This is a genomic window from Pseudomonas bharatica CSV86, from assembly GCF_000319305.2.
Taxonomy (GTDB): Bacteria; Pseudomonadota; Gammaproteobacteria; order Pseudomonadales; family Pseudomonadaceae; genus Aquipseudomonas; species Aquipseudomonas bharatica.
In genome coordinates this window covers 746,185-801,582 of the sequence record NZ_AMWJ02000001.1, presented here as the reverse complement: position 1 = coordinate 801,582, position 55,398 = coordinate 746,185, and the positions used below count along the sequence as shown (strand labels likewise).

Genomic DNA, 55,398 nt, shown 5'->3' with positions numbered 1-55,398 from the left:
ATCGGGGTCAAGGTCGGCCCGAGCATGAACACCGAGGAACTGATCCGCCTGATCGATATCCTCAACCCGGCCAACGACCCGGGGCGCCTCAACCTGATCGTGCGCATGGGTGCGGAGAAGGTCGGTGATCACCTGCCGGGGCTGATTCGCAGCGTCGAGCGCGAAGGCCGCCAGGTGCTGTGGAGCTCGGACCCGATGCACGGCAACACCATCAAGGCCAGCAGCGGCTACAAGACCCGGGATTTCGCGCAGATCCTCAGCGAGGTGAAGCAGTTCTTCCAGGTGCACCAGGCCGAGGGGACCCATGCGGGCGGGATCCATATCGAAATGACCGGGCAGAATGTCACCGAGTGCATCGGCGGGGCACGGCCGATCACCGAGGATGCGCTGTCGGACCGGTATCACACGCATTGTGACCCGCGGATGAATGCCGATCAGTCGCTGGAGCTGGCGTTCCTGGTTGCAGAAACATTGAAACAGGTTCGCCGCTGATCATCTGCTTCCGGCAGATTTCGATTCCAACGCCGACCCTGTGGGAGCTGGCTTGCCAGCGATGAGGCCAGATCTCATCGCTGGCAAGCCAGCTCCCACAGGGTTTTGTGTTGCTCCCTGAAATCAGAGCTAGATCTTGAACCCAAGCATCAGCGCGCAGATCACCAGGAACCCGCAGAACAGCGAGCGCAACATCTTCTCCGGCATGGCATGGGCCAGCTTCACGCCCCAGCTGATGCTAAGCAGGCCGCCCACTGCCAACGGAATACCCATGGACCATTCCACATGCTGGTGGAAGCCATAGGTCGCCAGGGTTACCGCGGTGCTCGGCAGGGCCAGGGCCAGCGACAAGCCCTGGGCCACGACCTGGGTAGTGCCGAACACACTGGTCAGCACAGGCGTCGCCACAACCGCGCCACCTACGCCGAACAAACCGCCCATTACCCGGAGAAACTGCCGAGCACGCCCAGCCACGGCCAGGGATGGCGCAACTCGCTGGAAGGCTGCGCCGTCTTCATGAACATCCGCAGCACATTCCACGCCGCCAGGGCGACAAGAAACGCGACGAAGCCGATACGCATCGCCCGCGCATCCACGCCTACCGCCCACAGGGAACCCAGCCAGGCAAACACGAAACCGGCCGCCGCCAGCGGCACCGCATGCCGCGCCTCGATGCGGTTGCGCTGGTGATAACGCCACAGCGCCAGCATCACATTGGGCACAACCATCACCAACGCCGTGCCCTGGGCCAACTGCTGGTCCAGGCCAAACAGCACCCCCAGCGCCGGGATGGCGATCAAGCCACCACCGATACCGAACAGACCACCCACGGTGCCCAGGACCGCGCCCAGGACGATGTACATCAACCACTCGATCATGCCGGCCTCACCCACTGTTTGATGGCAAGCATGCTACCGATCTGCGGCTAGCGGGGAAACGCACAGCAGCGCACAATGGCTTTGCCACTTTCGCATAAGCAAACCCATCGCCATGAACCCCGACGCCCTCACCGAGCAGTTCAAGTTGTTCCTCGACGTTCTCGAAACCGGCAGTTTTTCCGCCGCTTCCCGACGTCATCCCCTGACCCCCTCGGCGGTAGCACGGCGTATCGACAATCTGGAAAGTGCCGTGGGCAGCCGCCTGTTCGTACGCAGCACCCATGCAGTGCGCCCCACCCCGGCGGGCAATGCCTTTGCCGAGCGGGCCCGGCGTATCGTCGAGGAATTGCGCCTGGCCCGGGCCGAGGCCGTCTCCCTGAGCAATGCCCCCGAGGGCCTGATCCGTATAGACGCGCCGGCGGCCTTCGGGCGCCGCCACCTGGCGCCGGCCATCGCCGATTTCCTGGTCGCCTATCCTGGGCTCGATGTGCAATTGCGCCTGATCGACAGCTTCGTCGATATGCAGGGTGCTCATCTCGGCGAGGTAGACCTGGTATTGCGCGCCGGCCCCCTGGCCGACACCCGCCTGGTGGCGACGCCACTGGCCTACATGGTGCGCATCGCCTGCGCCAGCCCGGCCTACCTGCGCCAGCGCGGTTTGCCGGCCAGCCCCGCCGAGCTGCCCGAACATGATGGCCTGGACTGGGACGGCCTTGCTCCGCCCTTCGCCTGGCGCTTCGAAGTGGACGGACAGATGCGCCTGCTGCGCCCATCACGCATGCGCATGACCGCCAACAATGCCGAGACCCTTCTATTCGGCGCCCTGGCCGGCCTCGGCATCGCCCATCTGCCGACCTGGCTGATCAGCGAATACCTGCTGCGTGGCGAACTGTTGCCGCTGTTTTGCGAAAACGGCCTGCCTGCCGCCGAAACCAGCGGCGTCTACGCGCTGCGCCTCGAACATGAAACGAACTCTCGCAGCCGTTTGCTTCTCCAATTCCTCAAGAGCCGTTTCAGCCCGGTGCCGCCCTGGGATCTTGCGCTACAGAGCGAACTGAGCTGGCATTCGCGCTAAAAACTTGCGTGCTAATATTCAAGAGCCTGACGAATAAAAGGATCTGCATGAACGCCGATACCCCAGCTCCCGAACGCTGTGACGAACTGCTCCTCGACAACCAGGTGTGCTTCGCCCTGCATTCAACATCACTGCTGATGACCAAGGTGTACAAACCCTTGCTCCAGGCACTTGGCCTGACCTATCCGCAGTATCTGGCGATGCTCGTGCTGTGGGAACAGGATGCCTTGACCGTAGGCGAAATCAGCCATCGCCTGCTGACCGATCCCGGCTCCCTTACCCCACTGCTCAAACGCCTCGAAGCCGAAGGCCTGCTCAAGCGCACCCGCAGCCGTGAAGACGAACGGGTAGTGATCGTCGAACTGACAGACGCCGGACGGGAGCTGCAACAGCAGGCACGCCGGGTCCCGCATTGCATCCTCGGTGCCAGCGGCCAGTCGATGGAGCAACTGCAACAACTGCAAGCGCAACTGCTGGAACTGCGCGAGCAATTGCAAAAGAACCTTTAAACGGCTCTGCGACGGGGCTTTCGACTTCGCTGTCAGCCCCCGCTGCAGAGGCTGCAGAGAAAAATTCGAAAATTTATCTTGCGCACTAAATATTTGTGAACTAAATTTATCCCCGTACCCAGCCGGCGCCCCAAACGCCAAACACTTATCAAGGTTCGAGGATCTCCCCATGAAAGCGCTCTACACCGCAACCGTAACCTCCACCGGTGGCCGCGACGGCCGTGCCCTCTCCAGCGACGGCATCCTTGACGTGAAACTGGCCACGCCGAAGGAGCTCGGTGGTGCTGGCGGTGCGGCAACCAACCCGGAGCAGCTGTTCGCCGCCGGCTACTCGGCGTGCTTCATCGGTGCGCTGAAATTCGTTGCTGCCCAGGGCAAGCGCCAGTTGCCCGGCGAAACCGCGATCACCGCGCAGGTCGGCATCGGCCAGATCGAAGGCGGCTTCGGCCTCGATATCGACCTGCGCATCAGCCTGCCGGGCCTCGAGCAAGCCGACGCCCAGGCCCTGGTAGACGCGGCGCACAAGGTCTGTCCCTACTCCAACGCCACCCGTGGCAACGTCGATGTGCGCCTGCATGTGAGCGTCTGATTTTCCACAGGCACAAAAAAACCCGGCCAAGGCCGGGTTTTTCGTGGACGCCAGGAAGATTACTTCTTGGAGCGGCCTTTGAAGCTGTTGTCGCGAGTGTCGATATCGATCCACTCGTCGATCTGGATGAAGTCGGCAACCTGGATCTCGGTACCGTTCTTCAGTTTGGCAGGCTTCATGACCTTGCCGGAGGTGTCGCCACGGGCAGCGTTTTCGGTGTAGACAACCTGACGGCTGATGGTGGTCGGCAGCTCTACGGAAACCAGGCGGCCTTCGAAGAAGACGGCTTCGCAGATGTCTTCCATGCCTTCTTCGATGTACGGCAGAACGGCGTCGATGTCTTCGGCGTTCAGCTCGTACATGGTGTAGTCGGTGGTGTCCATGAAGGTGTAGGTGTCACCGCTGATGAACGACAGGGTCGCTTCTTTGCGATCCAGGATCACGTCGTCCAGCTTGTCGTCCGCACCGTAGACGGTTTCGGTCTTGTAGCCGGTCAGCAGGTTCTTCAGCTTGGTCTTCATGATCGCGCTGTTACGGCCCGACTTGGTGAACTCGGCTTTCTGGACCAGCCACGGGTCGTTGTCGATACGCAGTACGGTACCGGGTTTCAGCTCTTTACCAGTTTTCATTACAAAGTATCCGAATCTGGATGGATTTATAAAAATCGAGGCCGCGTATCATATCCAATTTCGGTAAAACTGCACCAGCGCCTTGGCAAGGTCCGGCCGGGCGGCCTGTTCCGCGCACCAATGACGGGCGTGCAACGCCAGTTCATCCCAGTGCGGCAACATCTGCTTCCATGCCAGGCCCATGTCCCGGTCCATGTTCCAGGCTCGCCACAGCTCCACCAGAGCCGCCGCAGCGCTGGATTCAAGGCCCTGGGTATAGCGATCGAGAAAGGCTTCGAGTTTTTCCCAGTGGGCATACTCTTCCTGCACATAGATGTGCCAGAGCAGCGGCTGGCCGGCCCATTGCGCACGAACGAAGGAGTCTTCGCCACGTACTGCATTGAAATCGCAGCTCCACAGCAGCCGGTCGTAATCGTCCTGGCGGACGAAAGGCAGGATCTGCACGGTCAGGGCACCGCGCCTGTGGGTATCTCCGACGGCAAGGTTATCCACAGCCAGCCAGGTTTTCACATCACCCAGGATTCGCCCTTCCGGTACCAGCACGTGGTTGGGCCTGGCGTCCTCGGCGAGGGCATCGAACCAGTTGGCCAATCCGCCATTCTCGTAGGCAAACAGCGAAATCAACCGGGCATCGGGCTGAAGGGTAATACCCATGTCGCGCAGAAACACCTCTCGGTCGAACGCTTCGCGCCTTTCCAGCAAATCGCCCTCGCGCAGCAAGCCACCGGTGCGCTCGGTAAACCCGGGGAAGAAGAACACCTTGCGCAACCCGTTCGGCTGCGGCGATGGAAGGCCGTGACAACCTTCCACCCAGTCTTCGGCGCTGAGGTAGTCCAGGTTCAGCCATAGCACCGGGCTGGCGCGCTGCGTCATGGCCTCGATATAGGCCGGCGGCAACTGGCAGGCGAAAGCCCCGATCACCACATCGGCCACCTCCTCCACGTGCCACTGCGCTTCCCAGCGGCGTACCTCGACCCCTTCGCAGACCTGGCACAGGGCCTCGACATCCGCCTCCGGATACAGGCGCACGAAGGCTTTGGGCTCATCCACCCAAAGCCGCACCGCCAGTCCATGTTCGGCAACCAATTGCCGGGCCAGGCGCCAGGTCACACCGATATCACCGTAGTTGTCGACGACGCAGCAGAAGATGTCCCAGGTCGGTTTCATGGCAGGTCCTCTTGCACCGCGAACGAATAATCGTCGATTGTCCGGATTATCGGCTCCAGACAAAAGATCCATCGTGCGACAATCCCGTCCCTTTCCTGGCCAGGAGGCTTTCATGTCCTACCGAACCCGTCCGCGTTCATTCAAGGTTTCTGCCAAAATCCTGCCGCTGGCGCTGGGTGTCGCCCTTGGCCTGTGGCTGGGCTTCATCGCTATCGGCCTGACCCTCTGGGGTGTCTGGCAGTTCGTGCCGCAAGTGCGCGAACCGGTGGCCTCGGTGATCAGCCAGCCGCTCACTGCCCCGGCCCCGGCACAGCCACCGGCCGCTCGCTATCCGGGCGCCCAGGAGCAATCGCCGGAACAGAACCGGATGTTCGAGCAATACCAACAGGCCTTGCAGACCCGACAGGTCGAGGACGCCTTCGACAGCGCCGAGAAAAACCCACGCAACCTTTCCAATCCCAGATGCCAGTTCTGGCTGCAACAGAACCGCACTGCACCTACCGAGAAAAGCCGGGCCAATGTTCTTGAATTCTGCCGCTGAACCCGACAAGCGAACGCTGTTGAACGCCATCGTCGAGCGTCTGGACGTCGACCTGGACATGATCCGGCGCGCCGCCCAGACCGCCTACGAAGCCGCTACTGCGGAAGAGAACATCGCCGAGAACAAATACGACACCCTCAGCCTGGAAGCCTCCTATCTGGCGACCGGACAAGCCCGGCGCATGGAAGAGATCCGTCAGGCGCGCTCGGCCTATCAACAGCTGAGCTTGCGCGATTACGACGCGCAACGCGGCATCCAGGTGAGCAACCTGGTGTTGCTGGAGGATCAGGACGGGCGCCGGCAATGGCTGTTTCTCGGCCCCGAGGCAGCGGGGCTGAAGATTGGCGAAGGGGATGGGTTGGTGACGGTGATTACCCCGCGGTCGCCGTTGGGGCAGCAGCTTCTGGGCAAGCTTGAAGAGGATGAACTGGATCTGGCGGTGGGTAATGGGCGGCAGGCATTGGTCATTATTTCCGTGAAATAGAGTTGCTCTTTCGGGCCTCATCGCTGGCTTGCCAGCGATGAGGCCCGAAAGAGCATCTTGAATTCTGCCTCAGCTCAACGCATCGAACCGCCCCGCCAACCCCTGCACCACAAACTGCTCCATCAGGAAATCCACGAACACCCGGGTCTTCCCCGGCAGCAACCTGTGCTGCGCGTAGTACAACGAAATATTGCCGTCATCCACATACCAGTCCGGCAGCACCCGCAGCAGGCTGCCGCGCTGCAGATACGGCACGGCAAACGGCATGCTCACCAGTGCCACACCCAAGCCCTGCTCCGCCGCCGCGCAGGCCGCTTCGGAATCGCTCATGGTCATGCGCTGGCGCAGGCTCAACGGACTCTGCTCCTGCCAGCGGCTGGTCAACGGCCATGAGCGCACCCGTCCGGTCTGCGGCGAGCGGATCAGGATACCGTCGGCCCTGGCCAGATCCTCCGGCGTGCGTACTTCACCGCAGTTGTCGAGGTACTCCGCCGAGGCCACCAGGATCCGGTGTGCCGGCGCCAGCTTCCTCGCCACTACCCCGGGTGGCAGGTCGAAACCGCCGCCGATGGCCGCATCGAAACCCTGCGCAATCAGGTCCACCTGACGATTATCGAAGTGCCAGTCAGGCGTGATCGCCGGATAGCGCCGCAGGAAATCGCCCAGCATCGGCAGGATATACAGCCGCCCGAACACCGTGCCCATGCTCACCTTCAAGGTCCCCGCCGGTTGCCCTTCAGCGCTTGCCAGGTTGGTTACGGCGTGCTGGATGGTCTGGAAGCTGTCACGCACCTCGGCAAGAAAACGCTGGCCGGCTTCGGTCAGGGTCAGGCTTCGGGTACTACGCTGGAACAACCGCACGCCCAGGCGCGCTTCCAGCCCGGCGACATTCTTGCCCACGGCCGCAGGCGTCAGGCTCAGGCGTCGCGCGGCTTCGGCAAAGCTGCCGACTTCGGCACTGCGGATAAAACACTCGATGCTGGTGAAGGTTTCCATCGGAGATTCCATACCAAGGGTTTATTCAGACTATAGCGATTACCGGCTTATCGAGTGGTAATCACAGGCAGATACTCGGTTCCATTCACAAGGCATCCGGCCTTGTTCCTTCGGAGCATCAAGCATGTCGACCCAACACAACCTCAGCGGCAAAGTGGCATTGGTCCAGGGCGGCTCGCGCGGCATCGGCGCGGCCATCGTCAAACGCCTGGCCGAACAGGGTGCCGCAGTGGCCTTCACCTACGTCAGTTCACAGGACGTCGCCGAACAACTGCAGAACGAGATCCGTCAGGGTGGCGGCAAGGCCCTGGCGCTGAAAGCCGACAGCGCTGACGCCGCCGCCGTGCAGCAAGCGGTGGACCTGGCCGCCGGGCACTTCGGTCGACTCGATATCCTGGTCAACAATGCCGGGGTCCTGGCGCTTGGCGATGTCGCCGAGTTCAGCCTGGAGGATTTCGATCGCACGCTCGCGGTCAACGTGCGCAGCGTCTTCGTCGCTACCCAGGCCGCGCTTCGGCATATGGGCCAGGGCGGGCGGATCATCAATATCGGCAGCACCAATGCCGAGCGCATGCCGTTTTCCGGCGGCGCAACCTACGCGATGAGCAAATCGGCACTGGTCGGGCTGACCCGCGGCCTGGCACGCGACCTTGGCCCGCGTGGCATCACCATCAACAATGTGCAGCCCGGCCCGGTAGACACCGACATGAACCCGGCCGACAGCGAGTTCGCCGACACCCTGATAGGGTTGATGGCGATCGGGCGCTACGGTCATGTCGAGGAAATCGCCGGTTTCGTCGCCTACCTGGCGGGCCCGGAAGCGGCCTATATCACCGGCGCCAGCCTGACCATCGACGGCGGTTTCGCCGCCTGACCTTCACCGCGCCGCCAGATGCCGTTCCAGCAAGCGGATAAAGGCACTGGCGGCCGGGGTCGGGGTTTTCGACCAGATGGCATACACATGACGCACCGGCGCATCGCTGACCGGCAGTACCTTCACGCGCTGGAACCCGGCGGCCACCCGCTCTGCCACAAGCCCCAGGGCGAGCCCGCGCTGGACAAACTTCTCGATCAGGTTGGTGGTCCCCACCTCGAACTGCACGCGGTGACGCAAGCCGGCGGCGGTAAAGGCTTCGTCGGTCTGCCGCCGTGCACCGGTGCCGGCCTGGAAGTCCACCAGCGGCTGGTCCTCCAGTTGCGCCAGTGACAAGCAACTGTGGATAACCAAGCGATGCTCCAGCGGCAGCACTGCCACCAGCTCCTCCCTGGCCAGCAGGCGATGCTCGACCCCGTCCAGCGATTCCCCCGGCCAGACACCGATGAACGCCACATCCAGGCGCCGCTCGCGGACATCGCCGATCATCAGCTCGCTCTTGCCCATCAGCCAGCGGATATCCACCTTCGGGTACTCACGGTGAAAGCCGGCCAGCAGATCGACCAGGTCCAGTTCCGTCAGCGAGCTGATCTCACCGATGGACAAGCGCCCGCGCACTTCTCCGGTAGCGGCGGCCACCTCGTCGGCAATCCGCCGCGCCGCATCCAGGGCAATGCGAGCATTAGGCACGAAGGCCTCGCCGGCCGGGGTCAGCCGGACCCGGCGCGAACTGCGCTCGAACAACCGGGTGCCGAGCAGTTCCTCCAGTTTGGCGATCTGATGGCTAAGCGCCGATTGCACTACGTGACAACGCTCGGCGGCGCCAGTGAAGCTGCCGGTTTCGGCAACAGCCAAGGCGTATTCGATCTGCTTCAGATTCATTTATCCATCTGCTTTCGAGATTGATCCGATGACAACTATGCATTGGCGTCATGCTAGTGCATTTCCCATACTGACGGCTCTTGAAAGGAGGCCCCATGAGTTCCACACCCGTCCTGAGTCGCGCCCTGATTCTGCTGATGGCCACCGCCACCGGCCTGGCGGTGGCCAGCAACTATTACGCCCAGCCCTTGCTGCACAGCATTGCCGAACACTTCGGCCTGAGCACCGCCAGCGCCGGCTGCATCGTCATCGCCGCCCAGCTCAGCTATGGCGCCGGCCTGTTCCTCCTGGCGCCGCTGGGTGATTTGTTCGAGCAGCGCCGCCTGATCGTCAGCATGATCAGCATTGCCACCATCGGCCTGTTGATCAGCGCCTTTTCCCCAAGCCTGCCGTGGCTGCTGCTGGGCACCACGCTCACCGGCCTGTTTTCGGTGGTGGCCCAGGTACTGGTGCCGATGGCCGCCGGACTCAGCGAGCCGAGCGAACGCGGCCGGGTGGTCGGCACCCTGATGGGCGGTCTGCTGCTGGGCATTCTTCTGGCACGCACCGCCGCCGGCTTTATGGCCACCCTCGGTGACTGGCGCAGCATCTATATGCTCGCCGCCGCACTCATGGCCCTCAGCGCCATTGCCCTGTATCGCGCCCTGCCGCAACGTCAGCAGCATGCCGGCCTGGCCTATCCGGCGCTGATCGGCTCGGTGTTCCGGTTGTTCGCCGAAGAGCCGGTACTGCGTCTTCGCTCATTGCTCGGGGCAATTTCCTTCTGCCTGTTCGCCCTGTTCTGGACGCCCCTGGCGTTCCTGCTGAAGGCCGAGCCTTACCAGTATTCCGATGGTGTGATCGGACTGTTCGGCCTGGCCGGTGCCGCCGGTGCCTTGGCTGCCAACTGGGGCGGACGCCTGGCCGATAAAGGCAAGGGCGCGCAAGGCACGACCGTCGGCCTGCTGGTGCAGTTGCTGTCCTGGGTGCCCTTGGCTTTCGCCCCGACCTCGCTGGCTGCATTGCTGGCCGGTGTACTGTTGCTCGACCTGGCGGTGCAATTGGTCCACGTCAGCAACCAGAACGCGGTAATCGCCCTGCGCCCGGAAGCGCGCAACCGCCTTAACGCCGGCTATATCACCTGCTATTTCATCGGTGGCGCCAGCGGTTCGCTGCTGGGTACCCAGTTGTTCCAGGCCTGGGGCTGGAATGGCATCGTTATCGCCGGGCTGGGGATCGGTGTCGTCGGCCTGCTGGTGTGGTGGCTGGGGGCAACAAAGTTATGCAGGTCAGAACTGTCTGACGGACGCCCTACCCTCCGTCGCCTCGCAATTGACTTGGGGGTATCCGGAGGGCTGAGTAAGCGCTGGTCAACAAGCCCTCTCAAACCTGGATTACCCCCATGACAAGACTCACGGTTCAATCCGGCGATTTCTTGCAAGGTGAAGGCGAGTACCGCAATGGATCGCTCACACTCAAGACCGCCGCGAGCCCTTCACCGGGCGAAAAAATCGCGCTCTCGCGCATCAAGGAAATGAAGGTCGCCAATCAGGAAACCAGCCGCAACCTGGGCAGCGCCCTTGGCTGGGGCTTCGCCGGTTGCCTGATGGCCGGCCCGCTGGGACTGCTCGCCGGGCTCTGGCTGGGCAGCAAGGACGAGGAAATCACCTTCCTTGCCACCTTCAAGGATGGCCGCAAGCTACTGGCGGTGACCGATGGCAAGACCTGGTCGAAGCTGGACGGCAACTGGCGCCGCCGCATGCAGCCGCGGCAGCTATCGAACTCCTGAGCCCGCATCCTGCCACACCGCTCATCCTCTGCAATGACATGGCAAATCGGGGCACCGCAACGCGGTTGCCCCTGCTAAGATTGCGCCCGCGCCAGCACGCCCTGGCGCAGTGCCATCCCCCTCGCCCGTGCCTTCCTCTCGCCGTACCGGGTCTTCAGCCACCGGCAACTCCGAACGACAACGGTGTGCCCGCTGTCGGCCCCCAAGGAGTTTTGCCGCATGTCCTTGCACCGCCCGTGCCTGCCGCTCAGCCTGCTCACCGCCGGCCTGGCCCTGAGCAACCCGTACGCCTTTGCCGAAGACAGTGTCGTCCTCGATCCGCTGAACGTATCCGACACCAGGGATGAGGGCTATCAGCCGCGTCAGGCCCAGGTGGCTGGATTCTCTTCCGCACCGCTGCTGGACACTCCGGCCTCGGTCTCGGTGTTCACCGAACAACTGCTGCAGGATCGCCAGGTGCGCCTGCTCAGCGAAGTGCTGCAAAGCGATGCCTCGGTGGGCGAGTCCTACGCGCCGATCGGCTACTACGAGAACTTCAATGTGCGCGGCTTCAGTCTCGACGCCGCGCACAGCTACAAGATCAACGGCCAGACCATCACCGGCGAGCAGAATGTGGCGCTGGAGAACAAGCAGCAAGTGGAACTGCTCAAGGGCCTGTCCGGGCTGCAAAGCGGCGTGTCGGAACCTGGCGGGCTCATCAACTACGTGACCAAGCGCCCGGAAGACGTGCGTTCGCTGACCTTGTCCAGCAACGAACAGGGCGAGCGCTATATCGCCACCGACCTCGGCGGCTGGTTCGGCAGCGAACGACAGTTCGGCCTGCGCGCCAACCTGGCGCACGAGGATATCCGCAGCTATGTGGACCATGCCGACGGCCAGCGGGACTTCGCCTCCCTGGCGTTCGACTGGCAGATGAGTCCGAACGCGCTGCTGCAACTGGACGTCGAGTACCAGACCCGCGAGCAATATTCGGTGCCGGGCTATCAGTTGCTGGGCGGCACCAGCCTGCCGCATGGTATCGACCCGAAGGACCGCCTGGCCTGGCAGGACTGGGCGCACCAGGTGAAGAGCGATTCGCTGAACCTCGGCGGGCGTTTCGAATACCGCTTCAATGATGCCTGGACCGGGGCAGTGAGCGCGTCGCGCAGCCGGGTGGTAATCGATGACTACAGTTCGTTCGCCTGGGGTTGCTACGGTGCGGCCAGTTGTCCCGGCCTGGGCAACACCTTCAGTCCCGACGGCGACTACGACATCTACGACTACCGCAGCCCGGACGACACCCGCCGCACCGACGAAGCCCAGGCCACCCTTGTCGGCCGCTTCGACGCCCTCGGCGTGAATCATGAACTGACACTGGGCACCAGTGCACAACGGCGCACCGTCGATCAGCGTCCGACCTTCAACGAGTGGGTGGGCACCGCCAACATCTATCAAGCAACCCCGGCCTTCGATCCGGCACCAGGCAGCCCCGGCCATACCGAACGACGCCTGGACAGCCGCCAGTACGGTGTGTTTTTCAGTGACCGCATCAGTTTCAACGAACAATGGCAGACAGTGATCGGCGCCCGCGAAGTGCGCCTGGACGAAGAAGCCTTCGGTGAAGACGGTGTCTCGAACCGGCACACGCGCCAGTATGAGTTGCTGCCCAACGCTGCGCTGATCTACAAACCGCGTCCGGACCTGTCCATCTACACCAGCTACAGCAAGGGCCTGTCGTCCGGCGGCACCTCACCGTGGTTCGCCTCCAATGGCGGGGACATCCTCGCCCCGACCACCTCCCACCAGATCGAGCTGGGAATCAAGCGTGACTGGCAGCGCATGAGCTTCAGCGCGGCGCTCTTCCAGTTGCGCCAGGCCTACCAGTATGCCCGGCCCGACGGCGCCGGGAACTTCACCTACGTGCAACAGGGTCAGCAGAAGAATATCGGCCTGGAACTGGGCGCCAGCGGCTGGGCGACCTCGGACCTGCAGATCAATGCCAGCGTCGCCGCGACGCGCGCTCGGGTCGAAGACAGCGGCACCGACGCCTACGACGATCACCAGGCCCTCAACGTACCGCGCCTGCGCGCGGCCTTGCAGGCCGACTACAGCATTCCCGGCGCACCCGGCCTGGCCCTGCTCGGCGGCATGCGCTACAGCGCCAGCAAGTACGCCAACCAGGAAGGTACGGTGGAAGTCGGCGGGTATAGCGTTTTCGACCTGGGCAGCCGCTACAGCACGAAGATCGCCGGGTATGAAACGGTGCTGCGCCTGACTGTGGATAACGTCTTCGACAAGCGCTACTGGCGGGATGTGGGGGATTACCTGGGGGACAACTACCTGTTCCAGGGGGCGCCGCGCACGGCGCGGATTTCGGCTTCGGTCAGTTTCTGAGACCTGCGGAGCTCTTTCGGGCCTCATCGCTGGCAAGCCAGCTCCCACAGGGATCGCATAACCTGTGGGAGCTGCGGGAGAACAACACAAAACCCCGGAATGCAAAAAGCCCCTGGAAACTCACGTCTCCAGGGGCTTTTTGGTACATCGAAAGTGGCGGTGAAGAAGGGATTCGAACCCTTGATACAGTTTCCTGTATACACACTTTCCAGGCGTGCTCCTTCAACCGCTCGGACACTTCACCGGATCTCTTCAAGCAGTTCAGCCTGTCGAGGCGCGCTAATTTAGTCGAAACCTTTTCACTTGGCAAAGGTTTTTTTCAGAATTTTCAGATATTTATGCCAGAGGCTGGAAAACGCTAGGTGAAATGGCAATTTGGCCAATCCCTGCCCTGCTTTGTCCGGCCTTTCAGGGGATTTCCGGCCGGGCGGGCCCGGGAGCGCGATCAGTGACCGCATAGTCAGTCATCGTGCTTTACCTGACCGCAGGGGCTGGGTAACGTCTTGCCACTTTCCCGCCACTTCTCCTTGAAAGGAATTCCGTCATGAGTGAGCTGATCAACTACCACCTCGACGATGGCATCGCGACCCTCACCCTGAACAATGGCAAGGTCAATGCCATCTCGCCCGACGTGATCGCCGCCTTCAATAGCGCGCTGGACCGCGCCAAGGAAGACCGCGCCGTGGTCATCGTCACCGGCCAGCCCGGGATCCTGTCCGGGGGCTACGACCTGAAAGTGATGACCTCCAGCCCGCAAGCGGCGATGGCACTGGTCACCGCCGGGTCGACCCTGGCCCGGCGCCTGCTGTCCCACCCCTACCCGATCATCGTCGCCTGCCCCGGGCATGCCGTGGCCAAAGGTGCCTTCCTGCTGCTTTCGGCCGACTACCGCATCGGCGTCGAAGGTCCGTTCAGCATCGGCCTGAATGAAGTGCAGATCGGCATGACCATGCACCACGCAGGCATCGAGCTCGCCCGTGACCGCCTTGGCAAGGCGGCTTTCCATCGCTCGGTGATCAACGGCGAGATGTTCGACCCGACCGGCGCCGTCGAGGCGGGCTTCCTCGACAAGGTGGTACCCGCCGAGCAACTGGCCGAAACCGCCTTGGCCGCCGCCCGCCAGTTGAAGAAGATCAACATGAACGCGCACAAGAACACCAAGCTGAAAGTGCGCAAGGCCCTGCTGGAAACCCTCGACGACGCGATCATTCGCGACCAGGAACACTTCGCCTGAATTCAAGGCCGGACACATCCTGTCCGGCCTTTTCCGCCACGTTGCCGAACAGTCCGTTTGCCGCCACCGGAGTACACCCGTACACTGCCTCGCGTTTTGTCGAGTGAGTCGTACGATGCTCTTTCTTCCTCGCATGCTCCTGCTGGGTATCCATTTCATCCTGGTGGGCCTGATCGGTCTGGTCATTGGCCTGTGCCGTCCATTCAACCCGGACAATAGCCGTCTCTATGCGCGCCTTTACGCCTGGCCCGCGAGCTGGCTGCTGCGCTTGGAGATCAAGGCCGAGGTGGGACCGCTGTTCGACCAGCCCCCCGGGTGCGTGATCGTTGCCAACCACCAGTCCAATTTCGACCTGTTCGTTCTCGGCCATGTGGTGCCGCCGCGCACCGTCTGCATCGGCAAGAAGAGCCTCGGCTGGATTCCGCTGTTCGGCCAGTTGTTCTGGCTGGGCGGCAACGTGCTGGTTGACCGCAGCAATGCCTACCAGGCGCGCCGCGCCCTGCAAACCACCAGCCGCACCCTGCAAAAAGATACGTCGATCTGGATCTTCCCCGAAGGCACGCGCAATCCGGGCGAGGTGTTGAAGCCGTTCAAGAAAGGCGCATTCCATATGGCCATCGATGCCGGGGTGCCGATCGTACCGGTGTGCGCCAGCCGCTATGCACGACGCCTGAACCTCAACGGCTGGCGCAAGACCCGAGTGGAAATCCGCTCGCTGCCGCCGATTTCGACCACCGGCATGACCCAGCAAGACATCCCGGCGCTTATGGAGCAATGCCGGGCCCAGATGCAGGCGTGCATCGACCTGATGGAGCACTAGCATCGGCACGGCTGAGCAGTTGCCGTTTCGTCGAGGTCAGACCAAGCTGTCTGACACGTTAAACGAAGGATTCGCACAACCATGGGTCGAGTCGTAGCAGCAGCGGTTTACAGTGCCGGGCGCAAGGTCACCAATATCAGCATCGACGAAGGTGCCGAATGGGCGCGCAAGCCGGGGCACTTCGTGTGGATCGGTCTGGAAGAGCCCAACGCCCAGGAACTGGCCAACCTGCAATGCCAGTTCAACCTGCACGAGCTCGCAATCGAGGACGCCCTGGAAAAACATAGCCGGCCGAAACTGGAAACCTTCGGCGACGCGCTGTTCATCGTCACCTATTCGCCAGTACGCCAGGACGGCAAGCTGGAGTTCATCGAAACCCATATCTTCGCCGGCAACGGCTACATCATCACCTGCCGCAACGGCCATTCGAAGTCCTACGCCCTGGTGCGCCAGCGCTGCGAAGCGCGACCGCTGCTGCTGGAACATGGCGAGGATTTCGTGCTCTACGCGCTGCTGGACTTCGTCACCGAGAACTACCAACCCGTCAGCGAAGCCATCCATGGCGAGATCGAGGAACTGGAGCGCAACGTGCTTTGCGCTTCATTGGTGGAAGAGGACATTCGCCGCCTCCACGGTCTGCGCCGCGACATCCTGCGTCTGCGCCGCTACGTGGCGCCCATGGTGGAAATCAGCGAGGAACTGCAGCGCCTGGCCTTCCCCTTCATCGACAAGAACATGCGCCCGTATTTTCGCGATGTGCAGATTCACGTCACCCGGCAGATGGAGGACCTGGCAGGCATTCGTGACCTGGCCAGCCAGACCATCGAGATCGGCATGTTGCTGGAGTCGTCACGCCAGAGCATCGTGCAGCGCAAGTTCGCCGCCTGGGCGGCGATCCTCGCGTTCCCCACGGCCATCGCGGGAATCTACGGCATGAACTTCCAGAACATGCCGGAGTTGAGCTGGCACTACGGCTATTTCGCCGTCCTGGGAGGAATCGCGGTGGGCTGCACCGCGCTGTACAGCAGCTTCAAGCGTTCTGGCTGGCTTTAGGCTGGGCGACGAAGCGCATCATCCACTCGGCGACGGTCTGGCCCTGGTGGTCGATACCCAGGCTGTCGATGCCTTTGCGGTAGACCTCGGCGCCCAGGTGCTCCTGGCGCAGGTCGAGCAATGCCCGGGAATAGTCGTGGATGAATTCCGGATGGCCCTGGAAACACAGCACCTGATCACCGATGTGATACGCGGCATAGGGGCAGAAGTCGCTGGAGGCGATCACAGTGGCGTTCTCCGGTAGCGCGGTGACCTGATCCTGGTGGCTGATGAGCAGGGTCAGTTCTTCCACCTGCGGGCTCATCCATGGCGCACGGGCCGCCATCACATAGCGGTGGGTGCCGACGCCCCAGCCCTGGGTGGCGCGTTCGGTCTTGCCGCCGAGCAGCAGCGCCAGCAATTGATGGCCAAAGCAAACGCCGAGCAGCTTGTCACCACGCTTGTAGCGATCCAGCAGGAATTCCTTGAGCTTGCCAATCCACGGATCGTCGCCGAACGAATCGGCCTTGCTGCCTGTCACCAGATAGGCATCGAAGACTTCATCCTCCGGCGGATAATGGCCGTTCATCACGTTATAGACGCTGAACTCGGCGGCGATCGGCTGGCGGGTAAACAGTTGCTCGAACATCCGTCCGTAGCCCTGGTATTGCTCGACCAACTCGGGTCGCAGGACGTCGGTTTCCAGGATGCAGATGCGTAGCGACATAGACTTGGCCCTGAACGACAGTGGTGAAAAAACACGGATGCAGCCTGCCGCGATTATTGGTATCAAGCAAGTATTCCCTCGGACGAACGGTCATTTCCTTGCGAGTCGTACGTGTAAGCGGCGCATGTGTCTAGTCAGGCGCATCGTACGCAGATGGCAAAAAGCCTCATAAGCGAACGGTCTTTCGCTACCAAAGTACAGACGAAAGCGTTCTAAATCGGCGGTAACGTTGCAGCATCCCAGGTTGTATACCCATTGATAGCAGGTCCGAAACGAGAGCCCGCAGAGGCTTCCACCGGACCGGAGACAGGGACGCCATCCGGCTTGCAGGAATAACAACAAAAAGGCAGACAGCCATGTTCAAACAACACAAGGTACGTCAGGCAGGACTCATTCTGTTCGCCACCACACTGCTGCTGATCCTGCCCAACCTGACACGCCTGTTCGGTTGAGCGATCGTCATTCGGTGTCATCCAGGCTCTGGTGTATGCTGCCGGCCTCACTGGTCGGAGATTGGTCCATGCGCCTTTGCCTCATCTTCCTGCTTGCCCTGGCGAGCCTGCCACTGCATGCCGCGCAACTGAAGCTGGAACTGGGCACCACCAGCACGCAGTGGGACAGCGAAGCCCTGCTCAAGCATCCGCAGGCTCGGGATATTCGCATCGATGAGGATGTTTCCTACAAGAAGGCCATGAACTACCGCGCCGTGCCCCTCGCCGCGCTGCTGGAGGGCATCAAGCCCGATGACCACCTGCAGGCCGTGGCCCTCGATGGTTTCGCAGCGGAAATGCCCGCAGCGCCATTGCTCGAAAACGGCCCGGCACAAGCCTGGATCGCGGTGGAAGACCCTGCAAGACCATGGCCAGCGCTGGGCCAGGACAAGCCGGGCGCCGGCCCTTTCTACCTGGTCTGGACTAATCCCAAGGCCGGCAATATCAGCCCTGAACAATGGCCTTATCAGATCGCCACTATCCGCCGTCTCGATCCGGTCGCCGTGCGCTTTCCCGCCCTGCTTCCGGCCAGCGACGCCAGCGCCACGGTGAACCGTGGCTTTGCCCTGTTCCAGAAGAACTGCCTGGCCTGTCATCGCCTCAACGGCGCCGGTGACGCCCAGTTCGGCCCTGACCTGAACCGCCCCTACAACCCCACCGAATATTTCCGCCCCGAATTCCTCCGGCGTTATATCCGCAATCCGCAAAGCCTGCGCCAATGGCCGCAGGCGCGCATGCCGGAGTTCACCGTCGAAGCCCTGCCCGACGCCGATCTCGACGCCCTGCTCGCTTATCTTTCACACATGGCCAAGCGCAAATCCTGAGCTCTACTGATTGAACCCTGAGGTCACCAGCACATTGGCGTGCATCTGCTCATAGCCACCACCCGACGCATGCCGCGCACCGGGCAGGCATCCAGGTAATCCAGGCCCACCGCCAGCTTCAGGTGCCGCTCCGGCACGGCGAGCTGGTTGGTGACATCGAAGCTGTACCAGGCGTCGTCCAGCCAGGCCTCGGCCCAGGCGTGGCTGGCCATGTGCTGGTTGTCATTGTCGAACAGATACCCCGAGACGTAGCGCGCCGGCACCTGCAGGCTGCGGGCACAGGCGATGAAGGCGTGGGCGTGGTCCTGGCAGACTCCGGCAGCGACGGCGAAGGCCTGGGCGGCGCTGGTGTCCACGGCGGTGGCGCCGGGCCGGTAGGCGATATGGTCATGCAACGCCCCCATCAGGCCGATCAAGGCACCGCGATCCCGGTATTCGCCACAATGCCGGACAGCGAAGGCGCACAAGGCTTCGTCGGCCTCGGTCAGGCGCGTCGAGCGCAGGAATGGCAGGGGTGAATGGCTATCCTGTTCGGCTTCCAGGTCCGGGTCGATCTCGACCTCGCCCCGCGCCGCAATCAGCAGGTCGGCATGGGGTTCTTCCAGGCTGAGCACGTGCAGGATATTGCCGAACGGATCGCGCCGTGCCTGCACGGGACGCGGCAGGTCCAGCTGCCATTGCAGCACGCGCTGGCGCTGGTTATCCGACGGGGTCAGGCGCAGGTACTGGATGCTCGTACGCACCTGGTCTTCATAGTGGTAAGCGGTTTCGTGGCTGATTGTCAGTTTCATACGACCTCCAGGTAGGCGCTGTGAATGGCGTTGCCCAATTCACGCACCAGCGGGATGTAATGGTTCAACCAGGGATGCAGGCCCTGGGAAAGGACTTCATCGATCCCGGTATAGCGCAGCCGGGCATCCACCTCCGCTGCAAGGCGCTGGGCCGGGCGGCCGTTGGTGCCGTGCAGGCTGGCGAGGATCTGGTCGATTTCTTCGGTACAGGCCCGCAGCGAACGCGGCACATCGGCACGCAGCAGCAGGAGTTCGGCCACATGGCGCGCGGTGGGGGCATCGCGGTAGATCTCGGTATAGGCCTCGAACGAGGACAGCGCGCGGAGCAAGGCGCTCCACTGGTAATAACCACGGGCGGAGCTGTCGCTGACGGCCTCGGCCGCCTCGCCAAACATCTCGTAGCGGGCATCGAGCAGGCGCAGGGTGTTGTCGGCACGCTCGATGAAGGTCCCGAGGCGGATGAAGCGGAAGGCATCGTTGCGCATGATGGTGCCGTAGGTGGCACCCCGGAACAGGTGCGAGCGCTCCTTGATCCATTCGCAGAAGCGGCTCATGCCGTAGCGCCCCAGGCCCTGCTCGGCGATACCACGGATCTCCAGCCAGGTGGCGTTGATGTTCTCCCACATGTCGGCGGTGATCTTGCCGCGTACCGCATGGGCGCAGGCCCGCGCGGCGCCGAGGCAGCTGTAGATGCTCGCCGGGTTTTCCGGGTCGAGGGCGAAGAAATGCAACAGGCGCTCGGCGTGGAGCTGGCCGTGGCGTTCCAGGTAATCGTCCAGGGTGCCGGTGATGCGCAGGGCCAGGGTCATTTCATCGAGGCCGTCGCCGCGCCCGTCCTGGGGCATCAGCGACAGCGAATAACTGACATCGAGCATGCGCGCGAGGTTTTCCGCGCGCTCCAGGTAGCGCGACATCCAGTACAGGTCGGAAGCGGTTCTGCTGAGCATGGTTCAGTCCTCCACCACCCAGGTGTCCTTGGTACCGCCGCCCTGGGACGAGTTCACCACCAGCGAGCCTTCGCGCAGGGCGACGCGGGTCAGGCCGCCCGGGACCACGCGGGTCTCGCGGCCGGACAGGACGAACGGCCGCAGATCGATATGCCGCGGCGCGATGCCGTTCTCGACGAAGGTCGGACAGGTCGAGAGCGACAGGGTTGGCTGGGCGATGTAGGCCGCCGGCCGGGCCTTGATGCGCTCGGCGAAGGCGGCGATCTCGGCCTGGGTCGAGGCCGGCCCGACCAGCATGCCGTAGCCGCCGGATCCCTGGGTTTCCTTGACCACCAGCTCCGGCAGGTTGGCCAGCACATGAGACAGTTCGGCGGGGTTGCGGCATTGCCAGGTGGGGACGTTCTTCAGGATCGGCTCCTCGTCGAGGTAGAAACGGATCATCTCGGTGACATAGGGATAGACCGACTTATCATCGGCCACCCCGGTGCCGATGGCATTGGCCAGCACCACGTTGCCGCAGCGATAGGCGGACAGCAGGCCGGGCACGCCGAGCATGGACTCGGGTTGAAGGCCAGGGGATCGAGATAGGCGTCGTCGAGGCGTCGGTAGATCACGTCCACCGGCTTGGGACCACCCGTGGTGCGCATGAATACCCGCTCGTCACGGACGAGCAGGTCGGCCCCTTCCACCAGTTCCACGCCCATTTCCCGTGCCAGGAATGCATGCTCGAAGAAGGCACTGTTGAAGCGCCCCGGCGTCAGCACCACGACGCTGGGGTTATCCAGCGGGCTGGAACTCTTCAGGGTTTCCAGCAGCAGGTTGGGGTAATGATCGATGGGCGCGATGCGCTGGACGGCGAACAGTTCGGGGAACAACCGCATCATCATCTTGCGGTCCTCGAGCATGTAGCTCACCCCGCTGGGGGTTCGCAGGTTGTCTTCGAGGACGTAATAGGTGCCGTCGCCATCGCGCACCAGGTCGACCCCGGAAATATGCGCGTAGAGGTCGCGGTGCAGGCTCAGGCCCTGCATCGCCAGTTGGTACTGGTCGTTGGCCAGGACCTGCTCGGCGGGGATAATCCCGGCACGCAGGATGCGCTGCTCGTGGTACAGGTCGGCGAGGAACATGTTCAGCGCCTTGACCCGCTGGATACAGCCGCGCTCCACCACCCGCCATTCGCTGGCGGGAATGGCCCGGGGAATGGTGTCGAAGGGGATCAGGCGCTCGGTGCCCTGCTCGTCGCCGTAAAGCGTGAAGGTGATACCGGCGCGGTGGAACAGCAGGTCAGCCTCGCGACGCCGTTGTGCCAGCAGCTCCGGGGAGTCTCCCCCAGCCAGCGGGCGAATTCCCGATAATGCGGACGGAGCTGACCGTCGGCGGCGTACATCTCATCATAGAAACTGCGAATCATGCCGAACTCCTTGTCACCCGTGCCCAAGGAATATCGCAAAGCCCGTGCCAGCAACAATAAGGCTTGTGAATCAAGCGGTTGCAAAGATTCAGGAAAGAGACCGCACCAGACTTGTGCAGCTATCGCTACGCCTATGGGGCGTACGCTTCATTGCGAAGCGCGGGTGAATCCGGGGCCGCGCCAGGCGCCGCCCCGGAACGGGTTTCAGGTCAGCACACGCTCCTGCTTGACGCCCCAGCCTTGGGCCTCACCACCCAAGGGCCGGATCACTGCTTCGAAATCATGCTCGAATTCGCCGATCCCGCCATGGGTGGCGTACATGATCTTTTGCAATTCCAGTTGCCAACCTTCGTCGCTCTCGTGCACCGAGGCACACAGCGACTCGCCACGAAACTTGCCTGCAGCCCTGCGCGCCCGTTCCTCGTCCGGGAATACCGCGTAAAACTCGATGGGATGGATTTGGGTGAAATCGAAGCCGCCTTCTTTCATGCGGCGCAGCACGATGCTGCTGATGTCTTCGTACAGGTTGCTCATTGAATCGTCCTCCTCAATCACGATGGATAGACTTTCGGCGCGTTCACGCCACCCCGTTTACCTTGCGGCCGGGGTCTCGAGCGGATGTAACGACGGCAACGGCCGGCGCCGGAAAAACGACGACCATGTGTTCAGCGTAGCGTCAGGCTGGGCACATCGCCAGCCTGACGCTCAGGGCATTTCAGTGATGCCGGTGATGACCACTCCGCTCTGCTCCTTCAGCCACTTGGCAGTAGGGCTTTCAGCGCGGTCCTGGAAATCGTTGAGGTCGAGCTCGTCCATGATCGGGAACAGGTGGCCCCTTACCTGCCGCGCAGCGTCTTCGATGCTCGGGCGGTTTTCGCAAGCGAACAGCAACGCGGTGCGCTCGCCCTTCTGGTCCACGAAAGTGATTTCCCACTCTTTCATCTGGCGTTGTCCTCGAATGGAAGTACGGCCTACCTTCCGTTGACCTTGGCCAGTGGGTGTTGTTCCGGTTTTTTCATCCAACCGGCAGCTAAAAAAAAGACCCCGGCAATGCCGGGGTCCTTGGGTTAGCCAATGCTCGGGAAATCAGTCCGGAATACCGTGGACCACACCCGCAGTGTTATCCAGCAGGCTCTTGGTGGCCGTCTGGATGAAGGCCTCAAGCTTCTTCTGCATTTCGCTCTTCTGCGGGCCATCGATCAACTCGGCCTTGAACTCGCTGCCCACCTGGTAACGGTACAGCCGCGGTTCCATGTCCTTGGACTCGATCAGCAACTGATCGCCCTGGAACAAGCCGACGATCTGCTCGCTGCCCGACGGCTTGACCATGCCGATGCCCTGGTCGCCCTCGGGCAGGTTGAGCAGGTCGCGTCCCCAGCACTGATGACGGGTCTCGCCACCAAGACGGCCCATGATGGTCGGCACGATATCGATCTGGGTGCCCACGGTGTGGTCACGCTTGCCGAATTTTTCCTGGATGCCAGGAGCGATCAGCAGCAGCGGAACATTGAAGCGGCCCAGGTCCAGTTCAGTGACCTGCTGTGCATTGCCGAAGCCATGGTCGCCGACGATGACGAACAGCGTCTCCTTGAAATACGGCTCCTTGCGCGCCTTTTCGAAGAACTGGCCCAAGGCCCAATCGGAGTAGCGCATCGCCGTGAGGTGCTCGTCGAGACGCCCGAAACCGGTTACCGGCTCGACCGGCAGGTTCTTCGGCAGCGCGTACGGGGTGTGGTTGGACAGACTCTGCAGCAGCGCATAGAAGGGCTTCTTGCCGTAGTTGTGCGCCAGTTCCTGGGCGCCGCGGTCGAACATGTCCTGGTCGGACACCCCCCACGTCGGGTCGGAGAAGACCGGATTGACGAAGTCGTTGCGGCCGATGAAGGTGGTCATGCCCTGGTTGCCGAAGAAACCGGACTGGTTGTCCCAGGCGAAATCACCGTTGTACACGTACACGTCGTCGTAGTCGCGGGCGCTGAGCAGCGCCGGTAGACCGGAGAGCTTGTGGCCGCCTTCCGGGGTCTGCATCAGGTATTCGAAGCCCGGCAGGTTTGGGAAGCAGGCCATGGTAGCAAACATGCCCTGGTGGGTATGGGTACCGTTGGAGAAGAAGCGGTCGAACAGCAGGCCCTCCTCGGCCAGCTTGTCGAAGTACGGGGTAATGTTGCCTTTGCCACCAAGGGCGCCGACCGAGTGTCCGGCGAAACTCTCGAGGAGGATCACCACCACGTTCTTGATTGGCAGGGTCTTGTCCGCGGGCGGGGTGAAGTCACGGCGGATCGCCGCGCTGTCGGCATCGACCAGCTTGTCGTTTGGGGTCAGCAGCATCTCGCGCACGGTCTGCTGGGCAACCTGCGGATCGAGGGTGGCTTTCCAGATGTTGTCGCGGTCTTCGGAGAAACGGCTCTTGGCCGCATCGATCAGGGTCAGGGTGCCGTTCAGGCCCAACTGGTTGACGAAGTTGGAATCGGTAGTGAAGGCATCGCCCCAGCGCATCGGCGGCCCCTGGCGCAAGGTGCCACGGGCGGCGACCACGGCCACCAGCAGGATCATGAAGAACACCACGCCGCGCACATACCACGGCGCAACGCTGCGCACCCCGGCAAGGTTGCTCTGGTACTGGCCGCGGGGCCGGGTCAGGCGATCGATGGCCTTGAATGCCAGGCTCATGATCACCGTGCCGGCGACCCAGGCCAGCAGGTAGCGAACCACCGGGAACCCGTACCAGATCATGCTGGAAACGGTCTTGGGGTCTTCCTTGATGTACTGGAATACCAGGCCGTTCAGGCGCTGGTGGAACTCGCGATAGAAGTCCATCTCCACCAGGCCGAGGAACAGCGTTGCGCTGCCGGCGATGGTCAACCACAGGCGGAACAGCCCGCGAGCCGCCATGGCCCGGGCGCTGAGGATTGCCAGCAGCAACGGAATGCTCAGGTACACCACCACCCGCAGGTCGAAGCGCAGGCCGTTTAAGAAGCCTTCGGCAACCGTCGAATAGGGTGTGTCGCCGATCATGTCGCGGTTATAGACCAGCAGCGCGAAGCGCACGGCGCTGAGCATCAGCATGATCACCAGGCCGCACAGGAAGGTATAGAGCAGGTGTGATTTGACCGTCGGTTGCAGGCGCGAGGCGTCCGTTTTAGCCATGAAATGGAAGGTCCCTGGAATTCTGGTTATAGAAAGCACATCGACGCCAGGCGGCGCCGCTCCGAGAGGATTTCCGGATGGCCAGCCACTGGACGGATGGGTAAAGGCGCGCGCGATTGTCCGCAATCGATTGTGAAAATTTCGTTGAGGCAACGCAAAGCGCGGATCAGGCTAGCCGGGTTGCCCGGCCAACACAAATCCGCGTGCAAAACCGGGACGTTGCGCTAGCGTGGTGTTTTCACGCTAGATGCGAACGTCGCCGCGCGGCCCGGCGATGGCCCAGATGATCAGGCCGAGCACGGGGAGGAGGATGATCAGCAGGATCCACAGGACCTTGGCTCCGCCACCGGCGCTGCTCTTGACCACATTAAGGATCGCCCAGATGTCGAGGGCGAGGATGACCAGGCCGGCAAGGCCATTGAACGTCGAACCCATGTTGAAACTCCCAATTCAAGCTGTAGCAAAGAATAGCTGGCTATCGGCCTTATAGACGCGCTTGTTTCATCGGCGTTCCGAGGCCTTGGTTACACTCGCTTGCAATTGTTCTGGAGATTCCTGCATGCCCCCTTCCCATGCCTCATCCGCCCCCGCTTCGCTCCCTGGTGCCTGGCTGCAACAGGCACAAGCATCGCCGTGGCTCAGCGCCGGCCTAGGCCTAAGCCTGCTGGCGGTGTTGTGGCTGATGGGGGCCAGTGCGTGGAACGCCATCCACGGCGATCATCAGGAAAACCTGCACATGGCCATGCTCGGCGGCCTCGCCGGTTTTTCCGCCACCGCCCTCGGCGCAGTGCTGGCGGTGATCCTGCGTGAGGTCAGCTCGCGTACCCAGGATGTGATGCTCGGCTTTGCCGCCGGGATGATGCTCGCCGCCAGCTCCTTCTCGTTGATTCTCCCGGGGCTCGATGCCGCCCGCGAGATCACCGGAAACGGCCCGCTCGCAGCGCTGACGGTCGTGCTGGGCATGGGTCTGGGCGTGCTGCTGATGCTTGGCCTAGACCGCTTCACGCCCCATGAACACGAGAGCACCGGCCCTTGCGGGCCGCAATCGGAACGCATCAACCGGGTCTGGCTGTTTGTCCTGGCGATCACCCTGCACAACCTGCCGGAAGGCATGGCCATTGGCGTGAGCTTCACCAATGGCGATCTCAACGTCGGCCTGCCGCTGACCAGCGCCATCGCCATCCAGGACATTCCCGAAGGCCTGGCGGTGGCCCTGGCCTTGCGCGCCACCGGCCTGTCGAGCCTGAAAGCCGCCTTGGTGGCGATCGGTTCCGGGGTGATGGAGCCCATTGGCGCAGTGATCGGCCTGGGCATTTCCAGCGGCTTCGCCCTCGCCTACCCGGTCAGCATGGGCCTGGCGGCCGGTGCGATGATTTTCGTGGTGTCCCACGAAGTGATCCCGGAAACCCACCGCAATGGCCATCAGACCTCGGCAACTCTCGGCCTGATGGGTGGCTTCGCGGTGATGATGTTCCTCGATACGGCTCTCGGCTAGCGGGCTGCCGTCAGATGTGCACCGCAACCCTCAGCGCTTCCAGGGCCGGCGCGGCGGCAATGTTCAACTCGGCGCAGAGCTCCAGCACCCGCGCCAGGTCGTCGCCGCAGACCAGGACCATCTGCAGTTCATCGTCGAGCAACTGGCTGAAGTTGACCAGCACGTAGCCACCGGCTTCCTTGTTCATGCTGCCCATCTGCACCTGGATGCGGTTTAGGGCAGTCAGTGCCTCGACCTTGGCCAGTTGCCTGGGCTTGAAATTGAACGGCACGCTCTTGTCGAAGGAAGCGACGATGGCGGCGAACAGGTCTTCGTAGGTGTCGGCCTGGAACAGCACGGTATCGGGCAGGCTGCCGACTACTACCCATTCGCCCAGGGGAATGGGGAACGTGTCGTCGTAATTGATATCCGGGTTGGCAGCGAGGAAACCTTCCGGATCGGCATAGGCCTGGGCCGCTTCTTCGGCGATGCGCTGGATATCCTGTTCGGACATGCAGCCGGAGCTGATCTTGCCGATCAGTTCGGCCAGTTGGTTTTTCATGGGACGTTCCCGGATGCTGGAAAAAAGGCGGCAAGGATAGCCGCCACCGGGTCAGTCGGCCAGCGCTCGCAGCCGCGCGGCGGTTTCCGTGGCGCCCATGGTCAGCGCCGAGGCCAGGGCATCGGCGCCACGAGCATCGCGACGGGTGGGGTCGGCGCCCTGTTCGAGCAGGTAATCGACGATGGCAAGCCGATTGAACATCGCTGCCATCATCAATGCGGTACGCCCGTCGCCCGCGGCGGCATCGGCGTCACCGCCATGTTCCACCAGCAGGCGGACCATCTCCAGATTGCCCTTGAACGCCGCCCCCGCGACCGGCAGCTGGCCGTTGTCGTTGGCCAGCAACGGATCGGCGCCATGCTCCAGCAGCACCCGAACAGCATCGAGATGGCCGTGGTAACTGGCGAGCATCAGCAGGGTATCGCCCTTGTGGTTGCGCAGATTGGACGGCAGGCCTTTTTCCAGCAAGCGCCGAAGCATGCCGGCATCACCCTGGCGAGCACGCTCGAAAACCTCTTCGGCAAAGGCCTGCTGCTCATCGGCACTCATGCTGACGGGTTGCTGGTCGGACATTAGGAACCTCCTGGACGGCACAAAGCCAAATTGTTTGTCAGGGATTGATCCGTAAAGCCCGGGAATAATTCCATCCAGTCAATGGGAAAGATGATCTTGCAAATTGCACTGTGCAAATTGCACGACCTTGCACGATGCACGAAGGCGTTTATTGCCATCATTGACAAGCTATTGATTTAAAAGGATTTTTTATTGCATTGAAGCTGGCACGCCGGCTGCAACTATCACTCCATGTCTGCCACCCACAGCCAAGGAGCTGATATGGACCTCATTCAGGAAAAATTCGCCTCGGTATTCTCCGCCTACCAAGTCACCACCCAGGCCCGCCCTGACGGCGGCATCCTGCTGACCTTGCGCGCTGCGGACGGCAAGCAGACCAAGCGTTGCCTGTCCTACGCCCAACTGCACAACGCCGAGCAACTGTCGTGGGCGATCAGCGCGATTCGCCGTGACCTGGCCGAACAGGCCAGTGAGCTGCCGGTGATTTCGATGCTGCAAAGCCAGCAGCGCTTTGCCTTGCCGACCTACCGCTAAAGAACAAGCAACACGGAAACTTGTGGGAGCGGATTCACCCGCGATTGCGTCGGTGAAGCCACTAACGCGATCGCGGGTGAACCCGCTCCCACAAAGTCCCTGCCAAATGCTTTAAAACGTGTCATCCAAGCCTGGATAGTCGAGGGAACCCTTGTCTCCGGTCAACCGGGCCCTCTCCCCTTCCTTGCTCAAGAACCGCACCAGCACCAGGTTCGGCTGCTCACCGATGTCGAACCACTGTGCCACGCCCGCCGGCACAATCAGCAGATCACCGCGTTCACCGATCAATCCGTAGACATACTCGCCGATGCGAATGTTCACCAGCCCACGCCCGCTGACGAAGAAACGCACATCGTCGCTCGCATGCGTGCGCTCATCGATCAGGCCGGCACGCAGTTCTTCCTTTTGCGGATGCTCCGGATTGACACTGAGCACTTCCAGCACGGTTGCGCAAAACTCGCTACGCATGGCTTGTATTTGCTCGCCCAGGCTGGCGGTCACCTCGGCCTCGACCGTCCCGGGGCGAATGCTCTGCGTCACCTCGCGCTGCTCGAAGCGCACGCACTGCTCGGCCAGGGTCGTGGCGATATCGTCGGCATGGGTGAGGACCTTGTTCGGCGTATCGGGGGTGGACTGGTGGTAAACGCTGAGGATGCTCAAGGGGCAACTCCTGATCTTTCGAAAGCTGGGGAAGAACGCTACACCGCGTCCTCTTTCAACCGGGCCGCAATGATAACGGCTGCGGCCAGCGCCGCGACGCTGGCAATACTAAAGGTGATGGTCGGCCCCAGGGCCTTCCAGCTGTAGCCCGCGTATAACGCACCAAGCGCGCCGCCGGTACCGGACAGGGCCGCGTAGAACGCCTGGCCCTGACCTTGCTGGCGTGCGCCGAAGCTGCGCTGGACGAAGGCGATGCAGGACGCATGGAACGCGCCGAAAGTCGCCGCGTGCATCAGTTGCGCCAGCAACAGCACCAGCAGATGCTCGGCGAACGCGCCCAGCAGCCACCAGCGCAGTGCCGCCAGCAGGAAGCTGGCGAGCAACACCCGACGCAGGGAAAACCGCGCCAGGATCCGGCTCATCACCACGAACAACAGCACCTCCGCCAGCACGCCCAGGGCCCACAGCATGCCGATGATGCCGCGACTGTAGCCGAGGCTCTCGAGATGCAGGGTCAGGAAGGTGTAGTACGGACCATGGCTGAGTTGCATCAAGGCGACGCAGGCATAGAAGGCCAGCACGCCGGGACGGCCCAGTTGCTGGAGAAAGCCGCCGCTGGAAGGCAGTTCGGCGTGCTCCGCAGGCTGTGCATTGGCCACCCACAGGCTGGCGCAGACGATACCGGCCATGATGCACACCAGCGCCACCGGGTAGACGTCCAGGCTCAGCCACTCGAACAGCCGGCCGAGGCCGACCACGGTGAGGATGAAGCCGATCGAGCCCCACAGGCGGACCTGGCTGTAGCGCCCGGTCTGGCCTTGCAGGTGCGCCAGGGTGATGACCTCGAACTGCGGCAGCACGGCATGCCAGAAGAACGCATGCAGCGCCATCACCAGCGCCAGCCAGGCATAGCTCTTGTCGACGAAGATCAGGGCGAAACTGCCCAGGGTGCATAACGCCCCCAAGCGCACGATCAGCAGGCGCTGGCCGCTGCGATCTCCCAGCCAGCCCCACAGGTTGGGGGCCACGCAGCGCATCAGCATGGGGATCGCGACCAGCTCGCCGATCCGTGCACTGGAGAAACCGAGATGGTCGAAATACAACGCCAGAAACGGCGCGGTGGCGCCGAGCAGGGCGAAATAGAACAGATAGAAACTGGACAGCCGCCAGTAAGGAAGCGCCACGGCTAGCGAGCCGTGGCGCAAGGGATGAAGCAGTGCATCAAAGCTGGCCCAGTACCGGCGTGCTCACCCGTACATCGGCGTTCTGCCCGCGATGGCGCAGCAGGTGGTCCATCAGCACGATCGCCATCATGGCCTCGGCGATCGGCGTGGCGCGGATGCCCACGCAAGGATCGTGACGGCCCTTGGTGATGACGTCGACCGGATTGCCGTCCTTGTCGATGGAGCGACCCGGGGTGGTGATGCTCGAGGTCGGCTTCAGCGCCAGGTGGGCGACGATCGGCTGGCCCGAGGAAATCCCGCCGAGGATGCCGCCGGCGTTGTTGCTGAGGAAGCCTTCCGGGGTCAGTTCGTCGCGATGCTCGGTACCGCGCTGGGAAACACAGGCGAAACCGGCGCCGATTTCCACGCCCTTGACCGCGTTGATGCTCATCAGCGCATGGGCCAGCTCGGCGTCGAGACGGTCGAAGATCGGCTCGCCCAGGCCCGGCATCACGCCTTCGGCCACCACGGTGATCTTCGCGCCGACCGAGTCCTGGTCACGGCGCAACTGGTCCATGTAGGCCTCCAGTTCCGGCACCTTGTCCGGGTCGGGGCTGAAGAAGGCGTTCTCTTCCACCGAGTCCCAGGTCTTGAACGGAATCTCTATCGGACCCAACTGGCTCATATAGCCGCGAATGCGGATGCCCTGGCTGGCCAGGTATTTCTTGGCGATGGCGCCGGCGGCCACGCGCATGGCGGTTTCCCGTGCGGAACTGCGACCGCCGCCGCGGTAGTCGCGCTCACCGTACTTGTGGTGGTAGGTGTAGTCGGCATGGGCCGGGCGGAACAGGTCCTTGATTGCCGAGTAATCCTTGGACTTCTGGTCGGTATTGCGGATCAGCAGGCCGATGGCGCAGCCGGTTGTGCGACCTTCGAACACCCCGGACAGGATTTCCACCTCGTCGGCTTCCTGGCGCTGGGTGGTATGGCGGCTGGTGCCGGGCTTGCGCCGGTCGAGGTCGCGCTGCAGATCCTCCAGCGAAATCTCCAGGCCCGGCGGGCAGCCATCGACAATGGCGACCAACGCCGGACCATGGCTTTCGCCAGCGGTGGTGACAGTGAACAGCTTGCCGTAGGTATTGCCGGACATGCAGACGCTCCGCGAATCAGCCTGATTTGAACAAGGCCGCCAGTATACGCAGGCTAACCAATCAGTTCATCCCTGATAGCGAACCTTCCCGGCCGCTTCGGTCTTACGGGCATCCCTCCACGTGTGTCCGATAATGCCGCGCCTTGCCGCCCTCCTCCTGATGCTCCTCTGCTGTACAGCCCAGGCCGCTCCGGCGGTGTTCCAGCGTCCGGTCAGCCTCGATACCGGCCAGGGCATCCTGCATGGCAGCCTGCTGCTGCCGCGCAGCGACACACCTCCGCCGGTGGTGCTGATCATCGCTGGCTCCGGCCCCACGGACCGCGATGGCAACAACCCGGCCGTGGGACGCATCGATATCCTCAAGCGCCTCGCCCTGCAACTGGCGCGCAATGGCATCGCCAGCGTGCGCTACGACAAGCGCGGGGTTGCCGAGAGCCTGGCGGCGACGCCGGACGAGCGCAACCTCAGCGTCGAGCGCTATGTAGCCGACGCTGTCGCCTGGAGCCGCAAGATCAAGGCCGATCCACGCTTCGGTCCGCTTATCCTTCTGGGTCACAGCGAAGGCGCGCTGATCGCCAGCCTGGCGGCCACACCCGCTACTGCCGACGGCGTGATTACCCTGGCCGGCAGCGGCCGGCCAATCGACCAGGTACTGCGAGAACAACTGGCCGAGCAACTGCCGCCCGCCGAACTCAAGCGCGCCGAGGCCGTGATCGCCCAGCTCAAGGCCGGCCGGCAAAGCGAGCGGTTGCCTGCAGTACTGAAGGATGTCTTTCGTCCCAGCGTGCAGCCCTACCTGATCTCCCTGTTTCGCCAGGACCCGGCTGCCGCGTTCGCCAGCGTGAAGGTGCCGGCCCTGATCCTCCAGGGGCGCAACGACCTTCAGGTCAGTCCTGCCGATGCCCGTGCCTTGCATGCAGCCAAGCCCGATGCGCAGTTGGCGCTGATCGACGGCATGAACCATATGCTGCGTATCAGCCCGCCGGGCATAGGCCAACAGCGCGACGCCTACACCAATCCTGAGTTGCCCCTGGCCAGCGCCCTCGGCGAGCGGATCGTCGCGTTTGTGCAGCAGTTGGCAACCCGTTAAGGAAATTTGCCCTCCAGTCCTCGCCGCCGCGGCCGATAGAAAGATGCAGGCACCGCCATTGCAGGCTGCCTGGCGCGCATAAAAGAGGACCGCCTTGATGACAGATGCACCCACCCAGGACGCTGCCGAAGCGACCGACGAACCGGTTGCGCCGGAACCCGCTCCGTTGCCCTGGGCGGACCTTGCCCCGGAGCACTTCCAGTTGCTGCGCCTGGCGCCGCTGCCCACCGACCGCAACAGCGGCCCGCGCCCGCTGCGCTTCGTCCAGTACGGTTATGCCGAACGGCACAGCAAGGAGCACAGCCTGCTGCGCATGGAGATTCGCCTGCCCGGGCAGAAAACGCGCAAGGAACAGAATGTCCTCGACATCCGCGTCGATCACGCCGAGCGCCTGGTAACCGTGGGCCCCGACAGCGGCCTGCAGGTCGAACCGCTGAACCGCGGCATCGGCCGCTTCCTTGTAGCCCAGGGCGTGCAATGGGCCCAGCGGCGCTGGTCGGGCTATCGCCTGGAAGGCGGGTTGCTGGCGAACAAGGACGCCCTCAACGAAGACACCCGGCTGCGCCGCGACCACGTGCTGCATGCCAGCGGTATCGAGGTGGAGTACGCCGACGCCCAGCACCTGAAAGGGCGCTACGTGGAAACCCAGGTCGGCCAGCTCAAGGGCGGCTGGAACACCGACAAATTGCAGCGGGTCGACATCATCGATGCCGCCAACATGCTCCAGCAGGCCGAGCAGAAGCTGCATGAGAAGGAAGCGCAACTGCGCGAGCGGGACGAACGGGTCGCCAAGTTCAAGCGCGAGGACAGCGGGCTGCGCTTTACCATCACCTGCCTGGTAGCGTTTGCCGTGTTCCAGGCCGGGTTGCTGATCTGGATCGCGACACATCGCTGAAAATACACCGCGTACCCTGTGGGAGCGGGTTCATCGGAACGCCGAACCGCCGCGATTGCGTCGGTGAATTCACTACCGCAATCGCGGGTAAACCCGCTCCCACAGGGTCTGCGTGGTTCTTTAGACCCGCGAGGCGAACAGCGCCTGGTGCTTGCGGCATTGCTCGGCAGTCAGCATGAACACGCCGTGGCCGCCACGCTCGAACTCCAGCCAGGCGAAATCCACTTCCGGATACAGTTGCTCGACATGCACCTGGCTATTGCCCACCTCGACGATCAACAGGCCCTTCTCGGTCAGGTGATCGGCAGCTTCGGCCAGCATGCGCCGGACCAGATCCAGGCCATCGTTGCCACAGGCCAGGCCCAGCTCGGGTTCGTGGTGATATTCCGCCGGCATGTCGGCGAAGTCCTCGGCATCGACATAGGGCGGGTTGGACAGGATCAGGTCGAAACGCTGGCCCGGCAGGCCGGAGAAGCCATCGCCCTGGACGGTATAGACACGCTGCTCCAGGCCATGGCGCTCGATGTTCTGGTTGGCCACTTCGAGCGCATCGAAGGAGAGGTCGGCCAGCACCACTTCGGCGTCGGGGAACACGTCGGCGCTGACGATGCCGATGCAACCGGAACCGGTGCATAGATCGAGAATCCGCGCAGGTTCGGCGGCCAGCCAGGGTTCGAAGCGCTTTTCGATCAGTTCGCCAATCGGCGAACGCGGCACCAGCACACGCTCATCGACAATGAACGACATCCCGCAGAACCACGCCTCGCCCAGCAGGTAGGCGGTGGGCACACGGTCTTCGATGCGGCGCTTGAGCAGGCGCTGCAGCTTGACCAGTTCGTCGTCCTCCAGGCGGCAATCGAGGTAGCTGTCGGCCACTTCCCAAGGCAGGTGCACCGCGCCCAGCACCAGCAGGCGGGCCTCGTCCCAGGCGTTGTCGGCGCCATGCCCGAAGAACAGCTCGTGTTCATGGAAACGGCTGACAGCCCAGCGAATATGATCGCGCAACGTGCGCAGGCGGGAAGTGATCACGGCAGACTCCTTGAAAGACGACCGACGATTCTACCAGCCCGGCGCCGTGATGGGCCGCCACCACAAAAATGAGCCAATCGCTGACATGGCTGAGAGCCACTAACTACGCCACTTGTACGCTAAGCGATTCACATCGGCGGCCAAGCAGGGGAGAATAGCCAAAAAGCCCTAGCCAAAGGAGCCCTTGATGTCTGTTCCAACGACCATGTTCCACCTCAGTGGACGCGGCTATCCGCCAGCGAAGCTGAGCAACGCCAGCCTGGTGATCATCGATGCCCAGAAGGAATACCTGAGCGGCCCCCTGGCGCTGTCGGGCATGGACGAAGCCGTGGCGAACATCGGCAAACTGCTCGAAGCGGCCCGCAGGGCCGGCCGGCCGATCATCCATGTGCGGCATCTGGGTACCGTCGGTGGCCTGTTCGATCCGCAAGGTCCGCGTGGCGAGTTCATTCCGGGCCTGGAACCCCGCGGCGACGAAATCATCATCGAAAAACGCATGCCCAATGCGTTCAAGAACACCCGGCTGCACGAAACCCTGCAGGAACTCGGCCACCTGGACATCATCGTCTGCGGTTTCATGAGCCATTCCAGCGTCAGCACCACCGTGCGCCGGGCCAAGGACTATGGCTACCGCTGCACCCTGGTCGAGGATGGCTGTGCCACCCGCGACCTGCCGTTCAAGGGCGGCGTCATACCTGCCGCACAGATCCAGCAGAGCGAAATGGCGATCATGGCCGACAACTTCGCCTGCGTGGCGCCCGTCGACAGCCTGATCTGATCCGGCTGGCGTACGGAACCACCTCGACGATTACCGGTCGAAACCCGGATATCCACTGAGGAGATCGGCATGAAAATATCCGACGGTTTCGACGCCAAACGCCTGCGCCCGCGCCAGCCGGGCGCCTGGGGTTCGCGCCTGGCCGCGATGTTCGCCATGCTCCTGACCACCTGCGGCGTGCTATTGGCCATGGCCGGTGCCGCCAGCCTGCTGGGGCGCCCCGCTGCCCTGGGTGAACTCAACGACAATCCCGCCGCCGCCAGCCTGATCCTGCTTGGTGGCCTGCTGGTTCTTTACCTCGGCGTCTGGGTCTGGCGCCGTCGCCGCCTGCGCCTGCGTCGTGGCCGGGAGCTCGGCCTGTCCCCGCATTTGATGAAAAAACACGACTGACTGCGTAGACTCTGCGCGGTTCCGGCGGAGGCTTTACATGCAAGACGATGATTTTTCCCTGTTCACAAGCGAGATGCGCGGCGTCAAGCCGATCAAGCATGACCGCGCCGATATCGGCAAACCCAAGGCCGATCGCAAGCAGCTCGCCAGCCTGAGGCAGAACGCCACGGTGCGCAGCGACCAGCCCGTGGTCGACGGCCTGTCGGACCAGTTCGTCATCGATGTCGGCCCTGAAGACGACCTGCACTGGAGCCGCGACGGCGTCCAGGAAAGCCAGATGCGCAAACTCAAGATCGGCCAGATTCCCTTCGAAGGCAGCCTCGACCTGCACGGCATGAGCGTGGAAAAGGCCCGGGAGATCCTCTGGGACTTTCTTGCCGAGGCCACCCGCTTCGAAATCCGCTGCGTGCGCGTCACCCACGGCAAGGCCGTGCGCCTGGACGGCAAGCGGCCGATGATCAAGAGTCACGTCAATACCTGGCTGCGCCAGCACCCCCAGGTGCTCGGCTTCACCTCGTGCCAGGCCCGTCATGGTGGCACCGGCGCGGTGTACGTGATGCTGCGCCGGACCATGCTCGAAGGACGCGACGAGTAACGCCGCACTTGCGGCGGCGCCACAGCCGCCGTACCCTTCGCGTTTGCGAAATACACCACAGGTAGATCCATGTCCCTGGAACAGCATTACACCGCGATCCTTGGCCAACTCGGCGAGGATGTCTCCCGCGAAGGCCTGCTCGACACGCCGAAACGGGCCGCGAAGGCCATGCAGTACCTTTGCCGCGGTTACAACCAAACGCTGGAAGAAGTCACCAACGGCGCACTGTTCAGCTCCGACAACAGCGAAATGGTCCTGGTCAAGGACATCGAGCTGTACTCGCTATGCGAACACCACCTGCTGCCGTTCATCGGCAAGGCGCACGTCGCCTATATCCCGAGTGGCAAGGTGCTGGGCCTGTCCAAGGTGGCACGGATCGTCGACATGTATGCCCGTCGCCTGCAGATCCAGGAAAACCTCAGCCGCGAAATCGCCGAGGCGATCCAGAAGGTCACCGGCGCCATGGGCGTGGCGGTGGTCATCGAAGCCAAGCACATGTGCATGATGATGCGCGGTGTGGAGAAGCAGAACTCGTCCATGATCACTTCGGTGATGCTTGGCGAATTCCGCGAAAACGCGGCGACCCGCAGCGAGTTTCTCAGCCTGATCAAGTGATCGGGAGCGTTATCCGGGCCGACCTTTTCAGGTCGGCTTTTTATTGCGAGGAATCATCATGATCGTCAAAGCCCTGCGAGTCGGCCTCGGCCAAATGATCGTCTTTTTCGACTGGATCAGCCGTCCGGCCAGGCTCAAGCGGGATCCGGCGGCCCAGGCCAGGGTGGAGGAGCAGGCCCGCGGCCTGAGCCTGTACCAGTTCCATGCCTGCCCGTTCTGCGTGAAGACCCGCCGTACCCTGCACCGCCTGAATGTACCGGTGGCATTGCGCGATGCGAAGAACAACGAGCAGGATCGCCAGGCGCTGCTCGAAGGTGGCGGCAAGGTCAAGGTGCCGTGCCTGCGGATCGAAGAAGATGGCAAGACCACCTGGATGTATGAGTCCAAGGTGATCATCGACTATCTGAACAAGCGGTTTTCTGCGGTGTAAATCATCGCTGGCAAGCCAGCTCCCACAGGTTTCGCGGTGCATGCGGGCCCTGTGGGAGCTGGCTTGCCAGCGATGAGGCCAGCAGCTTCAACATCAACCGAGCATGGTTACATGCCGCGGATGCGCCGCCACCCGCGCCAGCCATTCCCTGACCCTGGGATACGCTGCCAGGTCGAAGCCACCCTCATGGGCGACATGGGTGTAGGCATACAGCGCCACATCGGCGATCGAGTACTGGTCCCCTACCAGGTACGGCGTCACTTCCAGTTGCCGCTCCATCACCTTCAGCGCCTTGTGCCCACCCTTGTGCAGCTTGCGGTACTCCTCCAGGCGCTCGTCCGGCAGCCCCAGGTAGAACTGGATGAAACGCGCCACGGCAATGTACGGCTCATGGCTGTACTGCTCGAAAAACTGCCATTGCAGCACCTGGGTACGCAGGCGCGGCTCGCTTGGCAGGAACTCGCTGCCGTCGGCGAGGAAATTGAGAATCGCGTTGGACTCCCACAGGCAGGTACCGTCCTCCAGTTGCAGCACAGGCACCTTGCCGTTGGGATTCATTGCCAGGAACTCCGGCGTCTGCGTATCTCCCTTGAGAATATCCACAGGCTGCCAGGTGTAGGGCAGATCGAGCAGGTGCAGCATCAGCTTGATCTTGTAGCAGTTGCCCGATTGGTAATCCCCATAGACCTTGTACATCGTGCTCCCCTCTTTTACCCAAAACGCGATCGCTGACTGTACGGCTAAATGCAACGCTCGCTGTACCGCAAGCACATGCCGTGCCCACGGTAGTCTGAAAAATCTGCTTACATCGAAGAACAAGGAATTTCCCATGCCCAACGCCACTTCCGCGCAACTGCGGCCGCTGGCCGACTCGTCTCCCTCGGCGATAGTCGCCGGTTTTATCGCCATGCTCACCGGCTACACCAGTTCGCTGGTCCTGATGTTCCAGGCCGGCCAGGCTGCGGGACTAACCAGTGCGCAGATTTCATCGTGGATCTGGGCCCTGTCCATCGGCATGGCAGTGTGCAGCATCGGCCTGTCGTTGCGCTACCGCACACCGGTAACGGTGGCCTGGTCGACCCCGGGTGCGGCATTGCTGATCACCAGCCTGGGCGGCGTGAGCTATGGCGAAGCCATCGGTGCTTATATCACCTGCGCGGTACTGGTGGTGATCTGCGGCCTGACGGGCAGCTTCGAGCGTCTGGTCCGACGTATTCCGGCATCCCTGGCCTCGGCCCTGCTGGCGGGTATCCTGTTCAAGATCGGCAGCGAGATCTTCGTAGCCGCGCAGCACCGTACCACCCTGGTGCTGGGCATGTTCTTCAGCTACTTGCTGGTAAAGCGCCTGTCGCCGCGCTATTCGGTGCTGGCGGCACTGCTGGTGGGCACGGGCCTGTCCGCCGTGCTCGGACTGCTGGATTTCAGCGGCTTCGCCCTGGAAGTGGCGGTGCCGGTGTGGACCACGCCGAGTTTCTCCCTGGCCGCGACCATCAGCATCGGCATCCCGCTGTTCGTGGTGGCGATGACCTCGCAGAACATGCCCGGCGTCGCCGTGCTGCGTGCGGACGGCTATCAGGTACCCGCCTCGCCCCTGATCTCGGTGACCGGCATCGCCTCGCTGCTGCTGGCGCCGTTCGGTGCCCACGGGGTCAACCTGGCGGCCATCAGCGCAGCCATCTGCACCGGCCCCACGCTCATGAGGACCCGAGCAAACGCTACACCGCAGCAGTCTGGTGCGGGATCTTCTACGCCATCGCCGGCACCTTCGGCGCCACCCTCGCCGCCCTGTTCGCCGCACTGCCCAAGGAACTGGTGCTGTCGATCGCCGCCCTGGCCCTGTTCGGCTCGATCATGAACGGCCTGAGCGTGGCGATGAATGAACCGAAGGAACGCGAGGCGGCGCTGATCACCTTCATGGTCACCGCCTCGGGCTTCACCCTGTTTTCGATCGGTTCGGCCTTCTGGGGCATCGTCGCCGGGGTGCTTACCCTGTTGATCCTGAACTGGCGCAAAAACGCCTGACAGGCATTTCCGGGCTCAGATCCGGAAATGCCCTACCATCCCCTTCAACTCCGCACCCAACTGCGCCAGCTCGATACTCGAGCTGGCGTTGTCGCGCATGGCCATCGCCGACTGGTCGGCACTGCTGCGGATCTGGGTGACGCTACGGCTGATTTCCTCGGCTACCGAACTTTGCTGCTCTGCCGCAGCAGCGATCTGCTGGTTCATCTGCTGGATCAGCGACACCGCCCCGGCGATGCTGCCCAGCGCGCTTTCGGTCTGCAACGCATCGGCCACCGCCAGCTTGACCAGCTCGCCGCTGTCCTGGATCTGCGCGACCGAAGCCTGGGCATTGCTGCGCAGGCTGCTGACCAGGCGCTCGATCTCGCCAGTGGATTGCTGGGTGCGCTGGGCCAAGGCCCGTACCTCGTCCGCCACCACGGCGAAGCCGCGCCCCTGCTCGCCGGCACGCGCCGCTTCGATGGCAGCGTTGAGCGCCAGCAGGTTGGTCTGCTCGGCGACACTCTTGATCACCTCCAGCACCGAACCGATGTGCTGGATCTCGGCACTGAGGTTTTCGATGCTGTGGCTTGCAGAATCCGCGGCACTGGCCAGGCGCTCGATGCGCTGCATGCTCTGGCGTACCACCTGCTGCCCGCTTTCCACCTTGCCATCCGCCGCCTGCGCGGCCTGGGCCGCCTCTTCGGCATCACGGGCGACGCTGTGCACCGTGGCGGTCATCTGCTGCATGGCGGTAGCGACCTGATCGGTCTCTTCCTTCTGGCTGCCGACTTCGCGGTTGGTCTGCTCGGTCACCGCCGACAAGGTGTGGGCACTGCTGGCCAGTTTGTCGATGCCGGTCTGCAGGCCGCTGACGATAACGGCCAGGCCGCTGCCCATCTGCTGCATCGCCAATAGCAACTGACCCACTTCATCACGGCGATCGACAATGATTTCCCCCCGCAGATCACCGGCGGCAATCTCCTGGGCCCGAGCGATGACCCGGCGCAGCGGCAGCACGATGGCGCGGGTAATCAGGATCGCCGCCACCACGCCGACCAGCAGCGCTGCCAGCGACGAAACCAGGATCAGCAGGGCATTGCGCTTGAGCTCGTGCTGCATGCTGGCATCGATGGCCCCGTTGATCTGCTCGACCCGCGAGATGACCTGCTCGGCACGCTCCTGCAACTGTTTGCGCAATTGCGCTTCGCGGGCCAGCAGATCCGTGTATTCACCCAGCTTCTCGCCAAAACTGGCGATATGGGTGGTGACTTCGCCAAGCACGCTCTGGTAGCCGGGGTCCTGTATCGCGGACTTGAGCTGCTCGGCCAATTGCGCAGCCTGCTCGGCCTGTTCGATACGGCCCTGGCGGACGTCTTCGGCGCCCTTGCGGTTCTGGTCCAGGCGGATGCGCGCTTCGTCCATGGCCTGCAACATCAGGCGCGCCACCTGTGCGACCTGGCCCGCTTGCTCGACGAATTCAGCGCCCTTCTGGCCTTGGGAGTCCTTCAGGGTCCAGGTACCGTCATCGGCCAGCCCGGACTGCAGGACGTCCAGGTTGTTGGCGACGCTCGACACCGACCAACTGGCCATATCCAGCGCCAGCTCCTTGGACTGGGTCAGCTCGACGAATTCATCGAACGCCTTGCGGTATGCGGCCAGTGCGCTGCCCACGTCGCTGCCGGCCAGCTCCGGCAATTGCGTGATGCGGTTTTGCAGTTCTTCGACGCCCTTGCGCAGGGCCTCGGCGTCCTTGGGATCGGAACGCTGGGCATAACGTTGCTCATGCAGGCGCAGGCCGAGGACATCCTCGTTGAACGCCGTGGCCTGCTTGAGGCCATCGAAGCGTTGGCCCAGGCCATACAGCGCAGCGATCCCGATCGCCGCGACCACCGCCGTCAAGGCCAGCACCAGCGTGAATCCCAGCCCCAGCTTGCGGGCCATGCCCAGGTTGGCAAAACCGCCATTTGTGCCCGACTTCATTGCTCGCTGCCCCTCGCGCTGCCCTTGGAAAACTCGCCGGATATCCAAGAGCGCAGAGTGGCAACGGCGCCGGGGACTGCACAAGCCACCCTGGTCGCAATAATGGCAAAAAGCTACGGAGCCGTCGTTTTCAGAATGTTGGAGGTCGTCACGACGATGCTTGCGCGACCGCCTGGAAAACCCCTGGGCCCGGTGGTCGCGGGCGTAGGCCACATTGATGCGCAACCAGTCGCTGTCGCGTCCCTGCGGGTCGAAAGCCGAGCCCGGCGAGAGCAGTACGCCGTGTTCCTGGGCGCTCTGCTGCAGTCGGGCGAACGGGACACCAGGGTAACGGGTCCAGACGAACATGCCCCCGCAGGGTTCGGCGAACACTTCCCAGCCAGTGGCCTCCAACAGGCGCAAGGTGCTTGCCATGTGTTCGGCCAGGCGCAGACGCAGGCGTTGCACGCTCTTGCGATAGACCCCGCTGCCAAGCAATTGCGCCAGTACCTGTTCAGCGAACCTCGAGCTGCCAATCCCGGTCACCATCTTCACCTCGGCCAACCGTGCGGTCAGCTCCGGATCGGCGACCAGGTAACCGACCCGCAGCGAACTGCTGAGCGTCTTGGAAAAACTCGCCAGGTAGATCACCCGCTGCTGGCTGTCGAGGGTACTCAGGCGAGTGGCCGGACCTTCCTGGAAATCGGCATAGATATCGTCCTCGATGATGCGCAGGTCATGCTCGCCGGCCAGTTCCAGCAGACGCTGGGCAGTGCGCGGGGCAAGGCTGGTGCCGGTCGGGTTCTGGTACAGGCTGTTGGTAAACAGTAAGCGCGGGCGGTGTTCCCGCAGCAGCGCCGACAGCACGTCCAGGTCCGGCCCTTCGGCGGTGCGTGGCACTTCCAGCATGCGCACGCCATGCAGGCGCAGCAGGTTGAAGAGGTTGTAGTAGCCGGGACGCTCCACCACTACGGTGTCGCCAGGCGACAGCAAGGTACGCACCAGCAGGTCGAGTGCCTGGCTGGCGCCCTGGGTGGTGAGGATCTGCTCAGGCCGGACCTGGACACCGATAAGCGCCAGACGCTTGCGGATTTGCTGGCGCAACGCGGTCAGGCCCAGCGGCGGACCATAGCCGAAAAGGTCCTGCCCGCCGCCGCGGCTGACCTGGCGGATCGCCAGGGCGATCTCCTCGCTCTGGCGCCAGTTGCCTGGCAGCCAGCCGCAGCCGAGGCGCAGCAGGTTTTCCTGCTCGTCGCTGAACAGACGCCAGCGTCCCTCTGCCCCCTCGTCCCACGCCGGCTCTTCGGCGAACGGCGCCATGCCCCTGCGTTCGGCAACGAAAAAGCCGACACCATGCCGGGCCTCAAGCCACCCTTGCGAAACCAAACGGTCATAGGCCTCGATGGCGCAGGACTGGCTGACCCCCTGCGTCTTGACCAACTGGCGGATCGACGGCAAGCGCGTGCCAGGGCGCAGGCGCTGCTCGGCGATCCAACGCTCCAGGCCAGCAGCGAGCTGCTGCACCAAGGGGGTGGGCAGGTTTCGATCGAGGGTGATGTTCATACTTGAGGTGTTCGGTCGTTTTGGCCAAACAGTTAATCACAAAAGCAGCGGGGCTGTGCCTTTTCCCTCCATGGCAGGGTTCGCAGAATGGGCTGCCCATTCAAGGAACCCGCCATGTCCAGCCGCAACGCCTCAACCATCCTGGCCTTCGCCCTGTGCCTGGTGACGTTCGCCGTCAACCTCCAGGCCCCTCTCTACACCGCCTATGCGGCCCTGTCCGGCCAGGGTGCAGCGGCGACGGCGGTGGCCTTCTCCGGCTATGTGATCGGCGTTTTACCGGTGCTGTTGCTTTTGGGCGGGCTGGCTGACCGGGTTGGCCACAAGCCGCTGATCCTCGCGGCGCTGGCGCTGTCGATGCTGGCGACCGTGCTTATGCTGCTGGCGCCCGGCCTGGCCCAACTGGCCATGGCCCGGACCTTGCTCGGTGTCGGCACCGCACTGGCCTCGGCCACCGGCACCGCCTACATGTGCGAACTGATGCAAGACGGCGACGCCCGCGCTGCGGCCAACCGGGTCACCGCCAGTACATCATTGGGCTTCGGCCTGGGGGCAGCGGTCACCAGCCTGTTTCTGTTATCGGGACCGACGCTGGCACCAGGCAGTTTCCCCTTGCACCTGGCGCTGGCTGCATTGGCATTCGTGGCGGTACTGGGGCTGCCCAATCCGGTCCAGCGGCGCCAGAGCGCCCTGCTGCGATTGCCGTTTTATCCACAGGGCAGCCTGGCCTACGGCCTGGCGATCCTGCTGGCCTGGGCCTGCGTTGGCCTGGTGATCGCGTTGATGCCATCGATTCTCGCCCGGCATCACCTGGGCAACTGGTCGGGATTGTCGACGTTCTGCGTGATCAGTTGTGGCCTGCTGTTCCAGCCACTGGCACGGCGCATGGCCTCGGCACGCTCGACTTTGCTGGGCTTGCTGATTTTGCCGTGCAGCTACGCGCTGCTGGCCTGGGGAGCAGATGCCGGCGTACTCGCGGCGGTGCTGTTGGGCGCGATCGGCGCCAGCAGTGCCTGCTATGGCTTTATCTACCTGGGTGGACTGTCTGCGGTGAACACCCTGGCCGGAACAGAGAAAACCCGCGCCAGTGCCGGTTTTTTCCTGCTCGCCTATCTCGGCTTCAGCCTGCCGGTGATCTTTACCGGCATGCTGGCCGACCACTTCGGCGCGGGCACCGCCCTGGTACTGTTCGGAGCCCTGCTGCTGACCGGCTGCTTCGCGGTTGCTGGCGCACTGCTGCGCACCAGCAGACACAGCGCATTCGAGGCGATCAGATAGCCGTGGCCCCACCATCCACCGCCAAGGCCTGGCCGGTGGTGAACGCAGCACCGTCGCTGCACAGGTAAAGCACCGCGGCAGCAATCTCCTCGACCTTGCCGATGCGCCCGACCGGGTGCATCGCCGCAGCGAACTCGGCCTTGCGCGGGTCGGCCTCGTAGGCGCGGCGGAACATATCGGTATCGATCACCGCCGGACATACCGCGTTGACCCGGATTTGCTTCTTCGCATACTCGATCGCGGCAGACTTGGTCAGCCCGATCACCGCATGCTTGGACGCCGCGTAAATGCTCATCTTCGGCGCCGCGCCGAGACCGGCGACCGAGGCGGTGTTGACGATCGCCCCGCCGCCTTGGGCCAGCAGCAGCGGCAACTGGTACTTCATGCACAACCAAACGCCCTTGACGTTGACGCCCATGATGGCGTCGAACTCTGCCTCGCTGCCTTCGGACAGCCGCCCCTTCTCGATCTCGATGCCAGCGTTGTTGAAGGCATAGTCGAGGCGACCGTAAGCCTCGAGCGTGCGCGCCATCAACTGCTGCACCTCGTCGTCACGGGTCACATTGCACGGCACGAAGATCGCCTCGCCGCCGGCTACGCGAATCTCTTGCACCGTGGCCTCACCTCCGGCCACGTCGAGATCCGCAACCACGACCTTCAATCCTTCCCGAGCGAAAGCCAGGGCCGTGGCGCGACCAATACCGGCGGCGGCACCGGTGACCAGGGCGACCTGGCCGCTAAACGTCATACTCATCGATAGCTCCTGCAACAGGGTTAGGACATTGGCCGCGAGTCTAGTCGGCAGTGCGGCAACCTGGGCAGCATCATCAGGACGCCAGTTGAAGCACCATGCGAAGCGATGATTATCCCCACCCAACCTCATCACCCTGCTGGATGGACAGCTATTCGTCGCAGCGCAGGAACTTGCCGAGCGGGCGTCGAAGGTCTATCACAAGACTTTTGTCCAACCTTCGCGAGGCTTCCATGACTGCCCTGACCAATCGCCGCTTCCTGCTCGCCAAACGCCCGGTGGGCGCCGTGACCCGGGACGATTTCAGCTTCGAACAGATACCGGTGGGCGAACCCGCCGACGGTCAGGTGCTGGTGAAGAACCTGTACCTGTCCCTCGACCCGGCCATGCGTGGCTGGATGAACGAAGGCAAGTCCTATATCCCGCCGGTCGGCCTTGGCCAGGTGATGCGCGCACTGGGCGTCGGCGAGGTGATCGCTTCGCGCAATCCGAAGTTTGCCGTGGGCGACCACGTCAATGGCGCGCTGGGCGTGCAGGATTACTTCCTTGGCGAGCCCCAGGGCTTCTACAAGATCGATCCGAAGCTGGTGCCGCTGCCGCGCTACCTCTCCGCCCTGGGAATGACCGGCATGACGGCTTATTTCGCCCTGCTCGAGGTCGGCGCGCCGAAGGCCGGCGAGACCGTGGTGATCTCCGGTGCCGCCGGGGCGGTGGGCAGCATTGCCGGGCAGATCGCGAAAATCAAAGGCTGCCGCGTGGTCGGGATCGCCGGCGGTGCACGGAAATGCCAGTACCTCAAAGACGAACTGGGCTTTGACGGGGTCATCGACTACAAGGCCGAGGACGTACTGGAGGGGCTGAAACGGGAATGCCCGAAAGGTGTGGATGTGTACTTCGACAACGTCGGCGGCGACATCCTCGATGCCGTGCTCAGCCGCCTGAATTTCAAGGCCCGGGTGGTGATCTGCGGCGCGATCAGCCAATACAACAATAAACAGGCAGTGAAAGGCCCGGCCAACTATCTTTCGCTGCTGGTCAATCGCGCGCGGATGGAAGGGTTCGTGGTGATGGACCACGTGGCGCAGTATGGCGCGGCGGGCCAAGAAATCGCCGGATGGCTTGCCAGTGGCAAGCTCAAGAGCAAGGAAGATGTGGTCGAGGGGCTGGAGACGTTCCCTGAGACGCTGTTGAAGCTGTTCAGTGGCGAGAATTTTGGCAAGCTGGTGTTGAAGATCTGACGGGCATCGTTGGTGATAGAGCTCGTCACGGTGCGGCAATAGCGGCTCGGGCCAACGTTGTTGTCGAGCGTCGTCGAGAGCGATAGACTCGATCGTTTTCGTACCTAATCTTGCGACAGGGCTTTCGCGATGAATCTGCAGTCAAAAACCGTCAAACTCAGACTGGTAGAAGAGAATGACGCTGAGTTTATTTTGCGTCTTAGGACAGATAGTAAATATAACCAGCATCTCTCCCAAGTGACTGGAGGCGTTGCCGAACAGGTCGAATGGATCAGGAGATACAAGAACGACGAGAAGAACAAACTGCAGTATTACTTCATCATCGAGCGCAACGATGGCGTCCGTTGCGGCACTCTGCGGGTCTATGATATTCGTCCTGACTCGTTCAGTTGGGGCAGTTGGATTCTGAATGAAGACAAGACACGCTTTGCCGCGATAGAGAGTGCGTTCCTGGTTTACCGCTTCGGCTTCGATCACCTTAAGTTTGAAAAATCGCACTTCGAGGTGCGCAAGGAAAACACCAAGGTCATCTCCTTCCACGAAAAAATGGGCGCGGTGCGCAACGGGGAGACAGAACTGGATTTCCTCTACGAAATAAGCAAGCCTTCGGTTCTCGCCGCCCAGGAAAAGTTGCTGGGCAAACTCCTGTAACACCCTTGATGTTCCAGGCAACCATCAAGGGTTCGCCCGGAACATCAATCCGATCATTTTCCGTTGATCTGCTGCATTACCTGCTCCAACGCCCTGGCTGGATCGGCTGCCTGACTGATTGGACGCCCGATTACCAGATAATCGGAGCCCGCAGCCAGCGCCTGGCTTGGAGTCAGGATGCGTCGTTGATCGTCCTGGGCACTGCCCGCCGGACGAATCCCCGGGGTGACCAGCTTCAGGCTTGGATGGGCACCCTTCAGTGCCGGAGCCTCCAGAGCGGAACACACCAGACCGTCCATACCCGCTTTCTCGGCCAGCGCCGCCAAGCGCAACACCTGCTGCTGGGGCTCCACATCCAGGCCGATTCCAGCCAGGTCGTCCTGCTCCATACTGGTCAGGACCGTCACACCAATCAGCAATGGCTGTGGACCGCTGCGCTGATCCAGAACCTCGCGGCAGGCGGACATCATGCGCAAGCCACCGGAGCAATGCACGTTGACCATCCAGACACCCATTTCTGCAGCTGCCTTGACCGCCATGGCAGTGGTATTGGGGATATCGTGGAATTTCAAGTCGAGGAATACCTCGAATCCTTTGTCCTGCAGGCTTTCGACGATGCCGGCAGCGCTGCTGGTGAACAGTTCTTTGCCGACCTTGACCCGGCACAGCGCAGGGTCCAGCTGATCGGCCAGCCTCAGGGCGGCGTCAGGGTTGGGAAAATCCAGGGCGACAATCAGGGGCGTCTGGCAGGCGGACATGGGCAGGGTCTCTTGGCAAGTCGAAAACGGCGCGCATTGTAAACGATGCGAGGGCCCAGCGGGCGCCGGTGATCGTGAATCAGGTTTGAATGCTGCAGCCTATAATTGAGGGTATACGGATTTAATGGTTGATGGGGCACCTTTACCCCACCAACCTGATACCATTATCAGATGGTTGATAGATCGACTCCGTAGTTGAGTTCCTCTGCGAAGTCCGGCAGTCCGTAACCGATGGTTTTCTTGTAGAAAGGAGAGACCTTCGCAGTCGGTGCCTTCTTCTTGTGCTTCGTGGTGTAGAGCATTCGTGCCCGCATCACCTCGAAGGAGTAACCGCGCCCTTCACGGTTCTTGTCCTTGGCCAGTCGGTTGATGGACTCCGTGTAAGCGTTGGTGACGGGCATGTCCGTCTCGAAGTAGGTCATGGTCTCTTCGCGCCAGTTTCCCACTGCCCTGACCAGATCGCTCCAGACTTCCTTTTGGCCCTTCGGGATGGTGGCTATCCACTCGTCCAGGGCGGCTTCTGCCTGGAGCCGTGTGGTGGCGTCCCAGATGCCGTAGAAGCGCTCCTTGTGCTCGTAGGCGGCCAGCAGTTGCGGGAACGCGCCTGTCCAGGTCTCCATGATGAGGCGCTCCCGGTCTGAGACTTCGTGAGCGCGTTTCAGCAGGATTTTCCGGTCTCCCTTGAGAGTCCGGCTCTGGGACGGTTTCAGCTCCTTTCTGAGGCCCTTGCGCACTCTCTCTAGGGCATCGTTGGCCATGCGCACCACATGGAACTTATCGACCACGATACGGGCCTGGGGCAGCACAGCCTTGACCGCTGCCCGGTAGGGGTTCCACATGTCCATGCTGACGATCTCGACCTTCTGCCGGTCTTTCAGCTTCATCAGGTAGTTGGTCACCACGTCCTGGCGGCGGGTGGCCAGCAGGTCGAGCAGGGTTCGCTCCTCAATGTTGGTCAGAATGCAGCGGTAGCGCTTGTTCAGGTATAGCTCGTCAATGCCCAGGATGCGGGGCGTCTCGAAGCGGTGCCAGCGCCCCAGGAACTCGGCGCGGGCGTTGAAGATGTCGCGCACCGTCTTCTCGTCCAGGCCGGTCTGTGCCGCCACAAAGGTGTAGGGGTGGTTGAAGGATTCCTTCTCCACGTACTCATGCAGCCGCAGTGTCATACGGAATCCGTCCACCATCTCCGGTAGCTGGGGCCTGAATGTTGTCTTGCAGGCCCGGCAGGTGTATCGGCGGCGGACCACCCAGAGAGTGACCCGCTTGCCGTGGATGGGCAGATCACGATAGGGAACGTCACGCTTGCCGAACCGCACGAACTCACCCTGCACGCCGCACCCCTCGCAGGCTACTGGTGTAGGTGCTTCAAGCCGAAAATGTATGTCTTCATTCTGCTCATCAGAATCCACCAACTGGTACCCAGGAAGGCTTAACGAATTAATCATCTCCCGCCTTGATCAGAAAAACAGGTAGGTGGCGTAACCGGCAATCATCGCCATAGCAAAAATGACTGCTAAAAACGCCGCTAAAAGCTTCAGCGTGAACAAAGAGCGCAACAGAATGAGCTCAGTCAGGCTGGCTCCGGCACTGCCGATGATCAACGCTAGCACCGTCCCGGCACCCACGCCTTTGGCCATCAGAGCCGCTGCCAGAGGTATGACGGCTTCAGCGCGAATATACAACGGCACGCCGATGACAGCGGCAACTGGAATGGCAAAGGGATTATCTGGGCCTGCATACTGCTCCAATAAGTCAGTGGGCATGAAACCATAGATCACGCTGCCAATCGCAATACCGATGAGCAGGTAAGGCAACACATCGATAAAGTCCGACCAAGCTTCCCGCCACACACCACTGTACTTCCCTTCTTTCTTAACCGTGACAGTGGGTTGACTGTCACAGCATTCGCTAGACGTAGAGACTGTTGTCTTCCTATCAGCCCCGCAAGAAGCCGTCTTCGGAGTGGTGTCGCAGCTGTTGGTGCCGCAACTCGATGCGGTCGATGTAGCACTGCACGGGCTTGCTGATGAACTACATCCACTGCTCTCTTGTGTCGCCGTCCGGCGCACATAACGCTCGAAGCCAAGCGTGTGAAGCAGCCATCCGGCACCTACCGCGACCACCAAAGCGGCGAGCACATAGATAGCAGTAAGTGTCCATCCAAACGTGGCAACCAGCAGGCCGACGACGATAGGATTCAGCAACGGAGATGAGAAAAGAAACACCATCATCGGCCCAAAACCGGCCCGTGCCCGAATCAACCCTTTCAACATGGGGATAGTCGAGCAACTACAGAAGGGCGTTATAGCTCCTAAACCAGCAGCAAGAAAATAGCCTCGCTTCCCACTGGAAGTCAGTAACGCTTCCACCTTGGATGGTGGGATGTGACGTTGAAGAACTCCGACCAGCAAGCTAATGCCAATGAATAAAACCGATAGCTCGATAGCGAGAAAGGCGAACATGCCTAGAGCGTCTTGGAGTTGAGATGACATTCAATATTACTCCTATATTTCTAGTATTGTCGAAATGATGTACGCAGCCTACTTGCGTTTATCCGACCTGTCAACTATAATTCTAGAAACATCGAATTATTGGGGCGTGCTATGGATCACGAAAAGGTTGCAGCCAGCTTAGCTGAGCTAGGGAATAGTCACCGACTGTCCGTGTTCCGCTTTCTGGTCAAAGCTGGCCATGATGGGGCTTCGGTCGGAGATATCCAGAAGGGGCTGGGTATTCCTGCTTCGACGCTATCACATCACCTTGCGCGCATGGCCAAGGTAGGGCTGATCCGGCAGGAGAAACATAGCCGCACGATTGTCTGTATACCCGAGTATGGGCACCTAGAGAATTTGATCGGTTTCTTACAAGAGGAATGTTGTGCAGGTGTCCGGATTGCGCATGAACCAGAACCGCTTTGACGCTTGCCCAGCTCTCGCTGTCCTCCCTAGTCAGCATCGCTATGAAGACTCAGGCGAAGGTGGAAACAGAAAATTGGCAGTAGAGTAGGCTGAAGAGGATCAATCAGATAATCCGCTGAGAAAGATTTTCTTCTTTACATCTTTGGCATTTTATCAACCAGAAATTCCGGATACCCATAATTGAACCATCTGTGCCAAGTTTTACTCGATATTACAGATACGGACTTATTGCCGTATGAAGGAGAACGTCATGCCCTGGTATGCTTGGTTGATTCTGTTGGTGGCGATCGGTTCTATTGTCGGTGGCCTCATGATGCTCAGGGACACCGCAAAGAGGCTGCCGTTGACGGACGAGCAGCTGAGGAAGATCCATGAGCGCAATGCGGAGATGGATGCGAAGGAGGCGCGGGATCGCTAGCGGCTATCGATGAAAGGCCGATCGATAGGATCGGCCTTTCATCTCCACGGATGTCAGTTCACTGTCAGCTTGTCCCGGTTGCGATCCAGCAACGCCTTGCCGATTCCCTTTATCTCCAGCAGTTCGTCAATCGAGGCAAAGTCACCGTGCTCCTCGCGATAGGCCACGATGGCCTCCGCCTTGCTCTTGCCGATACCGCTCAATTGGCTTTGCAAGGCCATGGCGTCCGCCTTATTCAGATCCAGCCTGTCTGACTCGGCCTGCACAGAAGGCGCGGCTGCTGCTGCCGGATTGGCTGGTGCCGCATTCAATGGCAGGGAAAGGATGCCGAACAGGGTAATCAGGAGTGAGGCGAGATAGGTTTTGCGCATGGGTGGAACTCCTTGGGGTGAATGAAATTAGCAGCGTTTCCTTGGCCGCCTTTCAAACCTAGTCGTTCACCACGCAGGGTCAAATATGCATTCTTTACCAAATCTTGAATCTACCCGAGCACGAGGCTATACCCCACAAAAACCGATCTACCCTTGCATCCTGCAGCTGACCAACGCAGCAAACGCTTGAGGCCATTCTGTTGAAAAGCCCAGCCAGGCAGCGAAGCCACCTTCAGAGAAGTAAACCATTAGCTCGCCAGAGCTGAAGCCATTGATCCAACCCAGACCGTCATGGATCACAGCGCCCAGGCGCATCAGTGGCTACCGGGCCGCTCAAGCCGTCTGCGCATATCTCCGACCAGCTTCTGCCAACGCCGAACGCACATCGACTCGCGGCGTCCACCCCAAGAGAGCCCGGCTCTTGGAAGAGTCCAATTGCAAAGAGCAACACAGTTGCGTATGGATATTGCGCTTGCCCACAGCTGTGGCCAGTACCGCCAGGAGAGGCGAAGGAACGGGCAGCAACAAAGACTTTTTCCCCATGCCTTGAGCCAGCAGCCTAAGCATGTCAGCGGTGGAAACATCCTCACCATCACTGATCAGAAACAGCTCGTTTGCAGCCGCAGGATGACGCGTACAGGTGATGATGAAGTCGACTAGGTTGTCGAGCGCGACAAGACTCCTCTGATTCCTCAAGCTGCCGAATGGCATCGGTATACCAGAGGAGACCAGCTTCAGCAGGCGCTTGAAGTTACCCGGTGCGTGAGCAGCATAAACCAGCGGCGGGCGAATGATCACAAGCTCCATTGCTGAACCCGTACACAGATGCTTCAAGGCTTCTTCAGCTTCGTATTTCGTCCTTGCATAATCCGCATGGGGTGCAGGCGACGAAGTTTCGGAGAACGGCTGCGTATCAGTGACATTACCGTTAACGCCGATTGAACTGATGAAAATGAAGCGCTTCACACCCTGCCTGATGGCACTTTGGGCCAATGCCACTGCTCCATCGACATTGATGCGACGAAATGCAGCTAAGGAATCGGTAAAGGAGTCATTCAAAACGTGGGCACGAGCTGCCAAATGGATGACGACATCTACACTCTCAAGCGCTGCTGCCCAGTTGGTCTCCGCTCCGATGTCACCAACGGCATGCAGTAATCCATCAGTCGAAGGATTCCCGGCAAGGGAGCGTACAGCTCCAGTTACGACCGTGGAGGCATCGGCCTGCAGCCGCGCGAAAACCGCGCTACCAACAAAACCATTCGCTCCGGTTACCAACACTCGCATGGTTTTCTCCCCGAAATGCTCTTCGACCAAGAACGGATTCGTTTATATGTAAAAGCAATCACCAGCCCGGATGGACTGGCGATAGAGTCGTGTTGAAAAACCAATTGAAACATCACGGATTATGGCGCCGCTGCATATGAATCCAGTCGACGATATCGCCTTCGGGTGCATAGCCACTCACCGTTTCCCGTAGCAACTGGCGAATCCGATCGTAGTCGTCATCGGCGATGGCAGCCAGCAGGGCATTCAGCCTTTCCTTGAGAACATCCCAAGAGAGATAGTCCTCGGTTGCAGTCATGATCATCGGATGGCGTGTCGCAGCGACGTTGTCACCGATCAGGAGCTCTTCATAGAGCTTCTCGCCTGGGCGGAGTCCGCTGAAGACGATGGCAATATCGCCATGAGGGTTGCGCTCGGAACGTACGCTTAGCCCAGACAGGTGTATCATTTTCTCTGCCAACTCGACGATCTTGACTGGCGCGCCCATGTCCAAGACGAAAACATCACCACCTTGCCCCATCGAACCCGCCTGGATGACAAGTTGCGCAGCTTCAGGAATAGTCATGAAGTATCGCGTAATATTGGGGTGCGTAACAGTCAATGGTCCACCGGAGCGGATCTGCTTGTAGAACAGCGGAATCACAGAACCAGACGACCCCAACACGTTGCCAAAACGAACCATGGTGAAGCGCGTCTTGTTGACTTGAGAAACGTTCCCCTGATCAGCGAACAATACCGGCGCCAACTCCCGACTTAATGCTTGCAAGGTCATTTCCGCCAGGCGCTTGGTGCTGCCCATAACGTTAGTCGGGCGAACCGCTTTATCCGTGGAAATAAGCACGAAGTTTTCAACTGCCGCCTGGAGGGCGGCTTGAGCAGTACTCAGGGTTCCGATCACATTGTTTAACACGCCTTCCGCAATGTTGTGCTCCACCATAGGCACATGCTTATAGGCGGCCGCGTGATAAACCGTGTTTACACTCCACGTTTTCATGATATCGAACAACTGTGGCTGATTGCGTACCGATCCCAGGATCGGAATCAGACGCACGGGCAAGGACTCGCGGGAGATACGCTGCTCAAGTTCGGAAAGAATTGAATAAAGGTTAAACTCGCTATGTTCGAACAACAGCAGGGTTTTGGGACCTTGATTCAGTATCTGCCGACACAGTTCTGAACCAATGGAACCTCCGGCTCCCGTGACCAGCACCGCTTGCCCCGCGATACAGCGCTCAAGCAAGTCTTCTTGCGCGGGAACCGCGTCACGCCCCAGCAGGTCTGCAATGTCGACCTCTTGAATGTCATCGACTTTGACCCGACCACTGGCAAGATCCATGAACCCGGGGATACTTCTCACGTGCAGCGGGAACCCCTCTAGAAATCCGAGGATCTCACGTCGGCGTCCGCGTGAAGTTGATGGAATCGCCAACAGGATTTCCTGGGCGCCGGTCATATCGATCATGCGTTGAATATGGCGCGGCTTGTAGACCTGTAGCCCAGAAATGACCCGATCAGCGATACTGCTATCATCGTCGATGAAGGCAACCGGTCGCATCACTTTGCCCAAACGCAACGCAGCAACCAATTGGTTCCCCGCTGCGCCGGCTCCATAGATTGCAACCTTCGGCAAGCCGTCGTCGCGATTGGTGGTAAAGGGTACGTGCTGTACCGCGCTATACCAATCCCCGAGGAAATATTGGCGCATGGCAAGGCGCAGGCCCCCTACCATTATCAAGCTCAGCCACCAGAAGTTGAAAATAATAGAGCGCGGCACAACATTGTTGTGCCCGCTGTACCAATACACCACCACGGCGAGGATGAGCGAAGCAAGAGAGACGGCCTTGATGATAGTGATCAGTGCGTCGTTGCCAAAGTAGCGCATTACAGCACGATACATTCCGAAGCGAACGAATAACGGAATTGCGATGACTGGCGCAGCTAGGAACAGCCAAAGGTGATCCTCCACGGGATTGGCCAAGTCGTCGATCCCAAGGCGCACTACGAATGCAAGCCATAGCGCCCCCCAGACCAGAATCACGTCCGTCATAACCTGCAACAATCGCTTCTGGCGTCTGGGCAGCCCAAGCAACGATGCGCGCATTCTATCCAAAACCCTGTCGAACACCTGTACCGCTCCCATGTTGAATCTTTGTCACGTCGGGTATCCCAATTGATACTCCGCAGTCATCCCGCTGACTATTTTGTTTCGAGGCTGCCAGCTTTGTAGAGACAAGCCAGCACCGTCAAGGGCGCATATGCCACGAGCAACCCGAGGAAACCATCAAGATCGAACAGCATGACGCAGACCGCTATCGGTAACAACCATAGAAGATTGAGCGCGGCGACCCCGAGGGTGACCGGCAGGTGCTTGCCGTGTTGACGGGACGCAAATTGATAGCCATGACTACGATGCGCTTCGTAGACCTTATCTCCCCGGGCCAGACGGCGTACGAGGGTCAAAGTCGCATCGACAATGAACACCCCAACAAAATCAGCCAGCACCAAAACAGCTGGGACGAAGCCCAAGCGGCTTGCAACGACAGAACTCCGAGAATGATCCCGAGGAAGCCGCTGCCTGCATCTCCCATGAAAATTCGTGCTGGGGGAAAATTCCAAAAAAGAAAACCTCCAGCGGCCGCGGCGAGCATCAATGGCAGGATTATAAGTTGGTCGAAACCAGACAACCAATACAACAGACATGCACCAAGACAAACACAGATAGCCTCGACGCTGGCGATACCATCAATGCCGTCCATGAAGTTGTAAAGGTTAAGCATCCAAACCAAATAGAGAGAGCCGATGAGATAGCCGAACCACCCCATGTCTACGCTCATGCCGAACAACGCTATCGGCGGCAATGCCTGCAGCCATAGCAATACCCACACCGCAGCGCTGAAGTGTCCCAAAAGACGCCAACGTGCGGCGATATGACCATGATCGTCGAGAAATCCTAGCAGGGCGACAGCAACCCCAGCCCCCAGCAAAGCCCAACCGATCGCGCTATCGATAATGCCCGTGGCCAACAGAGCCCCGGTTGCCAGAGAAAAGGCGACAACTATTGCCACCCCCCGCCACGAGGGGTAGGCACGGAATGGGAACTGCGTGCATTGGGACATCCATCAAGCTATGCGATAGTGCATATCTTCGAAGCGCCCAAGTCAGCAATAACGAAATCAATAACACAATGATTGAATAAACTAACCAACTAGTCATCTATCTCAAAAGCTCCGCAGAATTACGTGGATACACCATATTCCTTAGTGAAATGCTCTCCGGGCCCACCCCGCCAGAATCTGGCGACGACCTCCCGGCGCAGCGTCAATGCAATGCTGCACGAATAAAACTGGCAAACTCATGGACAATCAATGACTGCGAGAAATCCCCATGAGCCCGCTCATTAGCACGGGCCGACAAGCGGGCTCTCATATCTTTGTCGGTGTACAGAGTCTTCATCGCTGCACCAATCTCCTCCAGCGCTCCCGGCGCATGGAACAGACCGGAGCCCCCCTCCTCCACCGCATCCGATAACCCATAGATCCGGGAAGCGATCGCGGGTAAGCCGACACCTGCGGCCTGGATGGTTGCA

52 protein-coding genes, 1 tRNA gene and 8 pseudogenes (2 of these 61 cut by a window edge) are annotated in these 55,398 nt (G+C 61.6%); 29 read left to right on the top strand and 32 right to left on the bottom strand.

What is annotated here, in order from left to right; translation table 11 throughout:
* Positions 1–492, top strand: partial view of a class II 3-deoxy-7-phosphoheptulonate synthase gene (locus tag CSV86_RS03740; protein ID WP_009398335.1) — the end only. The gene continues 855 nt to the left of window position 1, outside the view; 492 of the gene's 1,347 nt are visible here — the last part of the coding sequence; its start codon lies beyond the left edge, outside the window; its stop codon occupies positions 490–492.
* A gap of 129 nt (positions 493–621) precedes the next feature.
* Here CSV86_RS03740 and CSV86_RS03735 read toward each other — a convergent pair.
* A pseudogene (locus CSV86_RS03735) lies at positions 622–1,370 on the bottom strand (sulfite exporter TauE/SafE family protein).
* Between the two features lie 112 nt (positions 1,371–1,482).
* On the opposite strand from CSV86_RS03735, the gene CSV86_RS03730 reads away from it, so the two are divergent.
* The 3 genes from CSV86_RS03730 (at position 1,483) to CSV86_RS03720 (ending at position 3,543) form a co-directional block, all read left to right on the top strand.
* Positions 1,483–2,445 carry a LysR family transcriptional regulator gene (locus CSV86_RS03730; protein ID WP_009398333.1) on the top strand — a complete coding sequence of 321 codons (963 nt, stop codon included), beginning with the start codon at positions 1,483–1,485 and terminating at the stop codon, positions 2,443–2,445.
* Between the two features lie 47 nt (positions 2,446–2,492).
* Positions 2,493–2,954 (top strand): MarR family winged helix-turn-helix transcriptional regulator, encoded by a 462-nt coding sequence (locus tag CSV86_RS03725; RefSeq protein ID WP_037062174.1) that lies wholly within the window; start codon positions 2,493–2,495, stop codon positions 2,952–2,954.
* A 169-nt stretch (positions 2,955–3,123) separates the two neighbouring features.
* Complete coding sequence (locus CSV86_RS03720; protein ID WP_009406581.1) at positions 3,124–3,543, top strand: organic hydroperoxide resistance protein; 420 nt, start codon at positions 3,124–3,126, stop codon at positions 3,541–3,543.
* A 59-nt stretch (positions 3,544–3,602) separates the two neighbouring features.
* Here the strand turns inward: CSV86_RS03720 and efp are convergent, their stop codons facing one another.
* Together efp and earP are read right to left on the bottom strand one after the other, a co-directional pair.
* Positions 3,603–4,172, bottom strand: coding sequence for an elongation factor P (efp, locus tag CSV86_RS03715; RefSeq protein ID WP_009406582.1), 570 nt, complete (start codon positions 4,170–4,172; stop codon positions 3,603–3,605).
* 48 nt (positions 4,173–4,220) lie between these two features.
* Positions 4,221–5,339: an elongation factor P maturation arginine rhamnosyltransferase EarP gene (earP, locus tag CSV86_RS03710; RefSeq protein ID WP_009406583.1), complete on the bottom strand. Its 1,119-nt coding sequence runs from the start codon at positions 5,337–5,339 to the stop codon at positions 4,221–4,223.
* A 112-nt stretch (positions 5,340–5,451) separates the two neighbouring features.
* Between earP and CSV86_RS03705 the strand changes: the two genes are divergently transcribed.
* Both CSV86_RS03705 and CSV86_RS03700 read left to right on the top strand, forming a co-directional pair.
* On the top strand, positions 5,452–5,880 hold the full coding sequence (locus CSV86_RS03705; protein WP_009406584.1) for a hypothetical protein: 429 nt from the start codon (positions 5,452–5,454) through the stop codon (positions 5,878–5,880).
* The gene (locus tag CSV86_RS03700) at positions 5,858–6,364 is read left to right on the top strand and encodes a GreA/GreB family elongation factor (protein WP_037062172.1); all 507 of its coding nucleotides are present in this window, start codon (positions 5,858–5,860) and stop codon (positions 6,362–6,364) included. The genes CSV86_RS03705 and CSV86_RS03700 overlap by 23 nt, the downstream gene beginning before the upstream one ends.
* A 69-nt stretch (positions 6,365–6,433) precedes the next feature.
* Here the strand turns inward: CSV86_RS03700 and CSV86_RS03695 are convergent, their stop codons facing one another.
* Positions 6,434–7,360: a LysR family transcriptional regulator gene (locus CSV86_RS03695; RefSeq protein ID WP_009406586.1), complete on the bottom strand. Its 927-nt coding sequence runs from the start codon at positions 7,358–7,360 to the stop codon at positions 6,434–6,436.
* A gap of 124 nt (positions 7,361–7,484) precedes the next feature.
* Here CSV86_RS03695 and CSV86_RS03690 point away from each other — a divergent pair, with 124 nt between their 5' ends.
* Positions 7,485–8,234 (top strand): 3-oxoacyl-ACP reductase family protein, encoded by a 750-nt coding sequence (locus CSV86_RS03690; protein ID WP_009406587.1) that lies wholly within the window; start codon positions 7,485–7,487, stop codon positions 8,232–8,234.
* 3 nt (positions 8,235–8,237) lie between these two features.
* Here CSV86_RS03690 and CSV86_RS03685 read toward each other — a convergent pair whose 3' ends face one another.
* Positions 8,238–9,116 carry a LysR family transcriptional regulator gene (locus tag CSV86_RS03685; RefSeq protein ID WP_009406588.1) on the bottom strand — a complete coding sequence of 293 codons (879 nt, stop codon included), beginning with the start codon at positions 9,114–9,116 and terminating at the stop codon, positions 8,238–8,240.
* Positions 9,117–9,211: 95 nt separating this feature from the next.
* On the opposite strand from CSV86_RS03685, the pseudogene CSV86_RS03680 reads away from it, so the two are divergent.
* The 3 genes and pseudogenes from CSV86_RS03680 to CSV86_RS03670 all read left to right on the top strand — a co-directional run.
* Positions 9,212–10,357, top strand: a pseudogene (locus CSV86_RS03680) (MFS transporter); the annotation flags it as partial.
* Positions 10,358–10,497: 140 nt separating this feature from the next.
* Positions 10,498–10,884, top strand: coding sequence for a hypothetical protein (locus CSV86_RS03675; protein WP_009406749.1), 387 nt, complete (start codon positions 10,498–10,500; stop codon positions 10,882–10,884).
* 219 nt (positions 10,885–11,103) lie between these two features.
* Positions 11,104–13,257, top strand: a complete 2,154-nt coding sequence (locus CSV86_RS03670) for a TonB-dependent siderophore receptor (RefSeq protein WP_009406752.1) — start codon at positions 11,104–11,106, stop codon at positions 13,255–13,257.
* Between the two features lie 154 nt (positions 13,258–13,411).
* Here CSV86_RS03670 and CSV86_RS03665 read toward each other — a convergent pair.
* Positions 13,412–13,501: transfer RNA gene (locus CSV86_RS03665), tRNA-Ser, on the bottom strand.
* Between the two features lie 300 nt (positions 13,502–13,801).
* Between CSV86_RS03665 and CSV86_RS03660 the strand changes: the two genes are divergently transcribed.
* The 3 genes from CSV86_RS03660 to CSV86_RS03650 all read left to right on the top strand — a co-directional run bounded on the left by CSV86_RS03660 (position 13,802) and on the right by CSV86_RS03650 (position 16,364).
* Positions 13,802–14,491 (top strand): crotonase/enoyl-CoA hydratase family protein, encoded by a 690-nt coding sequence (locus CSV86_RS03660; RefSeq protein ID WP_009406759.1) that lies wholly within the window; start codon positions 13,802–13,804, stop codon positions 14,489–14,491.
* A gap of 115 nt (positions 14,492–14,606) precedes the next feature.
* Positions 14,607–15,311: a lysophospholipid acyltransferase family protein gene (locus tag CSV86_RS03655; protein WP_170394360.1), complete on the top strand. Its 705-nt coding sequence runs from the start codon at positions 14,607–14,609 to the stop codon at positions 15,309–15,311.
* A gap of 81 nt (positions 15,312–15,392) precedes the next feature.
* Positions 15,393–16,364 carry a magnesium and cobalt transport protein CorA gene (locus CSV86_RS03650; RefSeq protein ID WP_009394179.1) on the top strand — a complete coding sequence of 324 codons (972 nt, stop codon included), beginning with the start codon at positions 15,393–15,395 and terminating at the stop codon, positions 16,362–16,364.
* Here the strand turns inward: CSV86_RS03650 and CSV86_RS03645 are convergent.
* Positions 16,342–17,070 (bottom strand): amidotransferase, encoded by a 729-nt coding sequence (locus CSV86_RS03645; RefSeq protein ID WP_009394177.1) that lies wholly within the window; start codon positions 17,068–17,070, stop codon positions 16,342–16,344. The two genes, CSV86_RS03650 and CSV86_RS03645, sit on opposite strands and share 23 nt — an antisense overlap.
* 520 nt (positions 17,071–17,590) lie before the next feature.
* Here CSV86_RS03645 and CSV86_RS03640 point away from each other — a divergent pair.
* Positions 17,591–18,385, top strand: coding sequence for a c-type cytochrome (locus tag CSV86_RS03640; RefSeq protein ID WP_037058337.1), 795 nt, complete (start codon positions 17,591–17,593; stop codon positions 18,383–18,385).
* A 3-nt stretch (positions 18,386–18,388) separates the two neighbouring features.
* Here the strand turns inward: CSV86_RS03640 and CSV86_RS03635 are convergent.
* The 7 genes and pseudogenes from CSV86_RS03635 to CSV86_RS03605 all read right to left on the bottom strand — a co-directional run bounded on the left by CSV86_RS03635 (position 18,389) and on the right by CSV86_RS03605 (position 25,116).
* Positions 18,389–19,176: pseudogene (locus tag CSV86_RS03635) on the bottom strand (transglutaminase family protein).
* Entirely contained in the window at positions 19,173–20,123 is a 951-nt protein-coding gene (locus tag CSV86_RS03630) for an alpha-E domain-containing protein (RefSeq protein WP_009394173.1), read from the bottom strand. Before CSV86_RS03630 ends, CSV86_RS03635 begins: the two are co-directional and overlap by 4 nt.
* Before the next feature lie 3 nt (positions 20,124–20,126).
* Positions 20,127–21,534: pseudogene (locus CSV86_RS03625) on the bottom strand (circularly permuted type 2 ATP-grasp protein).
* Positions 21,535–21,738: 204 nt separating this feature from the next.
* Positions 21,739–22,068: a ribonuclease E inhibitor RraB gene (locus tag CSV86_RS03620; protein ID WP_009394170.1), complete on the bottom strand. Its 330-nt coding sequence runs from the start codon at positions 22,066–22,068 to the stop codon at positions 21,739–21,741.
* A 171-nt stretch (positions 22,069–22,239) separates the two neighbouring features.
* Complete coding sequence (locus tag CSV86_RS03615) at positions 22,240–22,476, bottom strand: hypothetical protein (protein ID WP_009394169.1); 237 nt, start codon at positions 22,474–22,476, stop codon at positions 22,240–22,242.
* 144 nt (positions 22,477–22,620) lie between these two features.
* Positions 22,621–24,681 carry an LTA synthase family protein gene (locus tag CSV86_RS03610; protein ID WP_009394168.1) on the bottom strand — a complete coding sequence of 687 codons (2,061 nt, stop codon included), beginning with the start codon at positions 24,679–24,681 and terminating at the stop codon, positions 22,621–22,623.
* Positions 24,682–24,924: 243 nt separating this feature from the next.
* A complete protein-coding gene (locus CSV86_RS03605) occupies positions 24,925–25,116 on the bottom strand; it encodes a PLDc N-terminal domain-containing protein (protein WP_009394166.1) in 192 nt (63 codons plus the stop codon).
* Between the two features lie 124 nt (positions 25,117–25,240).
* Between CSV86_RS03605 and CSV86_RS03600 the strand changes: the two genes are divergently transcribed.
* Positions 25,241–26,176, top strand: coding sequence for a ZIP family metal transporter (locus CSV86_RS03600; RefSeq protein ID WP_009394162.1), 936 nt, complete (start codon positions 25,241–25,243; stop codon positions 26,174–26,176).
* Between the two features lie 10 nt (positions 26,177–26,186).
* Here the strand turns inward: CSV86_RS03600 and CSV86_RS03595 are convergent, their stop codons facing one another.
* The gene (locus CSV86_RS03595; RefSeq protein ID WP_009394161.1) at positions 26,187–26,717 is read right to left on the bottom strand and encodes a hypothetical protein; all 531 of its coding nucleotides are present in this window, start codon (positions 26,715–26,717) and stop codon (positions 26,187–26,189) included.
* 51 nt (positions 26,718–26,768) lie between these two features.
* Positions 26,769–27,290 (bottom strand): ankyrin repeat domain-containing protein, encoded by a 522-nt coding sequence (locus CSV86_RS03590; protein ID WP_009394160.1) that lies wholly within the window; start codon positions 27,288–27,290, stop codon positions 26,769–26,771.
* A 261-nt stretch (positions 27,291–27,551) separates the two neighbouring features.
* On the opposite strand from CSV86_RS03590, the gene CSV86_RS03585 reads away from it, so the two are divergent.
* Entirely contained in the window at positions 27,552–27,824 is a 273-nt protein-coding gene (locus CSV86_RS03585; RefSeq protein ID WP_009394156.1) for a DUF3509 domain-containing protein, read from the top strand.
* Positions 27,825–27,935: 111 nt separating this feature from the next.
* On the opposite strand, the gene CSV86_RS03580 is transcribed toward CSV86_RS03585, so the two are convergent.
* Genes CSV86_RS03580 through aroC form a run of 3 tightly spaced genes read right to left on the bottom strand, consistent with a single transcriptional unit; the run spans position 27,936 to position 30,797 of the window.
* A complete protein-coding gene (locus tag CSV86_RS03580; protein ID WP_009394155.1) occupies positions 27,936–28,484 on the bottom strand; it encodes an ARD/ARD' family protein in 549 nt (182 codons plus the stop codon).
* A 38-nt stretch (positions 28,485–28,522) separates the two neighbouring features.
* Entirely contained in the window at positions 28,523–29,668 is a 1,146-nt protein-coding gene (locus CSV86_RS03575; RefSeq protein ID WP_009394153.1) for an MFS transporter, read from the bottom strand.
* Positions 29,669–29,705: 37 nt separating this feature from the next.
* Complete coding sequence (gene aroC / locus CSV86_RS03570) at positions 29,706–30,797, bottom strand: chorismate synthase (RefSeq protein WP_009394150.1); 1,092 nt, start codon at positions 30,795–30,797, stop codon at positions 29,706–29,708.
* Between the two features lie 130 nt (positions 30,798–30,927).
* On the opposite strand from aroC, the gene CSV86_RS03565 reads away from it, so the two are divergent.
* Both CSV86_RS03565 and CSV86_RS03560 read left to right on the top strand, forming a co-directional pair.
* The gene (locus CSV86_RS03565; RefSeq protein ID WP_037058335.1) at positions 30,928–31,887 is read left to right on the top strand and encodes an alpha/beta hydrolase; all 960 of its coding nucleotides are present in this window, start codon (positions 30,928–30,930) and stop codon (positions 31,885–31,887) included.
* A 97-nt stretch (positions 31,888–31,984) separates the two neighbouring features.
* Positions 31,985–32,782 (top strand): hypothetical protein, encoded by a 798-nt coding sequence (locus tag CSV86_RS03560; RefSeq protein ID WP_009394147.1) that lies wholly within the window; start codon positions 31,985–31,987, stop codon positions 32,780–32,782.
* A 120-nt stretch (positions 32,783–32,902) separates the two neighbouring features.
* Here CSV86_RS03560 and prmB read toward each other — a convergent pair whose 3' ends face one another.
* Positions 32,903–33,811, bottom strand: coding sequence for a 50S ribosomal protein L3 N(5)-glutamine methyltransferase (gene prmB, locus CSV86_RS03555; protein WP_009394145.1), 909 nt, complete (start codon positions 33,809–33,811; stop codon positions 32,903–32,905).
* Between the two features lie 187 nt (positions 33,812–33,998).
* Here prmB and CSV86_RS03550 point away from each other — a divergent pair, with 187 nt between their 5' ends.
* The 5 genes from CSV86_RS03550 (at position 33,999) to CSV86_RS03530 (ending at position 36,619) form a co-directional block, all read left to right on the top strand.
* Positions 33,999–34,589: a cysteine hydrolase family protein gene (locus CSV86_RS03550; protein WP_009394143.1), complete on the top strand. Its 591-nt coding sequence runs from the start codon at positions 33,999–34,001 to the stop codon at positions 34,587–34,589.
* A 69-nt stretch (positions 34,590–34,658) separates the two neighbouring features.
* The gene (locus CSV86_RS03545) at positions 34,659–34,979 is read left to right on the top strand and encodes a hypothetical protein (protein WP_009394138.1); all 321 of its coding nucleotides are present in this window, start codon (positions 34,659–34,661) and stop codon (positions 34,977–34,979) included.
* A 37-nt stretch (positions 34,980–35,016) separates the two neighbouring features.
* The gene (locus CSV86_RS03540; RefSeq protein WP_009394137.1) at positions 35,017–35,574 is read left to right on the top strand and encodes a Smr/MutS family protein; all 558 of its coding nucleotides are present in this window, start codon (positions 35,017–35,019) and stop codon (positions 35,572–35,574) included.
* Between the two features lie 69 nt (positions 35,575–35,643).
* Positions 35,644–36,189 carry a GTP cyclohydrolase I FolE gene (gene folE / locus CSV86_RS03535; protein ID WP_009394136.1) on the top strand — a complete coding sequence of 182 codons (546 nt, stop codon included), beginning with the start codon at positions 35,644–35,646 and terminating at the stop codon, positions 36,187–36,189.
* 58 nt (positions 36,190–36,247) lie between these two features.
* Positions 36,248–36,619: a glutathione S-transferase N-terminal domain-containing protein gene (locus tag CSV86_RS03530; protein ID WP_009394135.1), complete on the top strand. Its 372-nt coding sequence runs from the start codon at positions 36,248–36,250 to the stop codon at positions 36,617–36,619.
* Positions 36,620–36,712: 93 nt separating this feature from the next.
* Here CSV86_RS03530 and CSV86_RS03525 read toward each other — a convergent pair whose 3' ends face one another.
* Positions 36,713–37,315: a glutathione S-transferase family protein gene (locus CSV86_RS03525; protein WP_009394134.1), complete on the bottom strand. Its 603-nt coding sequence runs from the start codon at positions 37,313–37,315 to the stop codon at positions 36,713–36,715.
* A 133-nt stretch (positions 37,316–37,448) separates the two neighbouring features.
* Between CSV86_RS03525 and CSV86_RS03520 the strand changes: the two are divergent.
* Positions 37,449–38,641: pseudogene (locus CSV86_RS03520) on the top strand (benzoate/H(+) symporter BenE family transporter).
* 15 nt (positions 38,642–38,656) lie between these two features.
* Here CSV86_RS03520 and CSV86_RS33230 read toward each other — a convergent pair.
* Both CSV86_RS33230 and CSV86_RS33225 read right to left on the bottom strand, forming a co-directional pair.
* Positions 38,657–39,253, bottom strand: a pseudogene (locus tag CSV86_RS33230) (methyl-accepting chemotaxis protein); the annotation flags it as partial.
* A 321-nt stretch (positions 39,254–39,574) separates the two neighbouring features.
* Positions 39,575–42,145: pseudogene (locus CSV86_RS33225) on the bottom strand (aminotransferase class I/II-fold pyridoxal phosphate-dependent enzyme); the annotation flags it as partial.
* Between the two features lie 114 nt (positions 42,146–42,259).
* Here CSV86_RS33225 and CSV86_RS03505 point away from each other — a divergent pair.
* Positions 42,260–43,420, top strand: coding sequence for an MFS transporter (locus CSV86_RS03505; protein WP_009394127.1), 1,161 nt, complete (start codon positions 42,260–42,262; stop codon positions 43,418–43,420).
* On the opposite strand, the gene CSV86_RS03500 is transcribed toward CSV86_RS03505, so the two are convergent.
* Positions 43,413–44,174, bottom strand: coding sequence for an SDR family oxidoreductase (locus CSV86_RS03500; RefSeq protein ID WP_009394124.1), 762 nt, complete (start codon positions 44,172–44,174; stop codon positions 43,413–43,415). The genes CSV86_RS03505 and CSV86_RS03500 overlap by 8 nt on opposite strands.
* 230 nt (positions 44,175–44,404) lie before the next feature.
* Here CSV86_RS03500 and CSV86_RS03495 point away from each other — a divergent pair, with 230 nt between their 5' ends.
* Together CSV86_RS03495 and CSV86_RS03490 are read left to right on the top strand one after the other, a co-directional pair.
* On the top strand, positions 44,405–45,409 hold the full coding sequence (locus CSV86_RS03495; protein ID WP_009394122.1) for an NADP-dependent oxidoreductase: 1,005 nt from the start codon (positions 44,405–44,407) through the stop codon (positions 45,407–45,409).
* A gap of 129 nt (positions 45,410–45,538) precedes the next feature.
* On the top strand, positions 45,539–46,060 hold the full coding sequence (locus CSV86_RS03490) for a GNAT family N-acetyltransferase (RefSeq protein WP_009394121.1): 522 nt from the start codon (positions 45,539–45,541) through the stop codon (positions 46,058–46,060).
* A 53-nt stretch (positions 46,061–46,113) separates the two neighbouring features.
* Here CSV86_RS03490 and pyrF read toward each other — a convergent pair whose 3' ends face one another.
* The 3 genes from pyrF to CSV86_RS03475 form a co-directional block, all read right to left on the bottom strand.
* Positions 46,114–46,818 carry an orotidine-5'-phosphate decarboxylase gene (pyrF, locus tag CSV86_RS03485; RefSeq protein ID WP_009394119.1) on the bottom strand — a complete coding sequence of 235 codons (705 nt, stop codon included), beginning with the start codon at positions 46,816–46,818 and terminating at the stop codon, positions 46,114–46,116.
* Positions 46,819–46,985: 167 nt separating this feature from the next.
* Entirely contained in the window at positions 46,986–48,263 is a 1,278-nt protein-coding gene (locus tag CSV86_RS03480; protein WP_000610830.1) for an ISL3 family transposase, read from the bottom strand.
* Positions 48,264–48,275: 12 nt separating this feature from the next.
* Entirely contained in the window at positions 48,276–49,280 is a 1,005-nt protein-coding gene (locus CSV86_RS03475) for a permease (protein ID WP_040363373.1), read from the bottom strand.
* A 141-nt stretch (positions 49,281–49,421) separates the two neighbouring features.
* On the opposite strand from CSV86_RS03475, the gene CSV86_RS03470 reads away from it, so the two are divergent.
* Positions 49,422–49,736 (top strand): ArsR/SmtB family transcription factor, encoded by a 315-nt coding sequence (locus CSV86_RS03470; RefSeq protein WP_000349485.1) that lies wholly within the window; start codon positions 49,422–49,424, stop codon positions 49,734–49,736.
* Positions 49,737–49,986: 250 nt separating this feature from the next.
* On the top strand, positions 49,987–50,154 hold the full coding sequence (locus CSV86_RS03465; RefSeq protein ID WP_009407592.1) for a DUF2897 family protein: 168 nt from the start codon (positions 49,987–49,989) through the stop codon (positions 50,152–50,154).
* Positions 50,155–50,207: 53 nt separating this feature from the next.
* Here CSV86_RS03465 and CSV86_RS03460 read toward each other — a convergent pair whose 3' ends face one another.
* The 5 genes and pseudogenes from CSV86_RS03460 to CSV86_RS03440 all read right to left on the bottom strand — a co-directional run.
* Complete coding sequence (locus CSV86_RS03460) at positions 50,208–50,525, bottom strand: ComEA family DNA-binding protein (protein ID WP_009407590.1); 318 nt, start codon at positions 50,523–50,525, stop codon at positions 50,208–50,210.
* Between the two features lie 333 nt (positions 50,526–50,858).
* Positions 50,859–51,842, bottom strand: coding sequence for an NAD-dependent epimerase/dehydratase family protein (locus CSV86_RS03455; RefSeq protein WP_240160365.1), 984 nt, complete (start codon positions 51,840–51,842; stop codon positions 50,859–50,861).
* Between the two features lie 82 nt (positions 51,843–51,924).
* A complete protein-coding gene (locus CSV86_RS03450; protein WP_376699745.1) occupies positions 51,925–53,913 on the bottom strand; it encodes a polysaccharide biosynthesis protein in 1,989 nt (662 codons plus the stop codon).
* Between the two features lie 95 nt (positions 53,914–54,008).
* Positions 54,009–55,025, bottom strand: a pseudogene (locus tag CSV86_RS03445) (MraY family glycosyltransferase).
* A 105-nt stretch (positions 55,026–55,130) separates the two neighbouring features.
* Positions 55,131–55,398, bottom strand: the 3' end of a protein-coding gene (locus tag CSV86_RS03440; RefSeq protein ID WP_009407578.1) for a glycosyltransferase. Its footprint extends 878 nt past the window's final position; only the last 268 of its 1,146 coding nucleotides appear in the window; its start codon lies off the right edge, out of view — the gene reads right to left on this strand; the stop codon is at positions 55,131–55,133.

Coding starts and splice junctions, on each gene's coding strand:
- CSV86_RS03730 (WP_009398333.1), top strand. CDS start 1,483: ATGAACCCCGACGCCCTCACCGAGCAGTTCAAGTTGTTCCTCGACGTT.
- CSV86_RS03725 (WP_037062174.1), top strand. CDS start 2,493: ATGAACGCCGATACCCCAGCTCCCGAACGCTGTGACGAACTGCTCCTC.
- CSV86_RS03720 (WP_009406581.1), top strand. CDS start 3,124: ATGAAAGCGCTCTACACCGCAACCGTAACCTCCACCGGTGGCCGCGAC.
- efp (WP_009406582.1), bottom strand. CDS start 4,172: ATGAAAACTGGTAAAGAGCTGAAACCCGGTACCGTACTGCGTATCGAC.
- earP (WP_009406583.1), bottom strand. CDS start 5,339: ATGAAACCGACCTGGGACATCTTCTGCTGCGTCGTCGACAACTACGGT.
- CSV86_RS03705 (WP_009406584.1), top strand. CDS start 5,452: ATGTCCTACCGAACCCGTCCGCGTTCATTCAAGGTTTCTGCCAAAATC.
- CSV86_RS03700 (WP_037062172.1), top strand. CDS start 5,858: ATGTTCTTGAATTCTGCCGCTGAACCCGACAAGCGAACGCTGTTGAAC.
- CSV86_RS03695 (WP_009406586.1), bottom strand. CDS start 7,360: ATGGAAACCTTCACCAGCATCGAGTGTTTTATCCGCAGTGCCGAAGTC.
- CSV86_RS03690 (WP_009406587.1), top strand. CDS start 7,485: ATGTCGACCCAACACAACCTCAGCGGCAAAGTGGCATTGGTCCAGGGC.
- CSV86_RS03685 (WP_009406588.1), bottom strand. CDS start 9,116: ATGAATCTGAAGCAGATCGAATACGCCTTGGCTGTTGCCGAAACCGGC.
- CSV86_RS03675 (WP_009406749.1), top strand. CDS start 10,498: ATGACAAGACTCACGGTTCAATCCGGCGATTTCTTGCAAGGTGAAGGC.
- CSV86_RS03670 (WP_009406752.1), top strand. CDS start 11,104: ATGTCCTTGCACCGCCCGTGCCTGCCGCTCAGCCTGCTCACCGCCGGC.
- CSV86_RS03660 (WP_009406759.1), top strand. CDS start 13,802: ATGAGTGAGCTGATCAACTACCACCTCGACGATGGCATCGCGACCCTC.
- CSV86_RS03655 (WP_170394360.1), top strand. CDS start 14,607: ATGCTCTTTCTTCCTCGCATGCTCCTGCTGGGTATCCATTTCATCCTG.
- CSV86_RS03650 (WP_009394179.1), top strand. CDS start 15,393: ATGGGTCGAGTCGTAGCAGCAGCGGTTTACAGTGCCGGGCGCAAGGTC.
- CSV86_RS03645 (WP_009394177.1), bottom strand. CDS start 17,070: ATGTCGCTACGCATCTGCATCCTGGAAACCGACGTCCTGCGACCCGAG.
- CSV86_RS03640 (WP_037058337.1), top strand. CDS start 17,591: ATGCGCCTTTGCCTCATCTTCCTGCTTGCCCTGGCGAGCCTGCCACTG.
- CSV86_RS03630 (WP_009394173.1), bottom strand. CDS start 20,123: ATGCTCAGCAGAACCGCTTCCGACCTGTACTGGATGTCGCGCTACCTG.
- CSV86_RS03620 (WP_009394170.1), bottom strand. CDS start 22,068: ATGAGCAACCTGTACGAAGACATCAGCAGCATCGTGCTGCGCCGCATG.
- CSV86_RS03615 (WP_009394169.1), bottom strand. CDS start 22,476: ATGAAAGAGTGGGAAATCACTTTCGTGGACCAGAAGGGCGAGCGCACC.
- CSV86_RS03610 (WP_009394168.1), bottom strand. CDS start 24,681: ATGGCTAAAACGGACGCCTCGCGCCTGCAACCGACGGTCAAATCACAC.
- CSV86_RS03605 (WP_009394166.1), bottom strand. CDS start 25,116: ATGGGTTCGACGTTCAATGGCCTTGCCGGCCTGGTCATCCTCGCCCTC.
- CSV86_RS03600 (WP_009394162.1), top strand. CDS start 25,241: ATGCCCCCTTCCCATGCCTCATCCGCCCCCGCTTCGCTCCCTGGTGCC.
- CSV86_RS03595 (WP_009394161.1), bottom strand. CDS start 26,717: ATGAAAAACCAACTGGCCGAACTGATCGGCAAGATCAGCTCCGGCTGC.
- CSV86_RS03590 (WP_009394160.1), bottom strand. CDS start 27,290: ATGTCCGACCAGCAACCCGTCAGCATGAGTGCCGATGAGCAGCAGGCC.
- CSV86_RS03585 (WP_009394156.1), top strand. CDS start 27,552: ATGGACCTCATTCAGGAAAAATTCGCCTCGGTATTCTCCGCCTACCAA.
- aroC (WP_009394150.1), bottom strand. CDS start 30,797: ATGTCCGGCAATACCTACGGCAAGCTGTTCACTGTCACCACCGCTGGC.
- CSV86_RS03560 (WP_009394147.1), top strand. CDS start 31,985: ATGACAGATGCACCCACCCAGGACGCTGCCGAAGCGACCGACGAACCG.
- CSV86_RS03550 (WP_009394143.1), top strand. CDS start 33,999: ATGTCTGTTCCAACGACCATGTTCCACCTCAGTGGACGCGGCTATCCG.
- CSV86_RS03545 (WP_009394138.1), top strand. CDS start 34,659: ATGAAAATATCCGACGGTTTCGACGCCAAACGCCTGCGCCCGCGCCAG.
- CSV86_RS03540 (WP_009394137.1), top strand. CDS start 35,017: ATGCAAGACGATGATTTTTCCCTGTTCACAAGCGAGATGCGCGGCGTC.
- folE (WP_009394136.1), top strand. CDS start 35,644: ATGTCCCTGGAACAGCATTACACCGCGATCCTTGGCCAACTCGGCGAG.
- CSV86_RS03530 (WP_009394135.1), top strand. CDS start 36,248: ATGATCGTCAAAGCCCTGCGAGTCGGCCTCGGCCAAATGATCGTCTTT.
- CSV86_RS03525 (WP_009394134.1), bottom strand. CDS start 37,315: ATGTACAAGGTCTATGGGGATTACCAATCGGGCAACTGCTACAAGATC.
- CSV86_RS03505 (WP_009394127.1), top strand. CDS start 42,260: ATGTCCAGCCGCAACGCCTCAACCATCCTGGCCTTCGCCCTGTGCCTG.
- CSV86_RS03500 (WP_009394124.1), bottom strand. CDS start 44,174: ATGAGTATGACGTTTAGCGGCCAGGTCGCCCTGGTCACCGGTGCCGCC.
- CSV86_RS03495 (WP_009394122.1), top strand. CDS start 44,405: ATGACTGCCCTGACCAATCGCCGCTTCCTGCTCGCCAAACGCCCGGTG.
- CSV86_RS03490 (WP_009394121.1), top strand. CDS start 45,539: ATGAATCTGCAGTCAAAAACCGTCAAACTCAGACTGGTAGAAGAGAAT.
- pyrF (WP_009394119.1), bottom strand. CDS start 46,818: ATGTCCGCCTGCCAGACGCCCCTGATTGTCGCCCTGGATTTTCCCAAC.
- CSV86_RS03480 (WP_000610830.1), bottom strand. CDS start 48,263: ATGATTAATTCGTTAAGCCTTCCTGGGTACCAGTTGGTGGATTCTGAT.
- CSV86_RS03475 (WP_040363373.1), bottom strand. CDS start 49,280: ATGTTCGCCTTTCTCGCTATCGAGCTATCGGTTTTATTCATTGGCATT.
- CSV86_RS03470 (WP_000349485.1), top strand. CDS start 49,422: ATGGATCACGAAAAGGTTGCAGCCAGCTTAGCTGAGCTAGGGAATAGT.
- CSV86_RS03465 (WP_009407592.1), top strand. CDS start 49,987: ATGCCCTGGTATGCTTGGTTGATTCTGTTGGTGGCGATCGGTTCTATT.
- CSV86_RS03460 (WP_009407590.1), bottom strand. CDS start 50,525: ATGCGCAAAACCTATCTCGCCTCACTCCTGATTACCCTGTTCGGCATC.
- CSV86_RS03450 (WP_376699745.1), bottom strand. CDS start 53,913: ATGCGCGCATCGTTGCTTGGGCTGCCCAGACGCCAGAAGCGATTGTTG.